Raw genomic sequence first — 55,835 nt, forward strand, 5'->3', positions numbered from 1 at the left:
CCGCGCCTCATGCGTCGGCCTGTCGTCGATCGAGCCGTCTCAGCCCTCGCGCGGCGCCTTCGCGAGGTTCGCGCGCAGCTCCTCGGCGTTCTGGCGCATGACGTACGCCGGGCGGTCGCGCTCGACCCTCCACGACTCGCTGAGCGGGCTCACGTCGACCGCATCGAACCCGAACTCGTCGTACAGCTTCGTCGCGAACTCGAGTGCCTCGGCATCATCGCTGGAGACCGCGAGCGCCCGACGGTCCGGCGTGCCCGCCGGGGCGACGTCGGTCGTGATGTCGGCGGCGGGGATGTGGTTGAAGGGCTTGACGACCTTCGACGTCGGCAGGTGCCCCTGGAGCAGCTGCGATGTGGTGGTCTCGCCCGCGTCCAATGCCGGGATCTGCCCGTCGCGGCCTGGGTAGTAGTTGTTCGTGTCCAGGACGATCTTCCCGGCGAGCGGCTCGACGGGGATCTGGTCGATCGCCTTCAGGGGCACGGTCACCACGACCACGTCGCCTGCCTCGCCCGCCTCCGTCGCGGTCGCGGCGCGCGCGCCGTCACCGAGCTCGGAGACGAGATCCGCCAGCGTCTCGGGCCCCCGCGAGTTCGCGATGACCACGTCGTATCCCGCCGTCAGGGCCGCACGTGCGACCTGGCTGCCGATGTTGCCTGCACCGATGATTCCGATGGTTGTCATGCGTGGTGCAGCGCATGACGGGCCGAGGTGTTCCCGCCGCGTGAGGATGTGACGGCGCGTGTCGGCGGGGCCGGACGGGAGGGTCGCGGCACGGAACGGGAGCGGTGGGATCGTCGTGCCCTGAGCGGTCAGCCGACCGTCCGCCGGCCCCCGGAGTGGATGTGCACGTGCAGATGCTTCGAGTCCTGGTATGCGCCGAGGTTCGTGGTGACGGCGGCGGCGCCGTGTTCCTGCTCGACCCCGCCCGCCACCTCCTTCACGGCTGCCGACAGGGCCGCCAGGTCCTCGGCATCGTCCGGAGAAGTGTCCGTGAGCGAGGGGATGTGCGACTTCGGGACCACCACGATGTGCACTTCCCAGAACGGGCGGGTGTGGTGGAAGGCGAGCACACGCCGGCTCTCGAATACGACGTCGAGGAGGTCGGGGCGCGGAATGGCGATGTCGCAGTAGAAGTCGCTCCCGGAATACGAAGCCATACGGTCATCATGGCCGACGTTCAGTGTCGAAGCGTCTGCAGGGGCATCGCGTTCGTCGTCGCCAGACTGGCAGAAGTCTCGTCACCCGAGTGTGCGCATTCGAGACGCGGTCCAGGCGGCGGCGAGGCCGAGCGACGCGACGGGGATGACCAGCAGGCCCACCGGGCTCAGCGCGTCGGAGAGCTGACCGGCAAGAGCGCTCCCGGCTGCGGCGGAGATCAGGCTGACGGCGACGAGCTGCGAGTAGCCGCGTGCGACGGCGTCCGCCGTGGAGACCCGGTCGAGCAGCGCGGATTTCACGACCGTGGCGGGTGCAGTCGATGCGCCCAGGATCATCATCGCGAGAACCAGAAGGCCGGGAGACCCTGCGCTCAGCCGGACGAGCAGCGCGGAGATCGCGCATCCGGCCAGGACCTCGGGCAGTAGTCGCCGGCGATGAGTCGGGATCGGTCTCGTGCCGATGATCAGTGCGGTGAGCACCTCGCCGCACGCGAGCGCTGCGAAGCCCACGCCGACGAGGACCGGCCTTCCCGCGGAGGCCATCGCCGCGGGGACGCCAACACCCGTGGCGCCGACGGCGATGCCGCCCAGTGCTTCCGCGCACAGGATCGTCCGCAAACCGGGTGACGGGCGGGATCCTCGGGCAGGGCGACGCTCTGGGTCGGTTCGACCCGCGTGTGACCGGTGCACATCCGCAGCCACGGTACCCCGATCACGCTTCAGGTCGCGCGGGAGGGCGAAGACGAGGGACGCGCCGAGGATCGAGGCCGCCGAGAGGGCAAGGGCCAGTGCGGGTCCGCGCAGCAGAAGTGCGAGCGACAGCAGCAGCGGTCCGACGGCGACCGCCGTCTGGAACAGTGCGGCGAGCAGTGCGTAGGAGGCGCTGCGCTCCGAGGGCTCAGCGAGCGCGAGCGGAAGCCAACCGCGAGCGGCCGCGGTGATCGCCGGGATGCAGGTCCCGCCGGTCAGCGCCAGGACCGCGAGGGCCCAGAGCGGCCCGTCGAGAAAACCCACCGCGGTGAACAGGCCCAGGCCTGCGGCGCACGAGGCTCCCGCCAGGAGGAGCAGCCCGCGTTCGTGCCCGCGCTCCATGAGCACGCCCTGGACGGTCAGGCCGATCGCGTTGCCGAGCCCGAACAGGGCGCTGATCGTGCCCGCTGCGCGCAGCGACCCCGTCCACTCCTGCACGCTCAGTACGATCCCCAGGGACAGCATCCCCAGGGGAAGTGCGCTGAGCAGGACGGCGAAGAGTCGGCGGACAATCCCCGGCGTGCGCAGGATCGTGGAATACGGGTTCGGCATGGCATGCCTCCGGAGAGGATGCCCACCCACCCGGGAGCCGAACTCCCTTGACGAACGGCACGCCGGTCGGCTGCCGCGATACGGGAATCGTACGACCGATCGTTCCCCGCCGCATCCGTTGATGCGTCCAGTCCTGGAGCCCTCAGACCCCGTACTCCACGATCACCGGGGCATGGTCGGACAGCCGAGTCCCCGCCACCTCCCGGTCCACGGCCGCCCAGCGTGCGCTGCGAGCGAGCCGCGGGGTGGCCAGGTGGTAGTCGATGCGCCAGCCCGCGTCGTTCGCGAAGGACTGCCCGAGCCAGGACCACCACGAGTACGGGCCGTCCTCCTCGGGATGCAGCGAGCGCACGACGTCGACGAGCGTCCGCGGGCCCAGCTGCTGCCCGAACCACTCCCGCTCCTCGGGCAGGAATCCGTCGTTCTGCTGGTTGCGGCGCCACGCCGCGAGGTCCTGGCGGGTGTGGGCGATGTTCATGTCGCCCATCAGCAGGTACTCGCGCCCGGCCGCCGCGGCGGCGCGACGGGTCCGCGTGAGGTAGGTCGAAAAGGCGGCCATGAACGCCATCTTGCGCGCGTACCGGGCGCCGCCGTCGGGCGCCTCGCGCATCCGCTCGGGCCGCTGCAGCTCCGCCGGCAGACCGCCCTTGGGGAGGTAGAGGCTCGCGATCGTCACCGGAGCATCTGCGAGGTCCACCTCGATGTACCGCCCCTGGTCGGCGAAGGGGCGCAGGCCTCGCAGGAGGACGACGCTGTCTGCTGCAGGGACCTCAGTGAGCAGCGGCGCCCCGTTCGATGCGCTCGGCCGCACACCGGATGCGGACGGCCCCGCCAGGAGCGCGGCGCCGCTCCACGTGCGCACGGCCGCGGGCGGCTGCCGCGTCAGCACCGCGACCCCGTTGCGTCCGGGGACGCTGCCGGTGTCGAGGGCCGCGTGGTACTCGTCGAAGGCACCGCCCGGCAGCTTGTCGGCCTGGGCACGAACCTCCTGCAGTGCGATCACGTCGCATCCGCGCTCGCGCAGCCAGTCGCCGAAGCCGCGGCGAAGGGTCGCGCGGATGCCGTTGATGTTCACGGTCGCGATGCGCAGCGACGTGCCCGCGCCGCCGAAGGTGACCGGGCCGGTCATCGCAGCACCTGCCGCGCGACCTCGATCCTCCGCGCGCAGCCCGGCGCCAGACCATCGGGCAAGGCATCGACGGCGAACCAGCGCACGTCGCAGCTCTCCTCGCTCACCACGATCCGGGCCGACGGGTCCGCGACCGCGGTGAAGCCGATGTCCCAGTGGGCGCGGCACGTGAAGGCGCCGGCCAGCTCGTGGCGGTCCAGATCGGTGATCGAGGCCGTGGCGAGGGCGAGGCCTTCGAGCCCGGACTCCTCGCGCGCTTCGCGCAGGGCGGCGTCGGCCAGACTCGCGTCCTCCCGCTCGAGGTGTCCGCCGACCTGCACCCAGAAACCGCCCTTGCGGTGGAAGCACAGCAGCACCTGCGCGCCGTCGGGCGAGAACACGAAGGTCGAGGCCGTCACGTGCTCGGGCGCGAGGCCCTTCCACAGTGCGGCTACGCCCTGCTCCCGGACGAAGGCGAGATAGGCATCGCGACCGCGGAGGGCCGGAGCGGCCTCGAGGGCGCGCAGAACGTCGGCGAGCATCGGGTCATCGGAGTCGGAGTGCACCCGACGATTGTCCCCGCTCGGCCCGCTCTTCCGGACATCTCCTCGGCCGACTCTCCCGGACGTCTGCTCCGTGCACCTGCGCGCTCAGAGCTCCGTCTTGCCTGAGACGCCGGGGCCCTCGTCCCCGCTGAGCTTCGCGACCAGCATCTTCGCGGCGGCGACGGGGCGCGGCCCCGGGATCCCCCAGTACTGCCCGGACTCGCCGCGGACCTTCACGAGGCCGAGGTCGGGATCGTCGGCCCCCTGCGGGAAGTAAGCCTCCAGCTGGTCGTCCCACAGCTCCTCGACCTTCGCCCGGTCCTCCACGAACTCGGCGGCGCCGGCCACGGACAGCCAGCTGCCCGTCTCCGCGAATGCGAGGTTGACCTGCGGGTTCCCTTGCAGGGCGGTGCCCTGCTCGCCGCTGCGGCCGACGAAGAACCACACGCTCGCGTCGTCCTCCACGCGCATGGGCGTCATGGGATGGGAAACGATCTTGCCGTCGAGCACCGTGGAGAGCATGACGAAGCGCTGCTCCCGCATGATCTCGACGGTCTTCTCCTGGGTGAGCTCCCCGGGATGCGACATGTCTTCTCCTTCGATCGCTCGGTGCGCTCGGGGAGCGCGTGCTGCGCTCGGCGAACGCGGGCGGACGGTGCGTCCGCCGGGCTCGCGACACTACGCGCCGGATCCGACGAAGGACAGGACGGCCGACGGGGAGAGGGCGCATGCTTGCCCCGTGGACCTCTCCTTCGACACCACGCTGATCTCCTGGCGCGGCCCCGCGCCGTTCGTCTTCGCGCCCGTGCCCGAGGACGAGTCCGACGCGATCGCCGACGTCGCCTCGCTGGTCACCTACGGGTGGGGAGCGATCCCCGTGGTCGCGACCATCGAAGGCATCGAGTTCACGACGTCGCTGTTCCCGCGCGAAGGGGTCTACCTCGTGCCCGTGAAGGTCGCGGTGCAGCGCGCGACCGACCTGGGCGTCGGGGACGACGTGCATGTGGATCTGCACCTGGAGGTGCGGGACTGAGCCGGACCCGGCTCCTTCCTGCGGCGCTCGCAGCAGATCAGATCCGGTCTCCCTCCACAGGCCCCTCAGTGTTCGGCTTCCAGCCCAGCGCGGGCGCGACGTGCTGCGCGAAGGACTCGAGGATGTGCAGGTTCAGGTCGACACCGGCCTGCGAGGGGATCGTGAGCATGAGGGTGTCGGCGCTCTGCACGGCCGCGTCGGCCCTCAGCTGCTCGATCAGCTGATCGGGCTCGCCGGTGAAGGTGCGGCCGAAGGTCGAGCGCATGCCGTCGATGATGCCGATCTGGTCGGCGCCCTCGCCCGGGCGCATGCCGAACAGCAGCCGGTCCTGCTCGTCGACGATCGGGAACACGCTGCGCGAGACGGACACGCGCGGGCGCCCGGTGTGCCCGGCCTCCCGGTAGGCGGCGCGGAAGCGGTCGATCTGCTCGGCCTGGAGGTCGCCGAACGACTCCCCTGTCGCCTCCGTGAGCAGGGTCGAGCTCATGAGGTTCAGCCCCATGCGGCCCACGTTCTCGGCGCTCTCGCGGCTGCCCGCGCCCCACCAGATGTGGTCGGCGAGGTCGGGGGAGTGTGGTTCGATGCGCAGTCCCGCCCCGGGCGCGGCGCTCGACATATATCCGTTCTCGACGGCGCGGGCCATGGGCTCCCCGCGCACGGCGCGCAGGAACAGGTCGAACTTCTCGCGGGCCACGTCGGCGCCGCGCGGGTCGGTCGAGCCGTGGTAGCCGAAGGACTCCCAGCCGCGCTCGGCCGGCTCGGGGCTCCCGCGGGAGACGCCGAGGGCCACGCGGCCGTCGGCCAGCAGATCGAGTGCCGCGGCCTCCTCGGCCAGGTAGAGGGGGTTCTCGTAGCGCATGTCGATGACGCCGGTGCCCACCTCGATCCGCTCGGTGCGCGCCGCGGCGGCGGCGAGCAGCGGCATCGGCGAGGCCGATTGCCGGGCGAAGTGGTGGACGCGGAAGTAGGCGCCGTTCACGCCCAGCTCGTCCGCGCCCGCGGAGATGTCGACGGCGTCGTGCAGCATCTGCCGCGCGTCGACGCCGGGAGCGCCCACGGCGATGCCGTAGTGACCGAAGCTCAGGAATCCGAAGGCTCGCATAGTGGGACCAACCCTATCCGGTCATTGAATATTCCACGACAGTGGCGGGCGCTCCGTCGCGAGGCCCGGGACCCGCGCTCCGACGACGTCCTCCGACGACGCCCTCCGACGGAGCCTGCCGCCGGGACGACCGCTGCTGGGATGGACCGCTGCTACCGGGCCGCATTGCGCGGATGCCGCTTCGCCGCCCGCTCGTTGCCGCGCCGGTAGTTCCCGGTCAGACGCGCCATGAGCTCCTGCGCGTCCCCGGCCCCGGCGTCCTCGAGGAAGTCGGCGGCGCGCCGGCCGCGCAGGGTGTTGGCCGGCCTGCCGTGGTGCAGGATCACCACGTCCTCGCCGCGCTCGACGTACTCGAACCCCTCGGGTCTGCCCATGGCGGCACGGTACGTCCGACGCGCGGGCGGGTCACGCGGTTTCCGCGCTCGAGCCGTCGGCCCCGGCCGCTGAGGGACCGTGCTCACCGGGCACCACGAACGCCCAGAGCACGCCGAAGCGGTCCGTGACCTGACCGTAGTGGTCGCCCCACGGGGCGAGGGCGAAGGGCATCGCGACGCGACCGCCGCCGCTGACGAGGGCGTCGATGAGCGCGTTCGCCTCCGCCGTCGTCTCGAGGCCGATGAGGAAGGAGTACACATCCGAGGACACCACGGGCTGGTCGGGCCCCACGGCGTCGCCGCCCGTGAGCGTGATGCGGCCTCCGTGCAGCTCCGCGTGGGCGACCGCGTCCTGCGGGGGCTGGAAGGGGAAGCCCTCGGTCGGGAAGGCGCCGTAGTGGGTGATCTGCAGCTCGCCGCCGAACACGTCGGCGTAGTGGCGGAAGGCCTCGTCGGCCGTGCCGGGGAAGCTGATGTACGGGGCGAAGGTGGGAGAAGCCATGGCGGGTGTCCTTCGGGGTGGGTGCCGGGCGGGCGCCGGGGCAGGTGCCGGACAGTATCACCCGGATGTGACCCCCGTTAACCTGGGCGAGGCAGGGCAGGGCACGTCGCATCGGAGCGCGGGCCCGCCGGCGGGGAGGGAGGGGACATGCGCGCTCGACGACGCGCAGCGGCAGCGGCCGCCGCCGTGCTGCTGGTCCTCACGGGCTGCTCCGTCCCCGAGCCCTCCGACTGGACCTACCACCATTCGGCCCTGCTGCGCCCGGCCGATGACCTGCGCACCATCGGCGACGCGTGGCGCGAGAGCCTCACCGAGGGGGCGGTGCGCGCGAACGTCCCCGCCGATGCCGCCTGCTACTTCCATCTCGAGGGCGGCGCGATCCAGGACGACGTCGTCTGCGGGCCCACGCGTCGCGCCGGCCACAGCGCGACGATCTGGCAGCAGGCGTCGATCACGTCGTTCTACCAGCGCAGCGGCGAGGTCGCGCTGACGCTCGGCGGCGACGGCAGCTTCCATGACGTCGACCCCCGCAGCGTCGGCGAGCTGCGCGCGGCCGACGGCTCGGAGCCCGACCTCACGGTCTCCATCGGCCCGCCGCGCGGCACCGAGCTCGCCGCGGGCGAGTCCGTCGAGGTCCCCGCGCGCCTCCAGACGGCCGACGACCGCTTGACCTACGGCGGCTGCATGCTCACCGACAGCGCCCTGTGCACGGTCGACACCGCGGGCGACAGCGGCCGCCGCATCCTCGGTCTCGCCGGCCGCGAGGTCCTCGTCGTCTTCCAGGAGGTCCAGGACGCGGGGTACGCCGCCGAGCCCTACGACGCCGCGCCCGGCACGCACCTGATGGCGGTCACCATCGTCAACACCCGGTCCGAGGGCGTGGCCGGCGGGGGCGGGTCGGGAGAGGGGGAGTCCGACGGGGCGGAGCTCGCCACGCTCATGCCCGTGGGCACGGAGGGAGCGCTGGGCGGCGCGGAGGGCGGCACGCTCACGGCCTCCCTCGCCGTCGGCGACGAGAAGCCGCAGGGGCTCGGCGACCTCCCCGAGACCACGGTGACCGCCGACGAGGTGTTCGACCGGCTCAGCAGCGACGCCCCGCCGTCGGCCGACGAGGACAAGCCGGCGGGCACGACCGTCCGCCTCGTGGCCGTCTCCGACGACGATCCCGTCGTCGTCATGGTCTCCGACGGGGCGCACGAGGCCGCCTTCCGCAGCGACGACGCGCCGACCGCGGCGACGGTCCCCGCGGACCAGCAGGACTTCTTCCCGATCATCGACCCGTACGGCGACACCCTGCCCGCCGGGATGTCCCTCGGCGTCGACGGCACGCTCGACCTCGGCGGACGCACGACGCACGACACGATGCCCGTCGAGCTGCGGGCGGAGGTCTCCGCGCTCTCGAACGACGACGAGCACGTGCTGGGCACCGACGACCACGGGCGCCCCCGGGCCATCGCCTTCCGCCCCGAGGGCGCGCACCGTGCGACGTACGTGCCCCGCGTCGAGATCCGGGACGCGGAGCTCACGACCGGTGACAGGACCATCCGGCTGAAGGGCGCGGCGGACGATGAGGCCGCGGAGGCGCGCGCGACAGCCACGGCCGACCTCTCCGGGATCGACGCCCCCGATCCCGCGGCCCCCGTCGGCGCGGACGACGAGGAGACCGCGCTCTGGGACGTCTGGCTCCAGGCCCACGTGGTGCTGCACCTCGATCTCGCCGATCACCAGGACGGCGCCCTGCCGTCCGACCAGCCGGAGCACCTGGAGTGGTCGCAGGACGTCGACGAGTCGCCCGGGATCTTCGGCGCTCCCGGCTTCGCGACCGTCGACGGCTGGTGACCGGGTCCCGGGCCGATGGGTCGCGGCCCGTCCGCGGTCCTGCGCCGCGCCCCGGCGAACATGCGCTGACGGCCGGACTCCGTGCGGGGAACATCGGGCGAACACTTCGGCATCGCGGCGCGCGCGCCGTCGTCGGCCGGGGCGATCCCGCACAGGATGAAGACATGGATTCCGTCATGGAGCGCATGTCCCTCGCCCGTTCCGCCTCCGCACGAACCCCCTCCTCCTCCTCGTCCGCCGCTCTGTCCACCCCGGTCGCCTCGCCCCGCCCGGCCGTGATCGGCCACCGGGGCGCCCCCGTTGGCGCCCCCGAGAACACCCTCGCCTCCTTCGGCCGCGCCGTCCGCGACGGGGCCGACGCCCTCGAGTGCGACGTCCACCTGAGCGCCGACGGCCACCTCGTCGTCATGCACGACTCCAGCATCGACCGCACCGCCTCCCCGCACGGGCCCCTGTGCGGCGGCGACATCGCCGACCTCACCCGCGCCCAGCTGGACACCGTCGAGCTCGGCGGCGGCGAGCGCATCCCCTCGCTCGACGACTACCTCGACGTGTGCGAGGGCGGGGCGGGCCGTGCCGTCGGCGCGGTCGTCGAGGTCAAGGCCCCGGCCGCCGCCCGCGCGACCGCCCTCGCGCTGCGCGAGCGCTTCGGGGCGCAGCCGATGCCCCTGCCCGACGGCACCCCGCCCGCGGTGATCATCTCCTTCCACCCGGAGGCGCTGCGCACCGTGCGCGAGACTGCGCCGGAGGTGCCGATCGGCCTGCTCGCCGCGGGTGTCGACGACGAGGTGATGCAGGTGCTCGCCGAGCTGCGCGCCGAGCGCGTGAGCGTGTGGATCCAGACCCTCGAGGACGGCGACGCGGACCGCGCCTGGGCCGCGAGCGGAGCGAGCCTGCACGTGTGGACCGTGAACACCCCCGAGCACCTCGACGCGGCGCTCGCCGCGGACGTCGCCTCGATCACGACCGACGACCCCGGCTGGGTCTTCCGCGAGCGCGACCGCCGGGCGCGGACCCCCGGCGCGCTGCCGGTCGCCTGACCAGGCGCGCCACGCGGCCGCCGCGCCGCGCGCTCAGTTCCCGCTCGTGACCTTGTCGGAGACGGCGAACTCGCGCACCTGCACCCACTTCCCGCCGGGGTTCTTCCCGGTCACGCGCACGCGGACGTGGGAGGCGCGCACACCCGCCCCGAGCTCCTTCGTGAACACCGGATCGCCCGTCAGCGTGCCGATCGTCGACCATTCCTCGCCGTCGGCCGAACTCTCGACGACCCCCTTGTAGACCTGGTCGCCCGCGGTCTCGTCGGACTTCGCCATCTTCAGCTGCACGAAGCGCAGGTCGGACGGGTTCGTCAGCTCGAGGGTGATCGTGTCGTCCTTCTTCGGCGCGCGCGAGGACCAGAACATCGTGGACTCGTCGCCGTCGACCATGAGCGCCGGAGCGTGGTCCTGGTACTGGTCCAGGGTCGTGCTCGCCGTGGCGGGCAGGCCGACGAAGGGCAGCGACGGGTCGTCGGGCAGCACGTCGCGCAGCTGCGCCCACGCCCAGGCGATGAACACCTCGAACACGCCGTCGCCGACGCTCGGGGTGATCTGGTCCTCCCTGTACACGCCGTCATCGCCCTGGTCGGGGACGGTCGCGGCGGTCGCCGCGCGGAGGCTGGCCTTCGCGCTCGCCGCGGCCTTCGAGGCCTTCTTCAGCGCGCCGTCCTCGAGGGCGGTGAGCATGCGGTCCTGCTCCGTGAGGCCCTGTGCCCATTGGGACGCGGCGGTCATCCAGGGCTTCGTGTCGTCGACGAAGCCCTGCGAGGCCATCGCCTCGAGGGTGCGCGGCAGCTTGGTGATCCGGTTCAGCCGCGTGCGCAGATCCTGGCGCCCGCCCGGGGAGCCGGCCTCATAGGCCTTCCGGTAGGCCTCGACGTCGGCCGACAGCGCGGGCGCCTTCGGCGATCCGTCCCGATAGGGCCAGTTGACGTTGAGGTCGACGAAGACGTCGAGCGCCCGGCGCACCTGCCGGTCGTCGCCGACGAGCTCGTCGAGGGCGTCGGCGAAGGAGCCCTCGGCCTCGTAGGCAGGCGGGTTCCAGCAGTAGTCGGCGTAGTTCGCGAGCGCCGGCAGGGACGCGTACGGCTCGATCATCGGGTTCGACGTGAAGCCGTCGAAGTGCTCGTGGAGGGTGTCCGCGCGGCCCTCGAGCGGATTCAGGAAGATGCGGTCGCGGCGCCCGTCGTTGACGGGGAAGTTGTCCCACACGTAGAGGTGCTCGGAGTGGTAGGACTCCTCGGCCTTGCTCGCGGAATCCACGGTGACCTGCGGGGAGAACACTCCCTCGCCGGTCCACTGCACGCGGATGTCCGGGTCGATCCCGGTGCCGAACGCGGTCTTGTAGTCCGAGGGGCCCGAGCCCCAGTACTCCGTGGGGACGGTCTGCAGCGGCTCGAGGTCGTTGGCCTTCACGTACTCGTCCTGCAGACGGTTCAGGTAGTGCGCCTGCGCGGCGGCGAGCGAGTCGAACTGCGCGGCGTCCTCGTCGCCCAGCTCGGTGGGGATGTCGTCCAGGGCGATGTAGAAGCTGGTCACGCCCAGATCCCGCACCTGGTCGAACTTCTTCACGGTGGCCGCGAAGTCCGCGTCGCTGCCGTAGGTGATGTCGTTGCCGGGGGAGAGGGCGTAGGTGAAGTGCACGTGGTTCTTCGTGGCGGTCTCGACGAGCTCCGCCATGTCCTCCAGGGCCTCGCCCTCGTAGAGGACCCGCCACTTCGAGCGCAGCAGCAGATCGTCCTTGGGCGTGTAGATGTAGGTGTTGAGCTTGCGGCGCCCGTAGAACGGGAAGTGGTCCAGCCTCGCCTGGTGCGACCACGGGATCCCGTAGAAGCCCTCGATGGATCCGCGGATGGGCATCAGAGGCCAGTCCCGCACCTCGACCTGGCGCAGACGGCTCGTGCCGTCGAGCAGCCGGCGCAGGGTCTGCACGGCGTAGAAGGAACCGGCGGCATCGCGACCGGCGAGCACCACGAGCGCGCCCTTCGAGCGGCCCGCGGCGAGCACGTACCCCTCGGCCTCGAGACCGTCGGCCGACTTCGCGCCGAGCGCCTTCAGGCTCGGGGCGATGGTCGGGTTGTCCTCGGCGCTGCCCAGGTGGATGCGAGTGCCCTGCGCGGTGGTCTTCTCGCTGGTCGCGGTGATGAGGGAGACGGACGCACCGGCATCCTCGAGCACCTCGCGCAGGGCCGAGAGCGCGGCGTCGTCCGTGTCCTTGCCGACGATCACGCTCACCTTCCCGGCGAGCGACACGTTCCCGTCGAACACGGTGACCTTCTGGGGGACGGGGTGCACGGGAGGGAGCTCCTTCGCGGGGGAGGCAGGGGCCGGGGTGCCGCCGGCCGCGCCAGCACCAGCGGCGGTCCCTGCGGCGAGGGCCGGGGCGGCGGCCGACGCGGCGACGACCCCGCCGCCGGCCGCAGCCGCGAGCCCGAGCGCCCGGCGACGGGTGAGGTCGGAGCGGGACGCCGCGGCGTGCCGGGTGCTGGTGGGGCGCTCATCGGGGGTCAATGGATTCACGGGAGGTCCTTCCAGGGTGGGATGGGGATGGCGGTCAGGTCGGGGCGGGAGTGGCGGCCTGGCGGCGTGCCATGCGGACAGGACCTGACCGAAGCGGCCCTCTCGTGGGTCCGGGACGGGGAGCGAGACCCTCGTCGATCTCGTCGACCCCTCGATGCGCGCGGTCGCGCCCGGGGCCACAGTGACCCACGGCACATCCGCCCTGGCACCCTAACAAGATCCGAGCCGCCCTCGAGGGCGTCCCGGCGCGCTCGTGCGGGAAATCCGCCCCTCCGACGTCGCTGGGCGATCAACCCAGGGACCCGTCTGCCCGTCGGCCGCACCTCGGAATACGCAGCCCCGCCGCGCGCGTTCGCAAGGGACATGAAGGCCATCACTTACAGCACGTACGGAGACCCTGACGTCCTGGAGGTCAGCGAGGTCGAGACCCCCAAGGTCGGCCCCGGCGAGGTGCGCCTCGCCGTGCGCGCCGCCGGCGTGAACCCGGTGGACTGGAAGATCGTGGCCGGCGGCCTCGATCCGCTCATGAACATCGAGTTCCCCGCGATCCCGGGCTGGGACGTCGCGGGCGTCGTCGAGGCCGTGGGACTGGACGTCACCGAGGTCGTCGAGGGCGACGAGGTCATGGCCTACGGCCGCAAGGACTGGGTCGAGCAGGGCTCCTTCGCCGAGCAGATGACGGTGCCCGTGCGGACCCTCGCCCGCAAACCCGCGGCGCTCGACTGGGAGCAGGCCGCCGCCCTGCCCCTCGCCGGCCTCACCGCCTACCAGTCCCTCACCCGCATGGGCGTGGCCGAGGGCACGACCGTGCTGGTCCACGGCGCGAACGGCGGCGTCGGCAGCTTCGCCGTCCAGATCGCCGTGGCACTCGGCGCGCGCGTCATCGGCACCGCCTCCGAGCCGAACCACGACCGCCTGCGCTCCCTGGGCGCCGAGCCCGTGACCTACGGCGAAGGCCTCGCCGACCGCGTGCGCGAGCTCGCGCCCGACGGCGTGGACGTCGTGGTCGACTACGTGGGCGGGGTGCTGGACGCGACCCTCGCAGTGCTCGCGGACGGCGGTCGGCACGCCTCGATCGCCGACGGCTCGGTCGCGGAGTCCGGCGGCATCTACATGTGGGTGCGGCCCGATGCCGAGGACCTCGCCGTCCTCGCCGACATGGTCGACACCGGCAAGCTGCGCGTCGACGTCGCCGGGTCCTTCCCGCTTGAGCAGGCGGCCGACGCCTTCCGCGCGAGCATGGACGGCCACACCAGCGGCAAGATCGTGGTCCGCGTCGGCGAGTGAGCGGGCCCGGGGTGGCCCCGGTGTGGCCCCGGGGTGAGAAGGGAAGTGCGCAGATGAGCGAGCCGACGGTCCTGATCACCCTGCGCCGCGGCGACATCACGACGGACGGCGACGTCGACGCCATCGTCAACGCCGCCAACTCGACGCTGCTGGGCGGCGGCGGGGTCGACGGCGCGATCCATCGTGCCGCCGGTCCTGGGCTGCTCGCCGAGTGCCGCACGCTCGGCGGCTGCGGGACCGGCGACGCGAAGATCACCGGCGGTCACGACCTGCTCGCCGCCCACGTGATCCACACCGTCGGACCCGTCTGGTCGACGCGGGCCGACGAGGCCGGCCGGCAGGAGAAGGACGCCCAGCTCGCCTCCTGCTATCGGCGCAGCCTCGAGGTCGCACGCGAGAACGACCTGGTCAGTATGGCCTTCCCGTCGATCTCGACGGGCGTCTACCGCTACCCCGTCGAGCGTGCGGCAGCCATCGCGATCCGCACTGTGCGGGAGACCGCGGCGCGGCTCGGCGGGTTCGAGGAGATCCGGTTCTGGCTCTTCGACGACGCGACCCTCGCGCCGTACCGGGAGACGCTCGAGGCGGTCTGAGGGATCCCGCGGCGCCCCTCAGCTCTTCTTCTCGCCCGTCGACCAGAAGTAGAGCAGCTCGGAGTCGTTGAGCAGCCGGTCGCCGATCGCGCGTTCCTGGTAGATCGCGGGGTTGTGCGAGGACAGGGTGCGGGCGTTGCGCCAGTGCCGGTCCAGGGCCCGGCCGCGCGAGGTCGCCGAGGCCCCGCCCACCTCGAACAGCTGCGTGGTCACCGCGAGCACGTTCTCCACGGCGGTGAGCTGCGCCTGCACGGTGCGCAGCTCGGCCGCGTCGATGAGGGCGAGCGAGCGCTCCGAGCCCGCCACCCCGTCGCGATGGTCGCGGATCACCGAGTCCTGCGCGCGGCCGAGGACGCGCGCAGCGGCGAGCACGGAGTCCTTCGCGGCGGCGAGCTTCGCCGAGAGCCGGCCGACGACCGCCTGGACCAGCGGGTCCTCCGCCGCGGTGGCCCCGCTGCCCTGCGAGTAGACGCGGGTGCGCGAGCGCACGAACTCGACGCCGTCGCGCAGCGCCGCCCGCCCCACGCCCACCAGCGAGGACAGCAGCACCAGCTGCAGGAACGCGGTCTGCGGGGTCGGGCGGCCGTCCGCGCTCGCGCCCCGGATCCGCACCCGGGAGGCGGGCACCCGGACCTCGTCCAGGAGGGTGCTGCCGCTGCCGGTGAGCTGCTGGCCGAAGCCGTCCCAGTCATCGCGCACCTGGACGCCGGGATCCTCGCGCCGCACGGTCACGCGGGCGCGGAGGCCGTCCGGCGTCTGCGCGGTGACGTTGATCCAGTCCGCGAAGATCGAGCCGGTCGAATAGGCCTTCTCGCCGCTGATCAGGAAGTCCTCGCCGTCGGGGGTGACGGTCGTGGCGAGGTCCCCGACCCGGGCCGTGGAGCGCTCATGGCTGGCGTTGCCGAAGACGGCGCCGCCGGCGAGCAGGCGCTGCCAGACGCTCGGGTCCTCCTCCTCGTCGCCCAGCAGCAGGCCGTTGGCGAAGGCGAAGTGGGCGCGCAGCAGCTGCGGGAGGTTCGAGTCGGCCTCCCCGAGGTCGATGAGCAGGCGGAACAGGGTCTCGACGTCGGCGCCGGCACCGCCGTGCTCGCTCGGCACGGTGATCGCGGTGAAGCCCGCGTCCGCGAGCGCGCGGACCTCGGCGAAGGGCAGGCGGCGCTCGCGCTCGCGCTCGACCGCGCCGGCCGCGATCTCGGCGAGGACGGGCGCGAAGCGGGCGCGCAGGTCCTCCGCGGTCGGACGGGTGCCGGTCGGACGGGCATCGCCGGCAGAGGCGTCGCTCGGAGTGGTGTCCGTCGGACGGGCGTCGGATGGACCGGCGTCGCTCGGGCGGGCGCCGGTCGGGCCGGAGGAGGTGATCGTGGTGCTCATGCGGTCTCCTGGAGGGTCGGGTGGGGGAGCGCGGCGACGAGCTCCCGGGTGTAGTCGTGCTGGGGGCGGAAGAAGACGTCGTCGGCGGTGCCCTGCTCCACCACGCGGCCCGCCTGCATGACCAGCACGCGATCGGACACGTGGTGGACGACGCCCAGGTCGTGGGAGATGAACAGGTGCGCCGTGCCGAGGGCCTCCTGCAGGTCGCCGAGCAGGTCGAGGACCTGCGCCTGGATGGACACGTCGAGCGCGGAGACCGGCTCGTCGAGCACCAGGATCTCCGGCGAGGTGGCGAGCGCCCGCGCGATCGCGACGCGCTGGCGCTGCCCGCCGGAGAGGGACAGGGGGTGGCGACGGGCGTGCGCCGCGGTGAGGCCGACGGCCTCGAGCAGCTCCCGGACGCGCCGGGCGCGGGCCTCGCTGCGGGCGGGTCCGCCGGTCTCCGCGGGGACCGCGTCGGCGATGGTCCGGCCGACGTCCCAGCGCGGGTCGAAGGAGCCCAGCGGATCCTGCGGGACCACCGAGATCCGGCGCCGACGATCGCGACGGCGGCGCTCGCGCAGGCCGGACCAGGCCTCGCCGTCCAGGAGCACACGCCCGGCGCTCGGCTCCGCGAGGGCGAGCGCGATCCGCGCCGTCGTCGACTTGCCGGACCCGGACTCGCCCACGATCCCCAGCGTCTCGCCCGCCGCGAGCGCGAACGAGACGTCGTCCACGACGGTCCGCTCGCGGCCGTCGGGCCCGCGGAAGCGCTTGGAGATGACCTCGACCTGCAGCACCGGCCCGTCGGCCGGCGAGCCCGGTGCGCCCGCCGCGCCCGCTGCGTCGGTCCCGTCCGACGAACCGGCGCCCCTGCGCCGCGCGCCGAGCGCCTCGCGGTCCCGCGCCGAGAGCTCGAGCGGCGGCGCGTCCGAGAGCCGCGATCCGCGGGAGCGGGCGGAGGGCACGGCCGCGAGCAGACGGCGCGTGTACGGATCGGCGGGGCGGGAGAGGACCTGGGACGTCGGCCCCTGCTCGACGACGCGGCCGTCCTTCATCACCAGCACCTCGTCGGCCAGGCGCTCGACGACGGCGAGGTCGTGGCTGATGAGGATGATCGCGCGGCCCGCGGCCAGGTTCGCCTCGAGCAGCGAGAGGATCTGCGCCTGCACGGTGACGTCGAGTGCGGTGGTGGGCTCGTCGGCGATCAGCACCTCGGGGTCCAGGGCCAGCGCCGCGGCGATCAGCGCGCGCTGGCGCAGACCGCCGGAGAGCTCGCTGGGCAGCTGACGCGCGCGCAGCTCGGGCTCGGGGACGCCGGCGGCCGCGAGCAGCTCCTGCACCCGGCCCTCCCGTGCGCGCCGCGGCACGCCGTGGACGCGCAGGGGCTCGGCGATCTCCGCGCCCACGCGGCGCAGCGGATCCAGGGAGACCAGGGCGTCCTGCAGCACGTAGCCGATGCGCCGGCCGCGCAGGGCGCGCAGCTGGGCGTCGGATGCCCTCAGCAGGTCGGTGCCGGCCCCCTCGAGACGGTCGGCGCGCACGGCCGCCCGCTCGCCGTTCAGCCCCAGCAGGCTGCGTGCGGTCACCGACTTCCCGGAGCCGGACTCGCCCACGATCCCCAGGCAGCTGCCGGGGCGCAGCGTGAGCGAGACGTCGTGCACGACCTCGACGTCGTCGAAGGAGACCGAGAGGTTCTGGGCGGTGATCAGGGCGTTCATCGGGAGGCTCCGGAGTCGGCGGCACGCTGCAGGTGACGGCCCAGCACGGTGAGGGACAGGGTGAAGACGACGATGGTGATGCCGGGGAAGAAGTCCATCCACCAGGCCTGCTGGATGTAGGTGCGGCCGGCGTTGAGCATCGCGCCCCACTCGGCGGTGGGCGGCTGCACGCCCATGCCCAGGAAGCCGAGCGCCGCGGCCCACACGATCGCCTGGCCCACCCCGAGCGTGACCAGCACCGTGAGCGGGCGGAATGCGTTGGGGAGGATCGTGCGCGTGAGGATCCGCGCGGGGGAGTGGCCGAGCGCGCGAGCGGACTCCACGTACAGCGAGCCCTTCACGGCGAGCACCTGGCCGCGCACCATGCGGGCGTAGCCGGGCATCGTCGCGACGCCCACGGCGACCATCTGGGTGAGCGCGCTGCTGCCGTAGACGGCGATGAGGATGAGCGCGAGGAGGATCCCGGGGAAGGCGTAGAGCACCTCGATCACGCGGGTTACCGAGGCGTCGGCCAGGCGCCCGCCGAGGCCGCCCAGCAGCCCCAGGACGATGGCTCCGACCAGGCCGATCGCGGTCGCGCCGAGGCCGATCGCGAGCGACTGACCGGCGCCGTGGACCACCCGGGAGAACACGTCGCGCCCCGACTGGTCGGTGCCGAAGACGTGCGCGGCGCTGGGGGCGTCGAAGCTCTCGCCGAGGCTGATCTCGAGCGGGTCCTGCGGGGCCAGGAGGCCCGGCGCGACCGCTGCGAGCAGCACCAGGACGACGACCACGGCCGCGAGCCAGAAGCTCGCGCTGCGCAGGGCCGTCGCGCGGCGGGCCCGTCGGGCGCGGGATCGGGAGCCTGCCGCCGGGGCGGCGGTCTCCGGTGCGGTGGCGAGAGCGGTCATGAGGCGCCTCCGATCGAGGTGCGCAGCCGTGGGTCCACGGCCACGGCGGCGAGGTCGGTGAGGATGTTCGCGATCACGTAGACGAGCGCGACGACGAAGGTCACGCCGATCACGAGCGGGAGGTCCTGAGAGGTCACGGCCGTCACCAGCACCTGGCCGATGCCCTGGCGGGAGAAGATCACCTCGACCACGACCGCGCCGGAGATCAGCGATCCCAGTCCCCATCCCGAGAGCGCGATCCCCGGCAGGGCGGCATGGCGCAGGACGTGGCGCCAGCGCACGTCGCCAGGGCGCGTGCCGCGCGAGAGGGCGGAGAGCACGAAGGGCTGGCGCGAGGCGGCGTCGAACTCGTCCCGCGTGACCTGGGCGAGGAAGCCGCCGAGCGGGACGCCCAGGGTGAGCGCGGGCAGCACGAGCCCTGCGGGGCCGTCGTCGACCACCGGGAGCCACTGCAGGGTCACCGCGAAGACGACGAGCAGCACCACGCCGAGCCAGAAGTGGGGCAGGGCGGCGAGGACGACCTCGAGGCCCGAGCCGATGCGCGCGGCGAGTCCGGGACGGGCGGCCGTGAGCAGGGTGCTGCCGATCGCGATCGCCCAGGCGATCGCGAGGGAGGCGCCGGTCAGCTGCAGCGTGGGGACGATCTGCTCGGCGATGATCCGGGCCACGGGCTCCTTCATCGTGTACGAGCTGCCGAGGTCCCCGCGCACCAGACCGCCCAGGAAGTCCGCGTACTGCACGAGCAGGGGCTGGTCGAAGCCGTATTGCGCGCGCACCGCGGCGACGGTCTCCGGCGGCGGGTTCGCCGAGGCGCCGCCCAGGATCGCGAGCGCCGGATCACCCGGCACGAGGTGCTGCAGGAAGAACACGATGGTCGCGACGGCCCACAGCAGGACCAGGGCGGAGAGCACGCGCAGCGCGATCCGTCCGGGCAGGGAGGCGCGCAGGCGGGCGAGCAGGGCGGCCGGCGGCGCGGCGGGTCCGGGGCCGGCCGGCTGGGCCGGCTCCTCGGGGCTGACGGGGCCGACGGGGCCGACGGTTGCTGGGGCGGAGGACGTGGTCTCGGCGGTCATCTCAGGCTCCGTCCCGGATCAGGTAGGCGTCGTGCAGCACGGGCTCGCCCTCGCTGGGCTCGATCCAGATGTCCTTGACCTGGTCGGACCGTGTCGCCAGGCGGGTCTGGACGGGATACAGCGGCAGGTGCCAGGCCTGGGACGTGAGGATCCCCTGGGCCGTGGAGTACAGCTGCTGCTGCTTCTCGGGATCGGTGGTGCCGGCGGCCTCGACGAGGGTCTTGTCCAGCTCGTCGTCGTAGTCGCGGGCCACGTTCTGCCCGTTGTCGATGTCGAGGGTCTCCTTCGAGAACTTGATGTACATGACGCCGGGCGTGGGGCTGTTCCAGTAGCGGCCCTGCAGGTCGTAGGCCGTGGGGTCCGTCTTGATCGCGGTCATCGAGGCGGCGTCCTTCGGCTGCAGCTCCACCTTGATCCCCACCCGCTTCTCCATCGCCTGGAAGTTCTGGAAGATCGTGAGGTCCGCTGGGGGCGTCTCCCCGGGATCGGAGTTGTACGGCAGGCGCAGGGTGAGGGTCTTCCCGTCCTTCGTGCGGTAGCCGTCCTCGTCGCGCCCCGTCCAGCCGGCCTCGTCCAGCAGCTTCGCGGCCTTGTCCGGGTCGTAGGGGAAGGGCTCGTGGTAGCTCTCGTCGTAGTCGGGGGTGCCGCTGGACAGGGCGTTGCCCTCGTAGGGGAACACGCCCGCGTAGGCGCTCTCGACGATCCCGGGGGCGTCGGCCGCATGCACGATCGCGCGGCGCACGCGCACATCGGACAGCTGCGGGCTGTCGGTGTTGAAGTCCAGCGCGAAGGGGACGCCGGAGTGCACGAAGTCGTCGGTGTCGATGCGGGAGTCGGCGGTCGCCGCGGGCACGGACTCGGGCGGGAGGTTGAAGATCGCCTGCGCCTTCCCGGACTGCAGGGCGCCGAAGCGGGCGGTGTTGTCCTTGAGGAAGCGCCAGGTGACCTTCTCGAGGTAGGCAGGTCCCTGGTGCTTCGCGTCCGCCGGGGCGGAGTCGTAGTCGTCGTTGCGCTCCAGCACGACCTCCTGGTTCCGCTTCCACTCGGCGACCTTGAAGGGGCCCGTCCCGACGGGCGCCGCGCAGTTCGCCTCGAGCCCGCGGGCCATCGCCCGGGGGGACTCGATCCCGAAGAACGCCTGCGAGAGAACGGTCAGCAGCGGCGAGTAGGGGCGCTTGAGGGTCACGCGCACGGTGTGCTCGGAGACCGCGGTCGCCTTCTCGAAATAAGGCGAGAGGTACAGCAGGTCGGTCGAGGACTGCGTGTCCGGGTCCATGATCTGCTCGAAGTTCGCGACCACGGCGTCGGCGTCCAGGGGCTCACCGTCGGTGAACTCGACGCCCTTCTTGAGGTGGAAGTCGTAGGTCTTCCCGTCCTTCGACACGTCCCAGGACTGGGCGAGCCAGGGCACGACCGTGCCGTCGGCCTTCATCGAGACCAGCGAGTCGAGGTACTGGCGGGCGATGTAGGTCTGCGGCATGTCGCCGCTGTTGTGGGGGTCCAGGCAGGTCGGTTCGCGGTCGGTCGCGTACACGAGGTCCCCGCCCTCCTTCGTGCCCGTGGGCAGCGAGGCGGAGGGATCGGCGGTCCCGCAGCCGGCGAGCACCGTGAGGGCGAGGAGCGCTGCGGCGGCGGAGAGAGCGGGGCGGGGTCGCATGGGCGGCTCCTGGTGTGCGGGACGGGGACGCGGGCCGACGGGGCGAGCTGGGCGCGGGCGGACGGTCGGATGGGCCCTGGGACCCGGCCGACCCTAAGCAGGTGTGATGGCGGGCCAAAGGTTTGTGACGGCGTGCGTCGGAGCGCGGACGGTCGGTGCTGCCGCCGGTCGCGGACGGCGGCATGCGCCGTCATCCGCCGTCACACGGGATGCGTCCGTGGGACCCGGCGGCGGAGAGTGCAGGGCGTCGAGCCCCACCCGCACCCGCTGATCACCCAGGACGGTCCATGTCGCCCAAACCGCTCATCCTCAACCTGTTCGAGATGAACTGCGTCGGCCACATCACGCACGGGCTGTGGCGCCTGCCCGGGAACAACCGCCACCGGTACACCGACCTGGACTACTGGACGGAGCTCGCGCGGATCGCCGAGGACGGCGGGTTCACCGCGATCTTCCTGGCCGACGTCCAGGGCGCCTACGACGTCTACGGCGGCTCGGCCGAGACCGCGCTGCGCGAGGGGCTGCAGATCCCCAGCAACGATCCGATGCTCGTGGTCCCGGCGATGGCCGCGGTCACCGAGCGCCTGGGCTTCGGCATCACGTTCTCCACGAGCTACGAGCCGCCCTTCGCCTTCGCGCGCCGCATGTCGACGCTCGACCACCTCACCGGCGGCCGCGTGGGCTGGAACATCGTCACCTCCTACCTGCCCAACGCGGCCCGCAACTTCGGCCTCTCCGAGGAGATCGAGCACGATCACCGCTACGAGATCGCCGACGAGTACCTCGAGGTGCTCTACAAGCTGTGGGAGGGCTCCTGGGACGACGGGGCCGTGGTGCGCGACGCTGAGGGCGCGGTGTACACCGACCCCGCGAAGGTGCACCGGATCGACCACGAGGGCGCGAACTTCCGCGTCGCCGGCCCGCACCTGGCCGAGCCGTCCCCGCAGCGCACGCCCACACTGATCCTCGCGACGGCGTCCCCTGCGGGCGCGAAGCGCGCGGGCGAGTACGCCGAGATCGTCTTCACCCACGGCCCGCTTCTCGAGCGCACCGTCCCCGCCGTGCGCGAGGCCGCCGTGGCCGCCGGGCGCGACGCCTCCGACCCGAAGTTCGTGGTCCAGGCGGCCGTGATCACCGCGCCCACGCAGGAGGAGGTCGACGAGAAGCTCGCCCGCTACAAGGCGCACCGCTCGACCGAGGGCATGCTCGTCCACCAGTCCGTGCCGATCCGTGCGCTCGGCCACCCGCGCGAGCGCACCATCGCCGAGGCCCTCGAGATCGAGGGCCTCCCCGCCGACACCCCCGTCGGCCGCAAGGGGGCGCACGAGACCGTCGGCGACCTGCTCGACGCGGTCGACGAGGCCTGGCAGGACCGCTTCTTCGTGGCCGGGACGCCCGAGGTCGTGGCCGACGCGATCGAGCACTGGCTCGATGTCGAGGGCATCGACGGCATCAACCTGCGCCAGTACCACTCCTTCGACACGGTGCGGGACTTCGCCGAGCTGGTCTCCCCGATCCTGCGCGAGCGCGGACGGCTGCCGCAGCGGGAGGGCACCCTGCGCGGGCGGCTCTCGGGCGCGGACCGGCTGCCGGACTCGCATCCCGCGGCCAGGTTCCGCGGGGCCTTCGAGGGCGTCGGGGTCTGAGGTCCGGTACGACGGGCCCGGGCACCGCAGGGCGGGGCGGTCGACGAACGGCGGCGCGGTCGGCGGGCCTAGACTCGACCGGGTGACGCAGACCTCGGCCCCGCTCACCCAGGACCCTCTCGCCTCCCTCGTCGCCGCGCTCGGCGGGCGGGGCTGAGAGCGCGATGAGTCTGTCCTCGGTCGAGCAGGGCGACCCCGCATCCGATCGGTCCGGGGCTCGTGGCCCCCGTGCACGCCGATACGACCCGGACCGCCGCGACCGCATCATCGACGCGTGCCTGGACGTGATCGCCGAGCACGGGCTGGCGGGCACCTCGCACCGTCGCGTCGCCGCTGCGGCCGATGTCCCCCTCGGCTCGATGACCTACCACTTCAGCGGCATGGACGAACTGCTCCGCGAGGCCTTCACGCGCTTCGCCGACTCCGTCGCCCGGAAGGCCGAGCGGCGCATGGCCGCGGCCGAGGACCTCGACGGCGCGCTCGCCGAGTTCAGCCGGAACATCGACGAGGACGTCCTGGCCACGCAGCGCGACCTGATCCTCACCCTCGAGCTCTACACGCTCGCCGCGCGCAGGCCCGAGTTCCGCGACATCACCACCACCTGGATGACGCGCACCCGCGCGACCCTCGAGCCCTTCGTCGACCCGCGCACCGGGCAGATCCTCGACGCCATGAACGAGGGGCTCACGATCCACCGCGCCCTGCACGCGGACCCCGCGAGCGAAGGCCTCGCGGCCGACGCCCTCGCCCGGATCGCGCGCGGGACCGACCAGCACTGAGACCGGCTCGGGTTCCTCGATCAGACTCGTCGGCCGCGCAGCGCCCCCGCCGCGACGATGACGGCGAGCCCCGCGACCGGCACCACCAGCAGGCCGACCCGCAGTGATGCGGCGTCGGCGATCAGCCCCACCACCGGCGGCGAGGCGAGGAAGCCGAGGCGCATCAGCCAGGAGACCACGGTCAGCCCGGTGCCGTGGCGCAGTCCGGGCAGCTCGTCGGCGTGCCCCATGGCGGCCGGGACCAGCGTCGCGCAGCCCAGGCCCGCCGCGGCGAAGCCGAGGATGACGGCGGGGACCGTGGCGACCGCGAGGGCGGCGCCCATGCCGATGGCGATGAGGAGCCCACCCGCGCGGGCGACGGTCCGCTGGCCGAAGCGGTCGACCAGGCGGTCGCCGACGAGGCGGCCGACGAACTGCGCCCCGACCAGCGCGATGTACCCGTAGGCGGCGACCGCCGCGCTCGCGCCCAGGTCCCGGCCCAGGAACAGTGCGGCCCACGAGTTGCCCGAGTCCTCGACGACGGTGCCGCCGATCGCGAGCACGACCAGCGCCGCGAGCAGCAGGAGGGTGCGGGTGGAGATGCGGGCGGCGGCCGACGGGCCCGCGCCGGACGGGGCCGTGTCGGGCGCCGCGTGCTCGGGCTCCGCGTGCTCCGTCTCCATGCGCTCGGGCTCAGGCTCCGGGACGGAGACCGGCGCGGAGTCCGGCGCCTGCGCGTCCTGCGCGCCCTCGTCCTTCCCTGGCAGGCAGAAGCGGAGTGCGACCAGCGAGATGACGGCGAAGAGCACCGCCGAGACCGTCAGGTGGATCCCGAGCGGCACGCGGAGGGCGATCGCGGCGGCAGCCATCGAGCCGCCCAGCACCGCTCCGATCGACCACACCGCATGGAACGAGTTGAGGATCGAGCGGCGGTAGGCGCGCTGCACGCGCAGCCCGTGAGCGTTCTGGGCGACGTCGGTGATCGCGTCGCACGCGCCCGCGAGACCCAGCGCGAGCGCGAACATCGCGGCGGAGGGCGCGGCGGAGACCATCAGCAGCGCGAGCGCCGTCAGCACCGTGCCGATGGTCGCCGCGCGGGCGGATCCCAGGCGCCTGATCGCGGGCGCCGCCGCGAGCCCGGCGAGGATCGCGCCCGTGGGGAAGGCGGCGATGGCCAGGCCGTACGTGGAGTTCGCGAGCCCCAGGGACTGCTTGATCTCGGGGTAGCGGGGGAGCACGTTGGCGAGCAGGGCGCCGTTGGTGAGGAACAGCGCCGCCACCGCCCAGCGGGCGCGGCGGAGTCGGGCCAGGGGCGCCGCGGCCCGGGCCGGTCGAAGAGCGGTCATGTGTACGACTGTACGCTCCGCGGGAACGCGCGCGCGAGCGTCCCGCGAGGGGTCGCGAGAACGCGCGCGAGGAGAAGGCGTGGAGAGGGCGACGCCGCGACCGTCGGCCGGCGCCGTCGGGCCCGTCGGCCCCTCGTCCCGTCCCGCAGGACGATCGTCCCGTGACGTGAGACGTCATGGCTCGTAGTGTGTCCCCAGCGCCCCACCTGTTGAAGGCCCGGGCACCCCTGTGTGCCCAGACCTGTTGAAGGCCCGGGCACCCCTGTGTGCCCAGACCTGTTGAAGGCCCGGGCGCACCTGTGTGCCCTCACCTGCCCCGAGCGAAAGGACCGCGATGCTCGATTCGACCCTGCAGGAGACCTACGACGCCGTGCTGCGTCGCAACCCGGGAGAGCCGGAGTTCCACCAGGCCGTGCGCGAGGTGTTCTCGTCGCTGGAGGTCATCCAGGACCGCCACCCCGAGTACACGGACCAGGGCATCATCACCCGCCTGTGCGAGCCGGAGCGCCAGATCATCTTCCGTGTCCCGTGGGTCGATGACCAGGGCACCGTCCAGGTCAACCGTGGTTTCCGCGTCGAGTACAACTCGGCGCTGGGCCCGTACAAGGGCGGACTGCGCTTCCACCCCTCGGTCAACGTGGGCATCGTGAAGTTCCTCGGTTTCGAGCAGATCTTCAAGAATTCCCTGACCGGCCTGCCCATCGGCGGCGGCAAGGGCGGCTCCGACTTCGACCCGCACGGCCGCTCCGACGGCGAGGTCATGCGCTTCTGCCAGTCCTTCATGACCGAGCTGCACCGCCACATCGGCGAGTACACCGACGTCCCCGCCGGTGACATCGGCGTGGGCGCCCGCGAGATCGGCTACCTGTTCGGCCAGTACAAGCGCCTGACCAACAAGTACGAGGCCGGCACCCTGACCGGCAAGGGCCTGGACTGGGGCGGATCGCTCGTGCGCAAGGAGGCCACCGGCTACGGCGCGGCCATCTTCGCCGACGAGATGCTCAAGGCCCGCGGCGAGTCCTTCGACGGCCGCAAGGTCGCGATCTCCGGATCCGGCAACGTCGCGATCTACGCGGCGGAGAAGACCGCCCAGTTGGGCGGCATCGCCGTGACCGCCTCGGACTCCTCCGGCTACGTCGTGGACGAGGACGGCCTGGACCTCGAGCTGCTCAAGCAGATCAAGGAGGTCGAGCGCGGCCGCATCGCCGAGTACGCCGATCGCCGCGGCGGCCGCTCCCGCTTCGTCGAGGGCGGCAGCGTGTGGGACGTCCCCGTGGACATCGCCCTGCCGAGCGCGACCCAGAACGAGCTCGACGCAGACGCCGCCCGCACCCTCGTCAAGAACGGGGTCAAGGCGGTCTCCGAGGGCGCGAACATGCCCTGCACCCCCGATGCCGTCGAGGTGTTCCGCGAGGCGGGCATCGCCTACGGCCCGGGCAAGGCCGCGAACGCCGGCGGCGTCGCGACCAGCGCCCTGGAGATGCAGCAGAACGCCTCGCGCGACGCCTGGTCCTTCGACTACACCGAGGGCCGTCTCACCGACATCATGGTCGGCATCCACCGCACCTGCCTCGAGACGGCCGAGGAGTACGGCCGCCCCGGCGACTACGTGGTGGGCGCGAACGTCGCCGGCTTCCGCAAGGTCGCCGACGCGATGATCGCCTTCGGCGTCATCTGATCCGCAGCGCGGCCGTCCCCGCGTGGCCGGCCGGCGAGAAGTACGAAACGGTTGCCAAGATCGATCTTGGCAACCGTTTCGTACTTCTCGCGCTGTCGCGGCGTGGATGGGGCCGCATCGCGCCGGCTCGGGCCGCCTCGAGCGGGGTCAGTCGGCGCCGAGGCGCGCGCGGAGGGTGTCACGCAGGATGGGAAGCGCCGTGGAGTAGTGGTCGTCGGCCGCGCGGCGCTCGGCCACCCGGCCTGCGACGTGAAGCAGCATCGCGGTCTTCTCAAAGATCTCCCACGCGTCGCGCCGAGCGTGCAGACCAGCAGGGTCGAGCGTCCGGGCGGGCAGGAGCGGCGTCTGGCCCTCGAGGCGCGGCAGCTCGGACGCATCGTCGAGCCGTGCGCGCGCGTGCAGGTAGCTGCCCATGAAGTCCTCGATCTCCTCCTCGGTGAGCGGCACGTACCAGGGGCCGCCGTGCACCGGGCCTCCGATGATCGCGAGGTCCCGCGCCGGATCGTCACCCATCGACCACTCGAAGTCGATGAAGCGGGGGACCTGCGCGTCCCACACGATGTTCGTCGCGCACAGGTCGCCGTGGCTGAGCACGAATCCCTCGAGATCCGCGAAGGCGGAGTCGGCCGCCCGCAGCCGTTGTGCGGCGGACCGAAGGATGCCCGGGCCTCCGACCCCTGCGAGCACCTCCGCGTCCACCGACTCCGTGTCGGCCTCGAAGAGCTCGAGGAGCGAGAGGCGACCGGACTCCATGCGCTCCCATGGATCCGCCCCGAGCGTCACCGGACCGCGCCCCGGCGTCGCCACTCGATGCAGGTGGGCGAGACGTTCCGCGTGAGCAGCCAGGTGGTCCCGGGTCCATTGTGCGGGCGCCAGGATGCGACCGGGCACGGGAGTCGTCACCAGGTACGGTGCCCCGAGGGGGCTCGACTCCGCATCGTCGTGCAGGGCGAGGGGCTCGGGGCCGACGTCGGGCGGCAGCTGGGTGAGGGCGGCGAGCTCGTCGGCGAGAGGGTGGGCGGGAGCGTGCCAGGGGATCCGCACCAGCAGTGCGGTGCCGTCCTCCGCGCGCAGACGCCATGCGGCGAAGGTCTCGCCGGTGCCGAGCAGCTCGACGTGCGCAGGGCCGCCCAGGCCGGCGAGCCGGGAATGCTTGGATTGGCCCGGAAGGCGCCGTGCATGACCTGCGTCCCGCAGGGGGAGCAGCAGAGTCTCCTCTTGCCAGGCGCGCTGGATCCGCTTCCCCATCTGGGGTGAGGCGGCCGCTGGGGGAGTGGGCACCGGGGCGGTCGCGGGGGAGGGCGTGCCGGTCATCGTGGTCTCTTCTCACGCCTCTGCGAGCGCCCGACGCAGGTCTTCGGTGCTCGCGGGGCGCGCGCCCTCGGGGCGCGCCCCGGGCGTGCTCGCGCGCAGAGCCTCGGGATCGGCGGCGTAGGGGAGCGTGTAGGCCTCGCGTCCGCGCTCGAAGCGCCATCCCTCGCTCAGGGGCCCGGCATCGAGGGCGTCGTAGCCGAGTGCGTCGAGAAGGTGGGTGACCTCGGCCTTGGCGGCGGCGTCATCGCCCGCGATCGGCAGGGCGGATCGGTCCGAGGCGCCGCTCGGACGTGCGAGGGCGAGCAGGTGCGAGTGCACGATGTTGTTCAGGCCCTTGACGACGCGCGCGTCAGGGAAGTGCGCCGCGGTGAGGCCAGAGGTGGTCGCGCCGGAATCGAGTGCGGGAATCGTCCCGTCGCGTTCGGGGTAGTGGTTCATGGTGTCCACGACGATGCGACCCGCGAGCAGCTCGGGATCGAGCGAGGTCAGTGTCAGCAGAGGGACGGTGAGCACCACGATGTCGCTCGCTGCGGCCTCGGCCGTGGTGCCGGCCCGCACGTGCGAGCCGATGTCCTGGGCCAGGTCCTCGAGCGACGAAGGCCCTCGGCTGTTGCTGAGCACCACGTCGATCCCTGCGGCCTGCGCCAGGCGGGCGACCGTCGATCCGATGTGCCCGGCCCCGATGGTGCCGATGGTGGGGAGGTGCTGCGGGTCTGCCATGTTCCGACCCTAGCCCGCGGGCTCGCGCATCGGACGGCCTCCCCGACCTTGTCGGCAGTCCGCCCTCGATACTCAGATGCGAATCGTTCTCAGAACATGCTACGGTCCTGCGCATGACTCACTCAGGAACCATTCTCACCAAGCGGCGACGATGGGGGCTTCTCGTCGCCTCCGTCTCGGCCTCGATGCTCGCGCTCTCCGGCTGCGGGGCCGGTGGTGGGGAATCCGCCGCCTCCGACGGCGAGGACTCGAAGAAGTCCGCGGCCCAGGCCGCCTCCGACCGCACCGAGGTCGGCGCGCTCACCCCGCGCATCGTCCTCGCCCACGAGGGCGGCATGACCACGCTCGACTCCTCGGACGGCTCGGTCATCGACGAGACTCCCGTCGAGGGCTACGTGCGGCTGAACCCCTCGGGCGACGGCCGCAGCGTCATGGTCAGCGCCGGATCCTCGATCACCGCGTACGACACCGGCCTCATCGCCCAGGCGCACGGCGACCACTTCCACTACTACACGCAGGACCCGGCCCTGCTCTCCGACGTCACGATCCCCGCCGAGGAGCCCGGGCACGTCGTCCCCCACGGCGAGAAGACCGCGACCTTCGCCGACGGCACCGGCGCGATCACCGTCTTCGACTCCACGGCCCTCGCGGACGGGCAGCTGAAGACCGTCGCCGAGACCCGGACCGACGCCCCGCACCACGGCGTCGCCGTCCCGCTGTCCGACGGCTCTCTGCTGCACACCGTCGGCACCGAGGACGAGCGCCACACCGTCGTCGTCGAGGATGCGGACGGCAAGGTCACGGCGAAGACCGAGGACTGCCCGGGCGTCCACGGCGAGGCCGCCGCGAAGCCCGACGAGCACGGGGACATCGTCACCCTGGGCTGCGAGAACGGGCCCGTCATGTACAAGGACGGGGAGTTCCACAAGATCCACGTCGACGAGGACTTCCAGCGCTCGGGCAACCAGCAGGGCCATGAGGACTCGCCGATCGTCCTCACCGACTACAAGGTCGAGGAGGACCCCGAGGGCGGCATCGAGCGCCCCACGAAGGTGGGTCTTCTGGACACCCGCGACGGCTCCTTCGACACCGTCGACCTGGGCTCGGAGTACTGGTTCCGCTCCCTGGACCGCGGGCCCGACGGCGAGGCGCTCGTCCTCACGGCCGACGGAGAGCTGAACATCCTCGACCCCGAGAGCGGCAAGGTCCTGCACGAGACGAAGGTCGCCGAGGAGTGGACCGAGCCGGACCAGTGGCAGGAGGCCGGGCCGATGCTCTCGGTCGCCGACGGCACTGCCTTCGTCGCCGACTCGAAGAACAAGAAGCTGACGCTCGTCGACATCGACACCGGCAAGGCCTACCAGGAGATCGACCTGCCGGAGGTCCCGCACGAGATGCAGGTGACCACGGGCACCGCCTCGGGCGAGTACGAGGTCTCCCCGGGCGCCGACGAGGGCGGCGAGCACTCCGAGGAGGGCCACGACCACGAGGGCGAGGACCACGAGGGCCACGACCACGAGGACCACGCCGAGGACGAGGCCGCCTGAGCCCACCGGATCCCCCGCTTCGATGTCTCTGGGTGAGACCTCACGCCCCTCTGCGCGTGGAGACCTCACCCAGAGACATCGAAGCCGTTCCGCCTCCCCGACCCACCTCCCTGGACTGCTTCCCGATCGACGTCCCTGGCCACCCCGTCGACCGATCCCGCCACCGCCATCCCACCCGCCTACCGGCCGCCCGCCTCCCGGTCACCCGCCGCCGTACAGTGGACCGCGCCTGATCCGGCACCGTCCAGCAGAGAGGCGACCTCCCCGATGACTGAGCTGCGTGACCGTCTGCGGAAGCTCCCCGCATTCCCGTCCGACCTGCCCGTCCTCGACCCGGACTCCGTGCCCGAGGACCCCGAGGCGCTCTTCCGCGACTGGCTCGAGGAGGCGATCGCGAGCGGGGCGCGCCAGCCCCACGCGATGACGTTCACGACCGTGGACGAGGCCGGGTTCCCCGTCGGCCGCACCCTGATCCTCAAGGACATCGAGGACGGCGCCTACCAGGTCTCGACCCACCGCACGTCCCGCAAGGGAGCGCAGCTCGAGCAGGACGCGAAGGCGTCGATGATCTTCTTCTGGCGCGAGTCCGGGCGGCAGGTGCGCATCACCGGCACGGTCATCGCGCTCGACGACGAGGCCTCCCAGGCCGACTGGGCCTCGCGTCCCAGCTTCACCGGTGAGCCCAACCCCGACTGGCAGGTGTACGCGCTGGTTCCGAGCGCCTTCGAGTTCATGCAGGCGCGGGAGGACCGCCAGCACACGCGGATCGAGTACACGGTCCAGGCCCAGGCCGATCCCGACGCGGCCGCCCCGTCGAGCGCCGCAGCGCGCACCTGGACCCACGGCCCCGTCCCGACGCCCGCCGGCTGATCGCGCCCTCGGCCCGCCCCTCCGCCATCGCCCCTCGGCCCCTCCCGCGGCCCGCTCCGCCGCGCGCTCGCGAACCCCGCCCGAGCCGAACATGAACGAACGCGAAGCCTGAGTCCGCGATCGGGCGGTCGGCCCTACAGTGGCCCCATGGACATCGCTGTTCTCGGGGCCACTGGAACCATCGGATCTCTCGTCGCCGACCGCCTGGAGGCGGCCGGGAACGACGTGAGACGACTCAGCCGCGCGAGCGGCGTGAACACGGAGACCGGGGAGGGCCTGGAGGCCGCTCTCGACGGTGCGGACGTGGTCGTCGACGCGACGAACATCGCCACGATCCGCGCGACGCCGGCCGTGCGCTTCTTCGCCCGCAGCGCGAACAACATCGCCGCGGCGGCGAAGAAGGGCGGCGCGGGACGCGTCGTCTGCATCTCGATCGCCGGGGTCACCAAACCGGGCGCCGCCCTCGGCTTCGGCTACTACCGGGGCAAGTGCGCGCAGGAGCGCGCCTACCGGGCGGCGCCGATCCCCACCACGATCATCCGCTCCGCGCAGTGGTTCGAGCTCGGCGAGCAGATGGTCGCCCAGGCGAGCCTCGGCCCCGTCGCCGTGCTGCCGCAGATGCGCATGGCGCCGCTCGCGACCGAGCGCGCCGCCGACCACATCGTCGGGGAGATCATCGCGACCGGTCGCGGCGTCGTCCCGGAGATCGTCCCCGGCCAGAACGCGCGCCTCGCGCCCGAGGACGGCGAGGACCCGCGCAACCGGATCGTCCGCCTGCGCGGACCGGAGGAGATGACGTCCGCGCAGCTCGTGCGCAGGATCCTGGGCGCCCGCGGCAGCGTCGCCGGCCGCTCGCCGAGCCTGGTCACGGAGTACCCGTACCTGGGCAGGCGGCTCGCCGGCGGGGTGCTCGTCCCCTCCTCCGAGGGCACCATCGTCGACGACCTCACGCTCGACCAGTGGCTCGCGGCATGAACGGGGCGCCCCGGACCGTCTGAGCCGCCGTCGCCGCTGGTAGCGTGCGCCGCCGAGGATCGCTCCCGAGGATCGGAGATGCAGATGGCCGGACACGACCGCGGTCAGGCGCAGGAGAGGCGGAGTCTGGGCGCGAGCGACGAGCCGCTCGAGGACGCGCTGGTCGAGGGCTTCGTGAACTCGGTCCGGGAGGGCGCCAACCGACTGAACCGCACCTGGCGCGCGCTGATCATCACCGGCCTGTTCGGCGGCATCGACGTCGGCATCGGGCTGCTGGCGATGCTCGCGGTGCTCGACGCGACGGGCTCGAAGCTCCTGGGAGGCTTCGCGTTCGGCGTCGGCCTGTACGCGCTGCGCCTGGCCCATTCCGAGCTGTTCACCGAGGATTTCCTGCTGCCCATCCATGCGGTCGTCGCCCGGCACGGCACCTGGTGGCAGCTGCTGCGCCTGTGGGCGACCACCCTGGCGACGAACCTCATCGGCGGCTGGGCCTTCTCGTGGCTCGTCGTCGCGGCGTTCCCGCGCTTCGACGATCTCCTCGTGACGAGCGCGACCGAGTACATGTCCAGCGGCCCCACCCGCGAGACCGTGGCGCTCGCCCTGCTCGCGGGGTTCACGATCACGCTGGTGACCCGGATGAGCCAGGGCTCCAACGAGGGCATCGCCACCCTCGCCAACTCGCTGATCTCGGGGCTGCTCGTGGTGGGGCTCGGCATGCTGCACGGCGCGCTGAGCTCGGCGGTGATCTTCGGTGCGATGCATGCGGGGGCCGACATCCCCTACACCGACTGGCTGGTGTGGTGCGCCTGGGTGGTCCCGCTGAACATGGCGGGCGGGCTGGTGATCCTCGCCCTGCCCCGGATGGTGCGCACCTGGGAGCTCGTCCGGCGCGAGCGCGCGGCGCAGGACCCCGACGATGACACCCCCTCGATGGTCCTATGACCCCTGGTGAACCGACCTCCGTCGCGTATACCGGACGTTAGGAGGGGTCTGGGGTCGACCCGGACCGCGCGCGGTGGTGTGCTGTCACGCAGCTTCCGCCCCCGATGCACTGGAGTCGATGATGACCCTCCCCGGATCCCGCCCCGTCCGCGCCCCCCGCGGCACCGAGATCACCGCGAAGAGCTGGCAGACCGAGGCGCCCCTGCGCATGCTGCAGAACAACCTCGACCCCGAGGTCGCCGAGCGGCCCGACGACCTCGTCGTCTACGGCGGAACCGGCCGGGCCGCCCGCTCCTGGGAGGCGTTCGACGCGATCCTGGCCTCCCTCGCCGACCTCGAGGACGACGAGACGCTGCTGGTCCAGTCCGGCAAGCCCGTCGGCATCCTGCGCACCCACGAATGGGCGCCGCGCGTGCTCATCGCGAACTCGAACCTCGTGGGGGACTGGGCGACCTGGCCCGAGTTCCGCCGCCTCGAGGCCGAGGGTCTGATGATGTACGGCCAGATGACCGCGGGCTCCTGGATCTACATCGCCACCCAGGGCATCCTCCAAGGCACCTTCGAGACCTTCGCGGCGGTCGCCGCCAAGCGCTTCGGCGGATCCCTCGCCGGGACCATCACGCTGACCGGCGGCTGCGGCGGCATGGGCGGCGCCCAGCCGCTCGCCGTGACGCTGAACGGCGGCGTCTGCCTCATCGCCGACGTCGACCGGACCCGCCTCGAGCGCCGCGTCGCCAAGCGCTACCTCACCGAGATCGCCGACGACCTCGAGGACGCCATCGCCCGCGCGAACGCCGCCCGCGAGGAGCGGCGCGCCGTCTCCATCGGCATCGTCGGCAATGCGGCCGACGTCTTCCCCGCGCTGCTCGCGCGCCACCGCGCCGGCGACATCGCGATCGACGTCGTCACCGACCAGACCAGCGCCCACGACCCGCTGTCCTACCTGCCGATCGAGCACGACATGGACACCTGGCACGCCGAGGCCGAGGCCGATCCGGAGGGCTTCACCAAGAAGTCCCGCGAGTCGATGGGCCGCCAGGTGCAGGCCATGGTCGAGTTCGCCGACGAGGGCGCCGAGGTCTTCGACTACGGCAACTCGATCCGCGACGAGGCCCGCCGCGCCGGCTGCGAGCGCGCCTTCGCCTTCCCCGGCTTCGTCCCCGCGTACATCCGTCCCCTGTTCTGCGAGGGCCTCGGCCCGTTCCGCTGGGTCGCGCTCTCCGGCGACCCCGAGGACATCGCCGTGACCGACGCGGCGCTCAAGGAGCTGTTCCCCGAGAACGAGCACCTGCACCGCTGGCTCGACGCCGCGGGCGAGTTCGTCGAGTTCGAGGGCCTGCCCGCCCGCATCTGCTGGCTCGGCTACGGCGACCGCGCGAAGGCGGGGAAGCTCTTCAACGACCTCGTGCGCGACGGGAAGGTGAAGGCCCCGATCGTCATCGGCCGCGACCACCTGGACTCGGGTTCCGTCGCCTCGCCCTACCGGGAGACCGAGGGCATGCTCGACGGCTCCGACGCGATCGCCGACTGGCCGCTGCTGAACGCGCTCACCTCCACCTCCTCGGGCGCGACCTGGGTGTCGATCCACCACGGCGGCGGCGTCGGCATCGGCCGCTCGATCCACGCCGGGCAGGTCGGGGTGGCCGACGGCACCGAGCTCGCCGCGCGCAAGCTCGATCGCCTGCTCACCAACGACCCGGCCATGGGCGTGCTCCGGCACGTGGACGCGGGCTACTCGCGGGCCGCCGAGGTCGCCGAGGAGCGCGGCGTGCGGGTGCCGATGTCCCCGCAGGTGCGCGACGCCGAGGACCCCGACGCCGCCCAGAGCGCGGCCTCGGCGAAGGCCGGCGCCACCGCGGCGCCGGCGAAGATCTGAGGAGGCGGCCATGGCTGCGACCGCCTCCACCGTCGAACGCCGGAGCATCGAGTTCGTCCCCTCCTCGGAGCGCCACGGCGGCGTCACCCAGCAGTTCACCCTCTGGTTCGGTGCGACCCTCCAGATCACGGCCGTGGTCGACGGCGCCCTCGCCGTCGTCTTCGGCGCGCATGCGCTGTGGGCGATCATCGGCCTGCTCCTGGGCAACCTGTTCGGCGGGGCCGTGATGGCCCTGCACTCCGCGCAGGGCCCCAAGCTCGGGCTGCCGCAGATGATCTCCAGCCGCGCGCAGTTCGGGGTGATCGGCGCCGCGCTGCCGCTCGTGCTCGTGGTGCTCATGTACCTCGGCTTCGCCTCGACGGGCACCGTGCTGTCCGGGCAGGCGATCAACCGGATCCTCCACGTCGACGCCCCCTGGGTGGGGATCGTGGTCTTCGGCCTGATCACCTTCGTCGTCGCGGCCGTCGGCTACCGCTGGATCCATGGCCTCGGCAGGATCGCGACCGTGCTCGGCATGCTCGGCTTCGCCTGGATCACCCTTCGGATCTTCACCGTCTACGACGGGGCGCACCTGCTGGCCGACGCCACCTTCGGCGCGGTCCCGTTCCTGCTCGCCATCGCCCTCGGCGCCGGCTGGCAGCTGACCTTCGGCCCCTACGTCGCGGACTACTCGCGCTACCTCCCGGCCGACACCCCGGCGCGGCGCACGTTCACCGCGACCTTCGCGGGCTCCGTGCTGGGGTCGATGTGGGCGATGACGATCGGCGCCCTGCTCGCCTCGATCCCGCACTCGAGCTTCCTGGACAACCAGGTCGGGTTCGTCGGCGAGCTCGCCGGGGGCGGACTCATCGCCCTCGTGATCTACCTGGTCATCGTCTCGGGCAAGCTCACGATCAACACGCTCAACGCCTACGGCGGGGCGATGACGATGCTCACCACCGTCACCGGCTTCTCGAGGCGCAGCGTGGTGCGGCCCGCCCTGCGCCTGGTCTTCGTGTTCACGTTCCTCGCGCTGTCCGTCGTGATCGCCCTGGCCGCCTCCGCGGACTTCCTCGACAACTTCAAGAACTTCGTGCTGCTGCTGCTCATGGTCTTCACGCCGTGGAGCGCCATCAACCTCGTCGACTTCTACCTGGTCTCCCGGGAGCGCGTGGACATCCCCGCGCTTTACGACCCCAAGGGCAGGTACGGGGCGTTCGACGTCCCGGCGCTGGTCACCTACGTGATCGGCATCCTCGTGCAGATCCCGTTCCTCGCCCAGTCGATGTACACCGGCCCGCTCACGAAGATGCTCGGCGGGGCCGACGTGAGCTGGATCGTCGGGCTCGTCGTCCCCGGGGCGATCTTCCTGGTCTGGGGGCGCGCGACGCGCCGTCCGCCGGAGCGCACGATCCTGCCCGAGGGCGCGGACGACGGAGTGCTCGCGGCCGACGCCGAGGAGGTGCGGCGATGAGCCTCGCCCAGGACTTCGATGCCCGTTGGGCGCAGCTGCTGCCCGTCGGACGCAGCGCCGAGACCGGCGGCTACCGCCGGTACGCGTGGACCCGCGAGGACCATACCCTGCGGGAATGGTTCGCGGGGGAGTGCGCGGCCCTCGGCCTCGACCTCACCGAGGACCGCATGGGGAACCAGTGGGCCTGGTGGGGCGATCCCGACCGGACCCCGGGCGTCGTCATCGGCTCGCACCTGGACTCCGTGCCCGACGGCGGGGCCTTCGACGGCCCGCTCGGCGTGGTCTCCGCGCTCGCCGTCGTCCGCGCGCTGCAGTCGAGCGGCTTCGCGCCTCGCGTGCCGATCGGCGTGGTGAACTTCGGCGACGAGGAGGGCGCGCGCTTCGGCGTGGCCTGCGCCGGATCGCGCGTGGTCACCGGAGCGATGACGGCCGAGCGGGCGCTCGGGCTCACCGACGCAGGCGGCATCACCATGGCCGAGGCGCTGCGCAGCGCGGGCCGCTCCGCGGACATCGGCCCTGATCCCGCGGCGCTCGCCAGGATCGGCTCGTTCGTCGAGCTGCACGTCGAGCAGGGCCGGGCCCTCGACCTGCTCGACCCGGCGACCTCCGCGGTGGCCGTCGGCACCGACATCTGGCCCCACGGACGCTGGCGCGCGGACTTCACGGGCCGCGCCGACCACGCCGGCACCACCGCGCTCGCGGACCGCGAGGACGCCATGCTCGAGGCCGCCCGCTTCGCGCTCGCCGCCCGCGAGGCCGCCGAGCGCCGGGACGGCGAGCACCGCTGCGTCGCGACCGTCGGGAAGGTGAGCGTGCAGCCCGGCGGCGTCAACGCGATCCCCTCCCACGTGACGGCCTGGCTCGATGCCCGCTCCCCGCACGAGTCCCTGGTGCGGGGCGTCATCGAGGACCTCACGGCGATGTTCCCGGGCGCGCTGCGGGAGGAGTCGTGGACGGCGACCACGCGCTTCCACGACGAGCTCACCCTGCGGGTGCGCGACGCCCTGGGGCCGAACACGCCGATGCTCGGCACGGGCGCCGGCCACGACGCGGGCATCCTCGCCCAGGCGGGCGTGCCCACGACCATGCTCTTCGTCCGCAATCCCACCGGCGCCTCCCACACCCCCGAGGAGTTCGCCGAGCCGGCCGACTGCCACGCCGGCGTCGAGGCGCTCCTGACCGTCGTCCGGGACCTCGCCTCATGAGCGCGGGACAGGGCGGGCGCTCCTTCTGGTGCGAGCACGCGCTCCTGCCGGACGGGGCGGCTCACGGCGTCCGGGTGGTCCTCGACGGGGACGGGCGGATCGTTGTCGTCGAGCGGGCCGAGGCGCGCCCGGAGGACGAGGTCCTCCGCGGGGTCACCCTGCCGGGGTTCGCGAACACGCACAGCCACGCCTTCCACCGCGCCCTGCGCGGCCGCACCCACGACGCGGGCGGCACCTTCTGGACCTGGCGCGAGCGGATGTACCACGTCGCCGCGCGATTGGACCCCGAGAACTACCTGGCCCTCGCGCGCGCCGCCTATGCGGAGATGGCGCTCGCCGGCGTCACCGCCGTGGGCGAGTTCCACTACGTCCACCACCAGGCCGGCGGCGCCCCGTACGAGGACCCGAACGAGATGGGGCGCGCCCTGCAGCAGGCGGCCGCGGAGGCCGGCGTCGCCCTGACCCTGCTGGACACCGCCTACCTGCAGGGCGGGCTCGACGCGACCGGCCACACCGCGCTCTCCCCGGAGCAGGCGCGCTTCGGGGACGCGGACATCGGCGCCTGGGCGCAGCGCGCGAGCGGCCTGCGCGCGGAGGGCACGTTCCGCGTGGGCGCCGCCCTGCACTCGGTGCGCGCGGTGCCCCTCCCGCAGCTCCGGGAGGCCGCCGCCCTCGTCCCCGCGGTGTGCGACACCGGCTCCGCGATCGCCCCGCTGCACGTCCACGTGAGCGAGCAGCCCGCCGAGAACCGTGCGGCCCTCGCCCGCTACGGCCTCACCCCGGTGGGACTGCTCGCCGAGGCGGGCCTCGTCGGCCCCGACCTCACCGCCGTGCACGCGACGCACCTAAGCGAACAGGACGTGCGTCTGCTCGGGGACGCGCGCTCCTGGGTGAGCCTGTGCCCCACCACCGAGCGGGACCTGGCCGACGGCATCGGCCCCGCCCGCACGCTCCACGACGCCGGCGTGCGGCTCTCGCTGGGCAGCGACCAGCACGCCGTCGTCGACCTCGTCGAGGAGGCGCGCGCCGTGGAGATGCACGAGCGCCTCACCACCCACGAGCGCGGCCGCTTCACCCCGCAGGACCTGCTGACCCTGGCGACCGGTCACGAGAGCCTGGGCCGGGAGGGCGCCGGCCGGATCGCGCCGGGCGCCCGCGGCGACCTGGTGACGATCCGTCTGGACTCCGTGCGCACGGCCGGCGCGGACCCCGCGCAGGTGCTGCTCGCCGCGAGCGCCGCGGACGTCACCACGGTGATCCGCGACGGGGAGACGATCGTTTCCGACGGCCGGCACCGGCTCGGCGACGTCGGCGCCCTGCTGCGCGACGCCATCGCACCCTTCTGGGAGGACGCATGACCACGACCCTGCTCACCGGCATCGGCGAGCTCTGGACCCTCGACCCGGCCCTCGAGGACGCGCCGCTCGGCGGCTCGAGCGCGCGCGGCGCGGCCGACGGGCAGATCCAGCGCGAGGCCGCCCTCGTCATCGAGGACGACCGCATCGCCTGGACGGGCCCCGCGACCGAGGCGCCCGCGGCCGACGAGCGGATCGACCTCGAGGGGCGCGCCGTCCTGCCCGGCTGGGTCGACTCCCATACGCACCTGGTCTTCGACGGCGACCGCTCCGCCGAGTTCGAGTCCCGCATGGCCGGGCAGTCCTATGCCGCCGGCGGCATCCAGGTCACCACCGACGCGACCCGCGCCGCGGACGACCGACGCCTGGAGGAACTGGTCAGGGGCCGTATCGGCGAGGCTCTCGCGGGCGGCACCACGACCCTGGAGACGAAGACCGGCTACGGGCTCACGGTCGCGGACGAGGCCCGCGCCGCCGCGCTCGCCGCCCGCCTCGTCGCGGAGGGCACGCTCGACGAGGCGACGTTCCTGGGGGCGCACCTGGTGCCCTCCGAGTACGACGGGGCCGACGGCCGTCCGGGCCCCGCCGAGTACCTGGATCTGGTGGTCGGGCCGATGCTCGAGCAGGTGCGCGGGAGCGTGCGCTGGATCGACGTGTTCTGCGAGGACGGCGCGTTCGACACCGCCGCCTCCCGGCGCGTCCTGGAGGCGGGGCGCGCCGCCGGGCTCGGCCTGCGCGTGCACGGCAACCAGCTCTCCGGCGCACAGTGCGGCGTGCAGCTCGCGGTCGAGGAGCACGCGGCGAGCGTCGACCACCTGAACCACCTGGAGGCGGCCGACGTCGAGGCCCTCGCCGAGACCGCCGGCCGGCCCGTCGGACTAGCCGACCGACCCCTCGGAGCCGGCGCGCGCGACGGACTGCTCGCGGTCGATGCGGGGCCGACGGTCGCCACCGTGCTGCCCGCCTGCGATCTCTCCACGCGCGCCCCGCTCGCGCCCGCCCGGGACCTGCTCGATGCGGGAGCGCACGTCGCGATCGCGAGCAACTGCAACCCCGGCACCTCGTTCACGAGCGCCATGGGCTTCTGCGTCGCGACCGCCGTGCTGCAGATGCACCTGAGCCTCGCCGAGGCGATCCGCGCCGCGACCCGCGGAGGGGCCCTCGCCCTGCGACGCTCCGACGTCGGCCACCTGGGCGTCGGCGCGCGGGCCGACCTGCACGTGCTCGACGCGCCCGCCGCGATCCACCTCGCCTACCGCCCCGGCATGCCGCTGACCCACCAGGTGTGGCGCCGCGGGCGCCGCGCCGCCTGACCTCGCCAGAAAGGACCCCACCCCGATGAGCACCGCCCACGCCCCCGCGTCGACCGACCCCTGCGAGACGATCCTGCTCGCGAGCTCCGACCTCACTCCGGCCGACGTCCTCGCCGTCGCCCGCCGCGGAGCCCGCGTCGAGCTCGACCCGTCCGCCCGCGAGGAGGTTGCCCGGGTGCGCGCCCACATCGACGCCCTCGCCGCCCCCGGCCACGCGCCGGTCTACGGGGTCTCCACCGGTTTCGGGGCGCTCGCGGACACCTCGATCGAGCCGTCCATGCGCCACGCCCTGCAGCGCTCGCTGATCCGCTCCCACGCCGCCGGCACCGGCGACGAGGTCGAGCCGGAGGTGGTGCGCGCTCTCATGCTGCTGCGCGCGAAGACCCTGGCCACGGGGCATACGGGCGTGCGCCCGATGGTGCTCGAGACGATGCTCGCGCTGCTGAACGCGGGCATCACGCCGATCGTCCACGAGTTCGGCTCGCTGGGCTGCTCGGGCGATCTGGCGCCGCTCGCCCACTGCGCGATCGTGCTGATGGGGGAGGGGCGCGCCCGCGGGGCCGACGGGATCGAGCGTCCCGTGCCCGAGCTGCTGGCCGAGGTGGGCATCGAGCCCGTGCTGCTCGAGGAGAAGGAGGGCCTGGCGCTCATCAACGGCACCGACGGCATGCTCGGCATGCTGCTCATGGCCCTCGCCGACCTCGAGGAGCTCGTGAGGATCGCCGACCTCACCACCGCGCTCACGGTGCAGGGTCTGCGGGGGCGCGACAGCGTGTTCCGCCCCGAGCTGCACATGCCGCTGCGGCCGCATCCGGGCCAGGCCGCGTCGGCCGCGAACATCCTCGCGCTGCTCGAGGGCTCGCCGATCATCGCCGACGTCGCCGCCGAGGGCTCCCGCGTCCAGGACGCCTATTCGCTGCGCTGCGCTCCGCAGGTCGCGGGCGGCGCACGCGACACGATCGCCCACGCGCGCACCGTCGCCGAGAGGGAGATCGCCGCCGCGATCGACAACCCGGTGGTGCTCGACGACGGCGAGGTCACCTCCAACGGCAACTTCCACGGCGCGCCCGTCGCCTACGTGCTGGACTTCCTGGCCGTGGTCGCCGCCGACCTCGCCTCGATCTCCGAGCGCCGCAGCGACCGCATGCTCGACAAGTCCCGCTCCCACGGGCTGCCGCCGTTCCTGGCCGACGACCCCGGCGTGGACTCCGGGTTCATGATCGCCCAGTACACGCAGGCCGCCCTGGTCTCAGAGATGAAGCGCCTCGCGGTGCCCGCGAGCGTCGACTCGATCCCGTCCTCCGCCATGCAGGAGGACCATGTGTCGATGGGCTGGCACGCCGCCCGGAAGCTTCGTCGCTCCGTGGACTGCCTGCGCCGCGTGCTCGCGATCGAGCTGCTCACCGCCGCCCGCGCGATCGACCTGCGCGCTCCGCTCGCGCCCTCCGAGGCGTCGGCCGCCGCGATCGCGGTGCTGCGCGAGAGGGTCGAGGGTCCCGGCCCCGACCGGTTCCTCGCGCCCGACATCGCCGCCGCCGAGGAGCTGCTGGCCGACGGGTCGGTGCTCGCCGCGGTCGAGGGGGTCGTGGGGAAGCTGGGGTGAGGCGTGGCGGCATCGGCGGTGCCGGGTCCACGCGCCTTCGCCATCACGCCTGTGCCGTCCATTCACCCAGCAGCACGTCGAACGTGCGGCGGAGGCGCTCGACGTCCTCCGGTGCGAGGTACGCGGCGTACTCCGGGTACTGCTCGACCAGGATCAGCAACTGGTGCGCGGTGGTGCGTCGCCGGAGCGTCTAGCAGGGAGTTTCTTCGAAATTGTCTGCCGGGTGTCCGACGTCGAGCATCAGCCGTGACGCCGTTGCCGCTCCTCACGGACGAGCTCGAGCGCTGTGCGGAGCGCCCGCACACGACTGTCCATGAGTGAGAGCCGGGACGGGCTGAGCGCTGTGCTCTGGAGAACGGACTCGCACTTGTGCAGCAGGGAGGACAACTGCTCCTCTGCGGTGTTGAGCTCCTCGGCGTCCATGGGGACCATCCTGCAGCAGTGTCGTGGTGTTCGCGGGCTCGCTCCGGGGCGCCGATTTCGGACGACGGCGAAAAGTCCTGTGCATGCGCGCGACCGCCCGCTCTATGGTTCCGTCATGGACACTCCCACGACGGTCGTCTTCCCGGAGATCTTGCCCGACGTCCGCATCGACGTCCTGGAGGAGGCCACGGAGCATGAGGTGGTCTGCGACGAGCTCCAATGGTGGTTCGTCGTTCCGCGCGCAGGGGAGACGAGTGCCGCGAGGTGGTACGACCGGGCATCGGGGCAGATCGCCATGATCCGAGAGACCCCGCACCCGGTGATGCCGCTCGACGACGGACCCGGTCGCGTCCGGATTCGGATCGACGAGTCGACGTTCCCGGCCGACGAGCGCGGGCCCGTTCAGAGGAGTGTCGAGTTCACAGCCTGCCTGTCGTCGGCAGCCGCCGCGTTCCGGAGCGTCGAGATGGACGGCCATGTCGCCGGTCCCGACGATGATGGATTCGACGAGGCCTGGGGGAGGAGTCGAGGGCGCATCCTCCGCGACGGGCGCCGGCTGGTGAGGACCGGGCCGAGGGAGTACAGCAGCCTCAGCCACGAGGGGGTCAGAGCCGACCTGGTCGCCGTGTCGATCGGCGGGATCACCCGACGGGCCCTGCGCGTGCTGGATCTCGAGCCCGGAGAGGGGCCGGACGAGATCGGCCAGCCCGTCATCGACCTGGACACGGGCCGCACCCTCGTCTACTGGCAGTACCGCCCGGAGGGCTGGGACGCCGACGCCGAGTCCTGGTTGAGCGCCCATCCCGATGAGGGCATGGTGATCGACGGCGTGCGCTACCAGCGCAGGAACTGCGCGGGGCGCGACACCATGGCAGTCACCGATCACGCGATGCGCCTCTTCGGGCTCTGACGACGCCGGTCGGCTCCGGTCTGCCGAACAGAGGACGAGCTGCTGGCGGACGTGCCCCGAAGAGAGTCCGCCCTCAGATCGTCGGTGTCAGCCTTCGCGGATCGTCATCGTGGCGATCTTGTCGCCCTCGAGGTCGAAGCGGAAGCTCGACGGGCCGTTGGCGTGTCGGGAGCGCCAGTCGCCGACGACGGTGACCGAGTCGCCGTCGGTGGTGACGGAGGTGATGGCGAGGGTGGGAGCGGAGCCGATGAACTCCTGGTCGCTCCATGCATGGATCTCATCGAACCCGGTGAGCACCTTGCCCCAGTCGTCGACGGTGGGGTTCGCGGTGAACGCCTGCGTGAATGCGGTCGTGTCGTGTGCCGTCACGGCTTCGAGGAACGAGGCCACGGGCTCAGGAATGGTGTCGGTCATCGGTGTCTCCTGTCGTGAGGGGCGCTGTCAGCGGGTGGTGTAGCCGCCGTTGGCGAAGATGGTCTGGCCGGTGATCCACCAGCCCTCGGTGGCGAGGAATCGGACGATCGGAGCGATGTCCTCGATCTGCGTGAGCTGGTTGCCCATCGCCTGCGACTTGTGGAACTCGACGCGGTCCGGGGTCTCCTGACCGTAGAAGAACGGCGTATCCATCGGGCCGGGGGCCACGGCCGTCACGGAGATGCCGCGCTCGGCGAACTCCTTGGCCGCGGCGCGGGTGAAGTGCTCCACCGGCGCCTTTCCACCAGCGTATGTGGAGTAGCCGTCCGTGAAGGCTGCCAGCAGGGCGGTGACGATCGTGATGATCTTGCCGTTGTCCGCGATGTGCTTGCCGGCCTCCTGGATGAAGAAGTAGGCGGCCTTCGCGTTGATGTCGAACATCGAGTCGTACTCGGCTTCGGTGGTCTCGACGATCGGCTTGCGCAGCACCTTGCCGGCCGTGTTCACGGCGACGTCGATCGTGCCGATCTCCTTCTCCGCGTCGGTGAAGAGCCGGGCGATGTTGGCGGGGATCGTCAGGTCGCCCTGGAAGATCTCGGCCCGCCCTCCGGCCTCGCGCACCGCGGCGCGCGTCTCCTCCGCATCGGCCCGACTGGCATCGGAGTTGTAGTGGATGGCGACGTTCGCGCCGGCCTGTGCGGCCTGCCGGGCGATCAGGCCGCCCAGGTTCTTCGCGCCGCCGGCGATGAGGACGTTCTTGCCTGCAAGGGTCTGTTCAGTCATCTCGACACCTCCATGTCATTGGTATGTATCGCCGTATCGACGCTACACCAGGTAATGTAGCAGCATGACAGAGCATGAGGGAAGCGGTACACGAGAGCGCCTGATCTCCGCTGCGGCGGAGCTCATCGCCGCCAGCCCCGGTGAGGACTTCTCCCTGCGCGCGGTATGCGACGCCGTCGGCGTGAAGATGCCGACGCTGTACCACTTCTTCGGCTCCAAGCAGGGACTGATCGACGCCGTGGTCGAGCACGGCTTCGACGTGTATCTGGGTCAGAAGGAATCGATGGGGTCCTCCGGTGATCCCATCCAGGACATCCGGTCGGGATGGGATGCGCATGTGGCGTTCGGCCTGGAGAACCCCGGCTTCTACACGCTCATGTACGGCAAGGTCCGGCCCGGCTATTCCCCGGAGGCGCAGTCCCGCCCGAGCGAGATCCTCCGAGGGCTGACGGCGCGTGCGGCCGAGCATGGGCGCCTCGCGGTGCCGTCCGACCAGGCCGCGGCCCATGTCCTGGTCGCCAACATCGGGGTGACGCTGCGACAGATCGTCCTGGCGCAGCCTGATCCGGAGCTGTCCGCCGCCGTCCGCGAGGGAGTCATCGCCGCCATCACCGGCACCGCCCGCGACTCCACGGACCCTGTTGCCGCGACGATCGAGATCGTCGCGGCTGCGCCGGACGTTCTCGGGGAGGCGGAGACCGCGCTGCTGCTCTCGTGGCTGACTCGTCTGCGCGGTGATCGACGCGACGAGCCCGGCTCGCGGTAGTTGTGTCGCTGCGGGGTGCGAGCCGTGGTGGGAGCCTCGCGGGTCGTCTCGGCGGCAGGTGTGCGGCGCCGCGGCGCAGATGCGAGGGCGCGTAGACCTGAATGCCTTGCAACGTTTCTGTTGCGGGACGATACTGGGCGCATGAGCACCATCGGTGACACCCAGAGTCCGGATGCCGGCATCTTCCGGATGAAGGTGCGGTCGGCGTCGAGCGTTCTCGGCAGTCAGGCGAAGCTCGCCCAGTGGGCTGGTGTCAGCAGGTCCCAGACGACCCGATGGAGCGATGGGCAGACCGAGCCCTCTCCGGATGCTGCACGCGCCGTCACAGACCTCGAGTTCATCATCGCCCGGGCCCGCATGGTCTGGGACGACGCCGTGATCCCCGATTGGCTCAGCGGCCGCAATGCCTTCCTGGGCGGCGCCACTCCACTGGAGATGATTCGTCGCGGGCGCACTTCCGAAGTCCTCGACGCCATCACGGGAGATGAGACGGGCGTCTACGCCTGATGCTCCTCCACCGGGTGCACCCTTGGATTCCCGGTGCCGCGAGCACCGAACCGTTCGGCGCCCTCTACATGCCCCCAGGGCAGGGAGCGGGCCGGTGGGACAATCCGGACCTGTACTCGCTGCGGTACTGCGCCACCACGGCGGAGGGCGCGGTCGCTGAGAGCTTCGGCCACCTCGCCACCTGGTCCGCCGGCATGTTCCGCGTACCGGGCAACGACGAGGCCATGAGGGCGATCAGCACCTATGAACTCCCGGGCACCACGCGGCTCGCCGACCTCGCGGACCCCCGCGTGCTCCAGGATCTCGGCGTCCGCCGAGTCACAGACGTGACGGAGCGCGACAAGCGCCGCACCCAGCGTCTCGCGGCGCGCATCTTCGAGCGTGACGAGTGGGACGGGATCCTGTGGTGGTCGTACTACCGCCCGTCGATCACATTGAGCGCCACCTGGACGTCCAAAGGACTCGACTGCGTGGACACGAAGCCGCTGTCGCTCCAAGCGACGGAGGTGCAGGCGGCATCCCAGCTGATCGTGCGGGCGATCCGCGCCGAGTGATCCGTCGAGCGTCGAGGAGAAGGGCTAGCCGCTCACGACGCTCGGGCGCGCAGCCTGCCGAGTGCGAGAGCCTGACTGCCTGCGAAGGCGGCGACATCGACCGCGATCGCGAGGATCACCAGAACGGTGAGGACTGCTGCGGCCGTGAAGGACTCGGCGGCCACGGCGAGCGTCGCGGCCACGTTGGCGGTCATCACGATCCGCAGCGCGGTGCGGAGGTGCAGCCTCGAGCGCATCCACTCGACCGCTCCCGCCCACACCACCACCGCGACGCCGGCAGCGAGGACGAGCCAGGCGGGCAGCGACGTCGCCGGGGAGATGAGCGGTGAGGCCGCGGCGACGATGACGCCGAGGACGAGGCAGTAGAGCGCGTCGAGCCGGAGGCTGAGCATCCCGAGTCGCTGTCCCTTCATGAGCGCGAGCCTACTGCGCCCGCGCCGTCTGCCATCGCTGATAGTGGGTCCAGTCGAACAGGATCGGGCCCGCCTGGATGCGCTGGCCCGAACGCCCTCGGATCTCGACCACCGGGGCGCCCCAGGAGTGCTTGTCGGTGATCGACACGATGTCCTCGTAGGAGATCGTGCGCGTGCGCCCGAGGATGCCTCGCATGGTGAAGGCCGTGGGCGTCGCCTCTACGTAGACCACGAGGTAGAGCACCAGAAGCACGAGGCCCAGCAGCATCATGCTTGGGCCCGCGATCATCATCTGCCGCCCGTTCTCGGGGTCGGCGTCCTCCGTCGTCCCGACCAGGCCGATGAGCGCGCCGAGCAGGAGGATCAGCAGCCCGGCGATCGGCCCCAGCAGCGGCATCCGCCGGCGCACGGGGTCGTGCGGTCGGCGGTGCGCGTGGGGCCGACTGCGCCAGCGCACGATGATGGAGCTCGTGACTCCGACGCCGAGCAGCACACCCAGCACGAGCAGGTATCTCAGGGCCGTCGGGAGCAGCGCCTCCCACTCGAAGTGCATGCGCACAGCGTAGGCCCGCGTGGGGCACCGTCTAGCACTGCGACAGCCGACGGAGCTTCGCCGGCCACGACTTCGCCCCCTCACCGGCGACGAACGCGAAGAGGTCGAGCAGAGTCGCGCTGCGCGGCGCCGCCCAGTCCTGCGCGCCCGGCCCCGCGCCCGCCGCGGGCGGAGACTTCAGCAGCCTCGCCAGTGCCAGGTAGAGGTGGTACCAGAGGGCGTCGCGCTCGAGAGTCAACCCGTCGTCCGACGGTGGGTCACCCGCGGCCGAGCAATAGCCGGAGAGCAGCGTCGGCAGGGCACCGATCGGCACACCCACGAGATCGCGCGCCGGATTGCCCCATTCGGCGCAGCCCCAGTCCACGAGGGCGATGGTGGTTCCGTCGCCCGCGACCATCACGTTCGACGGGTTCACGTCACGATGCACGAGCACAGGATCGTCCTGGGAGGGGCCCTCGGGCCGCAGGGCGTCGAACTGCTCGAGGAGCCATGCGCGCTGCTGGCCCCCGATCTCACCTGCTGCCACCAGGTCGTCGAGCACCTCGGACGGCGAGAAGGAGTAGGGCGCCGGGAACGCATCGGTCCTGTGCGTGAACTGCGAGCACTTCACCTCGTGCAGGGCGTGCAGCACCTCTCCCAGAGCTCCGAGCGCACGGGCGCGGCGTGGGGCGTCCGACCAGCACGAGGCCAGCGTGACGCCGTCGACTCGCTCGAGCACCGCATACGGAACACTTCCGATGCGACGGCTCGCATCGAGGTCGATGAGCGCCGGCGTGGGCACCCCGGCGGACTCGGCCAGGCCGATGGCCTCGGCCTCCTTGGCCATCAGTGCCTCCGCACGCTCGGTGCGCGGGAGCCGCAGCACCAGGTCGCGCCCGAGGAAGACCGTCAGATTCACCTGGCCCTGTGCGGCCGGCAGGGTGATGTCCGCATCCGCCACCCCGTAGTGGGCAGCCACGGCATGGACGTCGTCGATCAGCTGGTCGTCGCCGGTCGTCCCTGACCGCAGCTCCTGCAGGTTCATCGAGTGATCGCACCACATGGTCGCCGGTGGGTCCAGTGCATCTGCTGAGCGGGGCGTCAGCCCTCGGCCCCGTCCCACACCACGTGGCCCTGCGCATCGAGTCGTGCGCCCTCGCTGGGCTCGTGCGGGCGCAGCGTGCCGTCGTGCATGAGGTCCAGGACCTCGACGCGATGCTCGAGCTCCATCACGTCGGCGATGATCCGGCGGTGGCATCGCCACCACACCGCTTCGGAGCACATGATCGCCGTGCGGGCGGCGCGGCAGTCCTCGAGCAGCTCGTCGGCGCCGGCGCGGAACTCCGGCGTGCGCGTCCAGGCGGCGTAGGCGCGGAAGGCGGCGACCCTCCACCAGGTGTCCGGCGAGTCCGTGTCCTGATCTTTCGTGAGACGTCGCCTGCCGCCCAGGCGCTCCTCCCAGCGGTAGGCGATGCCTGCCTCCGCGCAGATCTCCGGGACCGAGCCCTTCGCGGCGGCCTCGTTCGCGCGGCTGCCAGGGAAGCGGCACACGTCGACGAGGCGCTGGATGCCTGCGCCCGTGAGCAGCGCGGCGAGCTCGTCCTGCGACAGAGTGCCGTGGCCCAGGGTGATCAGCTGCGGGGACATGGGAGCAGGATGCCACCGGAGACGGTGCTCACCGCACCTCCCACGCCTCCACCTCTCCCGGCACCGCCGTCAGCAGCGGATGCGCAGCAGGGACCTCGCCGTCGGCCGGAAGGCGCTCGAGCCACTCGGGCGAGCGGCCCGCGCACTTGCGGCGCAGGTGCGCGAGCTCGAACTCGAGCTGTCCGGTGGTGACGGGGATCGGCGCGGTCGCGTGCAGGGCCGCTGGGTCGCCGGGGTGCAGGATCCGCGTGGCGTCGAAGCGGTAGCCGCGGGCGGTCGCCTCCTCGCGCAGCCCCACCAGGTAGGCGCCGATCGCGTCGAGCGGCTCCGGGTGTGCGCGGAAGCGGGTGAGCTGCGGGTGTCTGGTGTATCCCTTCGTGCTGCCGGCCAGCACCTTCTGCGCGAGCAGCGTCTCCCGCCAGCCGGCGATGAGCGCGGCGCGGTCCAGGAGGGACGGGTGCAGGCTCCACAGTCGCATCCCCCGATCCAAGCACGTCGGGCCGTGCCCGACCTGATCGCGCCCGATCTCGCGCGGGGCCGCTCGGAAGGGGCCGTCGTCGGCGATGCCGGAGTCAGCAGGAGCGACCCGCGGTGCCGCGGCGGATGAGCGCCTCGAGCCCTGTCGCGTCGGGGCGGTACGAGGGATCTAGGCCGCTGCGCCGTTCCGCGAAATGGGCGAACGCCTCGAGCGCCGTCCACGGGGTGAGCGGTCCCTGGAGCGCCCGCAGCACGTCCCGCGCCCGAGCGTCCTCCCCGGTCGCGAAGCGGTGGTGGTCCGTGCCCTCCCGGCGATCGGCCAGGAGCATGCCCTGGACGAGGGCCTCGCGGAGGATGCCCAGCGTGAGGTGCAGGCCGATCAGCTGGTTGCCGCGACCGAACCGGGTCGCCGCCAGGGCGGCGTCGAAGCGCACCGCCGCATCGGACGGCGACTCCGGCAGCACGGCCGAGCCCCCCCCCATGATCGAGAGGTCCACCGCCCGACCGTCGGCCAGGACCGTGCGCACCACGGTGCGCTCGTCGGTGGCGGAGTGCTGGAACGCCCAGATCGGCGCGCCCAGGGCGGCGGCCACGTCCACGGGGGCACCGGCCCTGATGCGCACGTCCAGGTCGCTCCACGCATCGAGCGACGCGGGGTCGGTCGCCGATCCGTACGCCTCGACCTCCGCTCCCGGCAGCGCCTCGCGCAGATGGTCCAGTGTCCGCAGCTGCCAGGGCGTCGCCAGCCGCAGATGCAGGATCGGGTACGGACGGCCGGCGTCGTCCCTCGCGCTGCGCCCGGCGACATCGAACCCGTGGTGCGCATAGAAGCCCGCGGCCTGCGGGTTCTGCTCGTTGACGTCCACCCGCGTGACGCCCTGCGACCGGATCGCGTGCCGCAGGAGGGCCGAGCCCACGCCGCTGCCGCGCGCGGAGGCATGGACGAAGAGCATCTGCAGCTCGTCGCCGATCACGCCGGAGAAGCCGACGGGCTGTCCGTCGCGCTCCGCGACGCGCAGCTCCACGGCGGGGAGGTAGTCGCCGGGCAGGTGCGCGGCGATCTCCTCGCGATCCGACGGGTCGAGGAAATCGTGCGTGGCCTCGACGGCGCTGCGCCAGATCTCCACGAGGGCGGGGTACTCGGCGGCGCCGATCGCCGGCCGGATGGTCAGGTTCTCCATCCCTCGAGCCTGCCAGGCCATCGTGGGCGTCGGCCAGCGCTTTGAACCTCGGCCGACGAGAGATGTGCGAGGCTCCGGGCATGCACACGTCACCGATCCCGTCGTGGGCGGGGCCGCTCGACGTCCCCTCGCTGGCGATGGACGCCGTCAGGCAGGCCGCCTCCGCCGCCAGCAGGGTCGCTCGGGCGCGCGGGCTCGAGATCTCGGTCGACACCACGCCGTCGCTGGTCGCGGGCTCCTTCGCAGCGATCGACCACTTGCGCGTCGATGGCCGACCGGTGGAGGCATGGGGCGAGCTCTCGGGCTTCTTCGCGGCCGACGACGGCTGGGTGCGCCTGCACGGCAACTATCCGCACCACCAGGCGGCGATCCGCTGCGCCCTCGGCGCCGGGGACAGGGACGCCGCGGCCGGCGCGATCGGCCGGCGCCCCGCCGCCGAGGTCGCCGAGCGGATTCTCGCTGAGGGCGGCATTGCGACCCCGGTGCGCACCGCTGAGGACTGGGCGGCGCACCCGCAGGCCGTCGCGATGCAGGACCTTCCCTGGCGCCGGATCGAGCCCGGGGAGGAGCGCGAGGACCCGCCCGTCGGCCCGTCGAGTCTGCAAGCCGACGGAGACGCGGGGAACGCCGTGCGCTCGCCGCGGCCGCTCGAGGGCGTGCGCGTCCTTGACCTCACGCGCGTGGTCGCCGGGCCGATGGCCACCCAGCTGCTCGGATGCCTCGGCGCGGACGTGCTGCGCATCGACCCACCTCGGCGGCCCGAACTGCGCGACGCGTACCTCGCGAGCGGCATGGGCAAGCGCTCCGTCGAGCTCGACCTCTCCGCCTCGCGCGAAGACCTCGGGAGCCTGCTTCGATCGGCCGACGTCATCGTGCTCGGCTACCGGCCCGGCTCCCTCGCCCGTTTCGGCCTCGCCCCCGAAGACCTGCGTGAACGCTTCGATCATCTCGTGATCGGCGCACTTTCCGCCTGGGGCGAGGTCGGCCCGTGGGGCGAGCGCGCGGGCTTCGACTCGATCGTGCAGGCCGCCACCGGCATCGCCGACGCCTACGGGAGCGGTGGAGAGGATGGAGCGAGCGACTCGACGCACGATGCCTCGTGCGACCGGACACCCGGCGCGCTGCCGGTCCAGGCCCTCGACCACGCGACCGGGAACGTGCTCGCCGCCGGCATCCTCGACCTGCTGGCCGACGGGCGCGGAGGCCTGGTCCGCGCGCACCTGCTCGGCGCCGCGCGCGAGTTGATGGGGCGGGGAACGGGGGCGGCGACGTCCGGGGTGATGGAGGCAGCTGCGCACGCGGGCCCGCCGTCCACCGCGACCGAGCCGGATGCGCCCTCTGCTGTCACGACGGTCGAGCAGAGCACCGCATACGGAAGGGTCCGCACCGTTCCGGTCCCTCTGCGCCTCGACGGCGCCCCGCTGACCGCCCCCATTGCCGAGTACGGGATCGCGGAGCCGCGCTGGCGATGAACAGGAAACCGGGTGACAGCATCCGGTCCCGATGACAGTCTCCCGACATGGATCCGGCCGGCTGTGTCTTCTGCTCCCTCCTCGCCGACCCCGATGCCGTCTGGGTGTCCCGGGAGGACGGGGCGGACGCCGCTGCGCTGCTCCCCCTTCCCGACAGCTCTCTCGCCCCCGGGCACACGCTCGTGATCCCGACGGAGCACTGCGTGGGCGTCCATGACGCCTCCCCGCGAGCCCTGCACGCCGTCTCCGATCTCGTCCAGCGCATCGCCCGCGCGATGTCCTCAGGCCTCGGGGCCGACGGGGTCAACGTCCTGAACGCGAGCGGCCCCGCCTCGGGTCAGTCGGTGCCGCACCTGCACATGCACGTCGTGCCGCGGTGGGAGGGCGACGGCCTCGACACCTGGCCCCCGGGCCTCTCGCGCCAGGAGGTCGCCGGCGACATCCGCATGCGGTTGAGCGAGGCGGTAACGCCCCTCACCGGCGAAGAGGGAGAGCGAGCATCCGCACGGCGGCGGTGATCACCCCTCCGGCCCCCTCCCGACGACCCGTGTCCGCGTCCCTCCGGATCGTCACCCGTCCTTCCTCAAGCTGACATCCGTGTTCACCGGCGCGCGGGTTGGGAGCGCTCCCACCGGTCACGCGAGGTCACGTCGTCGCAGCTCCGTTCATGATTCCTCGGGTTCGCCTGCGCGCCACCGGTGAGCCCCTGAGCGGCCCCGATCACGTCGCCGGCAGGTCATGCCCCCGTCGCCGGGGCTCCTTAGCGTCCGTCGCGGTCCCTCTCCCCGACACCTCCTCAAGGAGTCCCCATGACCTCGACGCCATGGCGCGCCACGACCTTCACCCTCGCCGCGACGCTCTCCCTGGGGCTCTGCCCCGCGATGGCCTCCTCGACGCCGCTGCCGACCGGGCCGCTCGGCACGGGCCCGTCGCTCGAGGCGCCCGCGCAGCCGGTCCCCGCCGACGGCGACAGCGCGAAGCAGGCCGCCCGCGCACCGCTGCCGAAGGCGCAGGCCGAGGCGCCCACGCCCGACGTCCTGGACGTCGACCCCTCCCGCGGGAACACCGACGACGCCACCGGCCGGAAGGCCACCGCCTTCGGCGAGGCGCCGAAGGTCTCCTCCGACCACGCGCTGGGCCGCGACGTCGCCGCCTTCGACGGCACCAACGCGATCGGCTACGACTTCGCCGACGCCTACGACAAGACCGCGACGTCGCTCACCATGGAGTGCACGATCCGCTTCGACGCCCCGCTGCCCGAGGGCAGCGACGAGGGCTCCGGCAACCTCTGCGGCGCCAAGGACGCCGGCGGCTACTCGCTGACCGCCTACGGCAAGACCCTCAAGATGATGGTCAACGTCGACGGGAAGTACTACGGGGCCGGCGTCGACATCGAGCAGGGCGTCTGGTACCACGCGGTCGGCGTCTGGGACGGCGACACCGTCTCCCTCTACCTCAACGGCACGAAGGTCGCCGAGTCCCCCGCGAAGGGCAAGGCCATCTCGGCCCCCAAGGACTCCGCCCGCCAGTTCTTCGTCGGCGCCGACACCAACTCGACCGGCAAGCCCCAGTTCAACGCCACGGGCTCGGTCGCCACCGCCGCCGTCTACTCGAAGGCGCTGAGCGACGACCAGGTGACCGCGCGCTACGCGGACACCTTCGCCCACCGCACCGAGGACCAGGCCGGCTTCTCCCTGACCAGCCCCGCCCCCGGCGCGCAGCTCACCCGCCCCACCACCCTCCAGGGCACCGTCGACAACGAGGACCTGCTCGCCGATGACCTCAGCCTGAAGCTCGACGGGAAGCCGATCGCCCTCGGCGACGAGGTCGGCCCCGGTCTCACGGCCGGCACCCACACCATCAGCTACTCGGGGAAGGATGCCCTGGGTTCCGCCGTGAAGGGCTCGACGGCCTTCACCAGCACCACCATCCCCACCGCGGGCGGCACCACCCAGTCCAGCGGCAGCGGCCAGGCCACGCTCACCGCCCGCGCCACCAGCCCCAGCGGAGCCTCTCTGCGCACCACCTTCCTGCAGGGCGATGTCGCACAGGCGAAGAACTCCCGCACGGGCACGATCCCCGCCTCCGCCTTCGACGAGAAGGAGGGCGTGGACGGCGACGTGAAGCTCTCCGACGAGAAGGCGACGAAGGACTCGCTCTCCCCGTCGGACGGCACCACCCTCCAGACCGAGAAGACCGACCAGATCCCCGCGCTCGCCACCGAGATCCCCTTCTCCGAGGAGGGGCAGAGCCTCGTCTGGCGCGGTGAGGTCGACCCCGAGCGCGCCGTGCAGCTGCTCGCGCTGAACACCGAGACCGGGCGCTACGAGGTGCTCGACTCCGCGCGCGGCTCCTCCGACGGCCAGGTCGAGCTCGACGGCAGCGCCGCGAAGGCCAACGACGACCACGGCACCATCAAGACGCTGGTCCTGGGCACGGATCCCTTCGCCGACGATCTCGACAAGCCCGTCGACGACTCCTTCGAGGATCCCGACGACTACGACTTCTCGCTCATGCACATCACCGACACCCAGTACCTCTCCCAGGGCGCGACCGCGCGGCCCACCGAGGCCGAGCGCACCGAGTGGGCGAACGCCTACGAGGACTCCTACCGCTGGCTCGCCGAGCACGGCAAGGAGCGCAAGGTCGCCTTCGTCGCCCACACCGGCGACGTCGTGGAGTCCTGGAACTCCGGCGCCACGGACCGCTCCGTGCCCGAGAAGGAGATGCAGTTCGCCGACGGCGCCCAGAAGATCCTCGAGGACACCGGCATCCCCAACGCCGCCATCCCCGGGAACCACGACAACCTGGGCGGGCAGGACGACACCCTGTTCAACGAGACCTTCGGCCCCGAGCGCTATGAGGAGCAGGCGCAGAAGGCCTCCTGGAAGGCCGAGGGCGCGGAGTACCACCCGTGGAAGGAGGGCGACAACTCGAACTCCTACAACCTGTTCAGCGCGGGCGGCGAGGACTTCGTGACCGTCAACCTCGGCTACTCGGTGACGAAGGAGGAGGCCGACTGGGCCGCGGGGATCCTCGCGAAGTACCCGACCCGCAACGGCATCGTCCTCACCCACGCTTACCTCAAGCCCTCCTCCTCGCCCGACGGCCGCGGAGGCCCGTTCTCGGCCGACGGCCAGCTCATCTACGACCGCGTCCTCTCCAAGAGCCCGAACGCGGACCTGGTGCTCTCGGGCCACGAGCACGGCGTGAACATCAGCGTGCGCAAGGACGTGGGCCAGAAGGGCAACGACGTCACCGAGCTGCTCGCCGACTACCAGTTCTACGAGGTCGGCTCCGACGAGCTGGGCCTCACCGAGGAGGGCGGCTACGGCAAGGACACGGGGCTGCGCTTCGGCGCGAGCTTCTTCCGTCTTCTCCAGTTCGACCTCGACAAGGGCGAGGTCAGCGTCGACACCTACTCCCCGTACCTCGACAACTTCGGGGCCCACGAGTACGACACCGAGGACCGGTACGACGGCCGTGAGGACGACTTCCGCGTCCCCGTCCAGTTCGACGGCCGCACCACCGCGTTCACGACCGACGCGATGATGGGCCTGACCCCGACGACGAAGACCATCGACGAGGTCACCCACGAGTCGGGCGAGGACGCGAAGGCCACCTGGAAGGGCCTGAAGGACGGGAAGGCCTACGGCTGGTTCGCCGTGACCCGCGACGTGTCGCGGGCGGCCGATCCCGAGGCCGACCGCCGCACCGTCCTCAAGCACGGCGGCGGCTCGGGCTCCGGGTCGGGCGACCTCACCGAGGGCATCGTCCAGCACGGCGTGTTCACCGGCACCGGCGGCACGCAGCACGACGACGGCAACCGCCCCGGGAAGGGCCACGGGAAGGGCGGCTCCGGCCACGGCAAGGACAAGGGCCACGGCAAGGGCAAGGGCAAGGGTCACGGCAGCGGCCACGGCAGCGGCCACGGCCGCAGCTGATCACAGACCCACACCCGTCGGCCCCCGCCGACCACGGCGCCCCGAGGACCAGGTCCTCGGGGCGCCGCGGTGTTCTGGTGCGAAGTGCTCAGCCCGGGCGGGGCGGGCCCCGGCCAGG

Annotated in this window: 51 protein-coding genes and 1 pseudogene; 25 read left to right on the forward strand and 27 right to left on the reverse strand. The window is 72.3% G+C overall.

Annotation, left to right across the window (positions count from 1 at the left end; genetic code table 11):
- Positions 1-39: 39 nt before the first annotated feature.
- The 6 genes from I8D64_RS15495 to I8D64_RS15520 all read right to left on the reverse strand — a co-directional run bounded on the left by I8D64_RS15495 (position 40) and on the right by I8D64_RS15520 (position 4,700).
- Positions 40-681: an NADPH-dependent F420 reductase gene (locus I8D64_RS15495; protein ID WP_200503703.1), complete on the reverse strand. Its 642-nt coding sequence runs from the start codon at positions 679-681 to the stop codon at positions 40-42.
- Between the two features lie 128 nt (positions 682-809).
- Positions 810-1,157, reverse strand: a complete 348-nt coding sequence (locus I8D64_RS15500) for an HIT family protein (RefSeq protein WP_200503704.1) — start codon at positions 1,155-1,157, stop codon at positions 810-812.
- An 81-nt stretch (positions 1,158-1,238) separates the two neighbouring features.
- Positions 1,239-2,459, reverse strand: coding sequence for an MFS transporter (locus tag I8D64_RS15505; protein WP_200503705.1), 1,221 nt, complete (start codon positions 2,457-2,459; stop codon positions 1,239-1,241).
- A 142-nt stretch (positions 2,460-2,601) separates the two neighbouring features.
- Positions 2,602-3,588, reverse strand: coding sequence for an exodeoxyribonuclease III (locus tag I8D64_RS15510; RefSeq protein ID WP_200503706.1), 987 nt, complete (start codon positions 3,586-3,588; stop codon positions 2,602-2,604).
- Positions 3,585-4,133, reverse strand: a complete 549-nt coding sequence (locus I8D64_RS15515; protein ID WP_343068609.1) for an NUDIX hydrolase — start codon at positions 4,131-4,133, stop codon at positions 3,585-3,587. The genes I8D64_RS15510 and I8D64_RS15515 overlap by 4 nt, the downstream gene beginning before the upstream one ends.
- Positions 4,134-4,217: 84 nt before the next feature.
- On the reverse strand, positions 4,218-4,700 hold the full coding sequence (locus I8D64_RS15520) for a pyridoxamine 5'-phosphate oxidase family protein (RefSeq protein ID WP_200503707.1): 483 nt from the start codon (positions 4,698-4,700) through the stop codon (positions 4,218-4,220).
- A gap of 151 nt (positions 4,701-4,851) precedes the next feature.
- On the opposite strand from I8D64_RS15520, the gene I8D64_RS17505 reads away from it, so the two are divergent.
- Positions 4,852-5,145, forward strand: coding sequence for a DUF1905 domain-containing protein (locus I8D64_RS17505; protein ID WP_343068610.1), 294 nt, complete (start codon positions 4,852-4,854; stop codon positions 5,143-5,145).
- Positions 5,146-5,182: 37 nt separating this feature from the next.
- Here I8D64_RS17505 and I8D64_RS15530 read toward each other — a convergent pair whose 3' ends face one another.
- From I8D64_RS15530 to I8D64_RS15540, 3 genes are all read right to left on the reverse strand, one after another.
- Complete coding sequence (locus I8D64_RS15530; RefSeq protein WP_200503709.1) at positions 5,183-6,247, reverse strand: LLM class flavin-dependent oxidoreductase; 1,065 nt, start codon at positions 6,245-6,247, stop codon at positions 5,183-5,185.
- 152 nt (positions 6,248-6,399) lie between these two features.
- Positions 6,400-6,621 carry a hypothetical protein gene (locus tag I8D64_RS15535; protein ID WP_200503710.1) on the reverse strand — a complete coding sequence of 74 codons (222 nt, stop codon included), beginning with the start codon at positions 6,619-6,621 and terminating at the stop codon, positions 6,400-6,402.
- A 31-nt stretch (positions 6,622-6,652) separates the two neighbouring features.
- Positions 6,653-7,123 carry a VOC family protein gene (locus tag I8D64_RS15540; RefSeq protein ID WP_200503711.1) on the reverse strand — a complete coding sequence of 157 codons (471 nt, stop codon included), beginning with the start codon at positions 7,121-7,123 and terminating at the stop codon, positions 6,653-6,655.
- 147 nt (positions 7,124-7,270) lie between these two features.
- Between I8D64_RS15540 and I8D64_RS15545 the strand changes: the two genes are divergently transcribed.
- Together I8D64_RS15545 and I8D64_RS15550 are read left to right on the forward strand one after the other, a co-directional pair.
- Positions 7,271-8,962 carry a hypothetical protein gene (locus tag I8D64_RS15545; protein WP_200503712.1) on the forward strand — a complete coding sequence of 564 codons (1,692 nt, stop codon included), beginning with the start codon at positions 7,271-7,273 and terminating at the stop codon, positions 8,960-8,962.
- Positions 8,963-9,126: 164 nt separating this feature from the next.
- Positions 9,127-10,002, forward strand: a complete 876-nt coding sequence (locus I8D64_RS15550) for a glycerophosphodiester phosphodiesterase (protein WP_246483101.1) — start codon at positions 9,127-9,129, stop codon at positions 10,000-10,002.
- A 33-nt stretch (positions 10,003-10,035) separates the two neighbouring features.
- Here I8D64_RS15550 and I8D64_RS15555 read toward each other — a convergent pair whose 3' ends face one another.
- Positions 10,036-12,522 carry a beta-N-acetylglucosaminidase domain-containing protein gene (locus tag I8D64_RS15555; RefSeq protein ID WP_200503713.1) on the reverse strand — a complete coding sequence of 829 codons (2,487 nt, stop codon included), beginning with the start codon at positions 12,520-12,522 and terminating at the stop codon, positions 10,036-10,038.
- Positions 12,523-12,885: 363 nt separating this feature from the next.
- On the opposite strand from I8D64_RS15555, the gene I8D64_RS15560 reads away from it, so the two are divergent.
- Entirely contained in the window at positions 12,886-13,809 is a 924-nt protein-coding gene (locus tag I8D64_RS15560; RefSeq protein ID WP_200503714.1) for an NADP-dependent oxidoreductase, read from the forward strand.
- A 53-nt stretch (positions 13,810-13,862) separates the two neighbouring features.
- Entirely contained in the window at positions 13,863-14,402 is a 540-nt protein-coding gene (locus I8D64_RS15565) for an O-acetyl-ADP-ribose deacetylase (RefSeq protein ID WP_200503715.1), read from the forward strand.
- A gap of 18 nt (positions 14,403-14,420) precedes the next feature.
- On the opposite strand, the gene I8D64_RS15570 is transcribed toward I8D64_RS15565, so the two are convergent.
- The 5 genes from I8D64_RS15570 to I8D64_RS15590 are packed head-to-tail and all read right to left on the reverse strand — an operon-like array spanning position 14,421 to position 21,093.
- Complete coding sequence (locus tag I8D64_RS15570) at positions 14,421-15,773, reverse strand: acyl-CoA dehydrogenase family protein (protein WP_200503716.1); 1,353 nt, start codon at positions 15,771-15,773, stop codon at positions 14,421-14,423.
- Complete coding sequence (locus I8D64_RS15575; RefSeq protein ID WP_200503717.1) at positions 15,770-17,473, reverse strand: dipeptide ABC transporter ATP-binding protein; 1,704 nt, start codon at positions 17,471-17,473, stop codon at positions 15,770-15,772. Before I8D64_RS15575 ends, I8D64_RS15570 begins: the two co-directional genes overlap by 4 nt.
- Entirely contained in the window at positions 17,470-18,363 is an 894-nt protein-coding gene (locus tag I8D64_RS15580; RefSeq protein ID WP_200503718.1) for an ABC transporter permease, read from the reverse strand. Before I8D64_RS15580 ends, I8D64_RS15575 begins: the two co-directional genes overlap by 4 nt.
- Positions 18,360-19,436: an ABC transporter permease gene (locus I8D64_RS15585; RefSeq protein WP_200503719.1), complete on the reverse strand. Its 1,077-nt coding sequence runs from the start codon at positions 19,434-19,436 to the stop codon at positions 18,360-18,362. Before I8D64_RS15585 ends, I8D64_RS15580 begins: the two co-directional genes overlap by 4 nt.
- A gap of 1 nt (position 19,437) precedes the next feature.
- On the reverse strand, positions 19,438-21,093 hold the full coding sequence (locus tag I8D64_RS15590) for an ABC transporter substrate-binding protein (protein ID WP_200503720.1): 1,656 nt from the start codon (positions 21,091-21,093) through the stop codon (positions 19,438-19,440).
- 287 nt (positions 21,094-21,380) lie between these two features.
- Here I8D64_RS15590 and I8D64_RS15595 point away from each other — a divergent pair, with 287 nt between their 5' ends.
- Together I8D64_RS15595 and I8D64_RS15600 are read left to right on the forward strand one after the other, a co-directional pair.
- On the forward strand, positions 21,381-22,739 hold the full coding sequence (locus I8D64_RS15595) for an NtaA/DmoA family FMN-dependent monooxygenase (RefSeq protein WP_200503721.1): 1,359 nt from the start codon (positions 21,381-21,383) through the stop codon (positions 22,737-22,739).
- Positions 22,740-22,903: 164 nt separating this feature from the next.
- Positions 22,904-23,518, forward strand: a complete 615-nt coding sequence (locus I8D64_RS15600) for a TetR/AcrR family transcriptional regulator (RefSeq protein WP_200503722.1) — start codon at positions 22,904-22,906, stop codon at positions 23,516-23,518.
- Positions 23,519-23,538: 20 nt separating this feature from the next.
- Here I8D64_RS15600 and I8D64_RS15605 read toward each other — a convergent pair.
- Positions 23,539-24,861 (reverse strand): annotated as a pseudogene (locus I8D64_RS15605) (MFS transporter); the annotation flags it as partial.
- A 316-nt stretch (positions 24,862-25,177) separates the two neighbouring features.
- Between I8D64_RS15605 and gdhA the strand changes: the two are divergent.
- Entirely contained in the window at positions 25,178-26,521 is a 1,344-nt protein-coding gene (gene gdhA, locus I8D64_RS15610) for an NADP-specific glutamate dehydrogenase (RefSeq protein WP_152353880.1), read from the forward strand.
- A gap of 147 nt (positions 26,522-26,668) precedes the next feature.
- Here gdhA and I8D64_RS15615 read toward each other — a convergent pair whose 3' ends face one another.
- Both I8D64_RS15615 and I8D64_RS15620 read right to left on the reverse strand, forming a co-directional pair.
- Positions 26,669-27,835: a phosphotransferase family protein gene (locus I8D64_RS15615; protein ID WP_200503724.1), complete on the reverse strand. Its 1,167-nt coding sequence runs from the start codon at positions 27,833-27,835 to the stop codon at positions 26,669-26,671.
- 12 nt (positions 27,836-27,847) lie between these two features.
- Positions 27,848-28,555, reverse strand: a complete 708-nt coding sequence (locus I8D64_RS15620; RefSeq protein WP_200503725.1) for an NADPH-dependent F420 reductase — start codon at positions 28,553-28,555, stop codon at positions 27,848-27,850.
- A gap of 113 nt (positions 28,556-28,668) precedes the next feature.
- On the opposite strand from I8D64_RS15620, the gene I8D64_RS15625 reads away from it, so the two are divergent.
- From I8D64_RS15625 to hutH, 10 genes are all read left to right on the forward strand, one after another.
- The gene (locus I8D64_RS15625; protein ID WP_200503726.1) at positions 28,669-30,102 is read left to right on the forward strand and encodes a PQQ-binding-like beta-propeller repeat protein; all 1,434 of its coding nucleotides are present in this window, start codon (positions 28,669-28,671) and stop codon (positions 30,100-30,102) included.
- Between the two features lie 267 nt (positions 30,103-30,369).
- On the forward strand, positions 30,370-30,972 hold the full coding sequence (locus I8D64_RS15630; RefSeq protein WP_200503727.1) for a pyridoxine/pyridoxamine 5'-phosphate oxidase: 603 nt from the start codon (positions 30,370-30,372) through the stop codon (positions 30,970-30,972).
- 147 nt (positions 30,973-31,119) lie between these two features.
- Positions 31,120-31,947, forward strand: a complete 828-nt coding sequence (locus tag I8D64_RS15635; RefSeq protein WP_200503728.1) for an SDR family oxidoreductase — start codon at positions 31,120-31,122, stop codon at positions 31,945-31,947.
- A 78-nt stretch (positions 31,948-32,025) separates the two neighbouring features.
- Positions 32,026-32,889 carry a formate/nitrite transporter family protein gene (locus I8D64_RS15640; RefSeq protein ID WP_343068611.1) on the forward strand — a complete coding sequence of 288 codons (864 nt, stop codon included), beginning with the start codon at positions 32,026-32,028 and terminating at the stop codon, positions 32,887-32,889.
- Between the two features lie 121 nt (positions 32,890-33,010).
- The gene (locus I8D64_RS15645) at positions 33,011-34,765 is read left to right on the forward strand and encodes a urocanate hydratase (protein WP_200503729.1); all 1,755 of its coding nucleotides are present in this window, start codon (positions 33,011-33,013) and stop codon (positions 34,763-34,765) included.
- A gap of 10 nt (positions 34,766-34,775) precedes the next feature.
- On the forward strand, positions 34,776-36,218 hold the full coding sequence (locus tag I8D64_RS15650; protein ID WP_200503730.1) for a purine-cytosine permease family protein: 1,443 nt from the start codon (positions 34,776-34,778) through the stop codon (positions 36,216-36,218).
- Complete coding sequence (locus I8D64_RS15655) at positions 36,215-37,423, forward strand: allantoate amidohydrolase (protein WP_200503731.1); 1,209 nt, start codon at positions 36,215-36,217, stop codon at positions 37,421-37,423. The genes I8D64_RS15650 and I8D64_RS15655 overlap by 4 nt, the downstream gene beginning before the upstream one ends.
- On the forward strand, positions 37,420-38,781 hold the full coding sequence (locus I8D64_RS15660; protein ID WP_200503732.1) for a formimidoylglutamate deiminase: 1,362 nt from the start codon (positions 37,420-37,422) through the stop codon (positions 38,779-38,781). Before I8D64_RS15655 ends, I8D64_RS15660 begins: the two co-directional genes overlap by 4 nt.
- Positions 38,778-40,091 carry an amidohydrolase family protein gene (locus I8D64_RS15665; RefSeq protein ID WP_200503733.1) on the forward strand — a complete coding sequence of 438 codons (1,314 nt, stop codon included), beginning with the start codon at positions 38,778-38,780 and terminating at the stop codon, positions 40,089-40,091. Before I8D64_RS15660 ends, I8D64_RS15665 begins: the two co-directional genes overlap by 4 nt.
- Positions 40,092-40,116: 25 nt before the next feature.
- Positions 40,117-41,694, forward strand: coding sequence for a histidine ammonia-lyase (hutH, locus tag I8D64_RS15670; RefSeq protein WP_200503734.1), 1,578 nt, complete (start codon positions 40,117-40,119; stop codon positions 41,692-41,694).
- A gap of 240 nt (positions 41,695-41,934) precedes the next feature.
- Here hutH and I8D64_RS15675 read toward each other — a convergent pair whose 3' ends face one another.
- Complete coding sequence (locus I8D64_RS15675) at positions 41,935-42,126, reverse strand: hypothetical protein (RefSeq protein WP_214651321.1); 192 nt, start codon at positions 42,124-42,126, stop codon at positions 41,935-41,937.
- Between the two features lie 106 nt (positions 42,127-42,232).
- On the opposite strand from I8D64_RS15675, the gene I8D64_RS15680 reads away from it, so the two are divergent.
- Positions 42,233-43,027: a hypothetical protein gene (locus I8D64_RS15680; protein ID WP_200503736.1), complete on the forward strand. Its 795-nt coding sequence runs from the start codon at positions 42,233-42,235 to the stop codon at positions 43,025-43,027.
- An 87-nt stretch (positions 43,028-43,114) separates the two neighbouring features.
- Here I8D64_RS15680 and I8D64_RS15685 read toward each other — a convergent pair whose 3' ends face one another.
- Complete coding sequence (locus I8D64_RS15685; RefSeq protein ID WP_200503737.1) at positions 43,115-43,441, reverse strand: nuclear transport factor 2 family protein; 327 nt, start codon at positions 43,439-43,441, stop codon at positions 43,115-43,117.
- Positions 43,442-43,468: 27 nt separating this feature from the next.
- Positions 43,469-44,224: an SDR family oxidoreductase gene (locus I8D64_RS15690; protein ID WP_200503738.1), complete on the reverse strand. Its 756-nt coding sequence runs from the start codon at positions 44,222-44,224 to the stop codon at positions 43,469-43,471.
- Positions 44,225-44,288: 64 nt separating this feature from the next.
- Here I8D64_RS15690 and I8D64_RS15695 point away from each other — a divergent pair, with 64 nt between their 5' ends.
- From I8D64_RS15695 to I8D64_RS15705, 3 genes are all read left to right on the forward strand, one after another.
- A complete protein-coding gene (locus I8D64_RS15695) occupies positions 44,289-44,990 on the forward strand; it encodes a TetR/AcrR family transcriptional regulator (RefSeq protein WP_200503739.1) in 702 nt (233 codons plus the stop codon).
- A 141-nt stretch (positions 44,991-45,131) separates the two neighbouring features.
- Positions 45,132-45,497, forward strand: coding sequence for a hypothetical protein (locus tag I8D64_RS15700; RefSeq protein WP_200503740.1), 366 nt, complete (start codon positions 45,132-45,134; stop codon positions 45,495-45,497).
- Positions 45,497-46,051: an RES family NAD+ phosphorylase gene (locus I8D64_RS15705; protein WP_281392375.1), complete on the forward strand. Its 555-nt coding sequence runs from the start codon at positions 45,497-45,499 to the stop codon at positions 46,049-46,051. The genes I8D64_RS15700 and I8D64_RS15705 overlap by 1 nt, the downstream gene beginning before the upstream one ends.
- Before the next feature lie 32 nt (positions 46,052-46,083).
- Here I8D64_RS15705 and I8D64_RS15710 read toward each other — a convergent pair whose 3' ends face one another.
- The 6 genes from I8D64_RS15710 to I8D64_RS15735 form a co-directional block, all read right to left on the reverse strand.
- Positions 46,084-46,464, reverse strand: coding sequence for a hypothetical protein (locus I8D64_RS15710; protein ID WP_200503742.1), 381 nt, complete (start codon positions 46,462-46,464; stop codon positions 46,084-46,086).
- A 10-nt stretch (positions 46,465-46,474) separates the two neighbouring features.
- Entirely contained in the window at positions 46,475-47,017 is a 543-nt protein-coding gene (locus I8D64_RS15715; RefSeq protein WP_200503743.1) for a hypothetical protein, read from the reverse strand.
- 31 nt (positions 47,018-47,048) lie between these two features.
- The gene (locus I8D64_RS15720) at positions 47,049-48,041 is read right to left on the reverse strand and encodes a phosphotransferase family protein (protein WP_200503744.1); all 993 of its coding nucleotides are present in this window, start codon (positions 48,039-48,041) and stop codon (positions 47,049-47,051) included.
- Positions 48,042-48,097: 56 nt separating this feature from the next.
- Entirely contained in the window at positions 48,098-48,643 is a 546-nt protein-coding gene (locus tag I8D64_RS15725) for a DUF488 domain-containing protein (RefSeq protein WP_200503745.1), read from the reverse strand.
- A 28-nt stretch (positions 48,644-48,671) separates the two neighbouring features.
- Positions 48,672-49,121, reverse strand: a complete 450-nt coding sequence (locus I8D64_RS15730) for a pyrimidine dimer DNA glycosylase/endonuclease V (RefSeq protein ID WP_200503746.1) — start codon at positions 49,119-49,121, stop codon at positions 48,672-48,674.
- 94 nt (positions 49,122-49,215) lie between these two features.
- The gene (locus I8D64_RS15735) at positions 49,216-50,301 is read right to left on the reverse strand and encodes an acetyltransferase (protein ID WP_200503747.1); all 1,086 of its coding nucleotides are present in this window, start codon (positions 50,299-50,301) and stop codon (positions 49,216-49,218) included.
- A gap of 80 nt (positions 50,302-50,381) precedes the next feature.
- On the opposite strand from I8D64_RS15735, the gene I8D64_RS15740 reads away from it, so the two are divergent.
- The 3 genes from I8D64_RS15740 to I8D64_RS15750 all read left to right on the forward strand — a co-directional run bounded on the left by I8D64_RS15740 (position 50,382) and on the right by I8D64_RS15750 (position 55,717).
- Positions 50,382-51,773 (forward strand): CoA transferase, encoded by a 1,392-nt coding sequence (locus I8D64_RS15740; protein WP_200503748.1) that lies wholly within the window; start codon positions 50,382-50,384, stop codon positions 51,771-51,773.
- Between the two features lie 47 nt (positions 51,774-51,820).
- Positions 51,821-52,291 (forward strand): HIT family protein, encoded by a 471-nt coding sequence (locus tag I8D64_RS15745; RefSeq protein ID WP_200503749.1) that lies wholly within the window; start codon positions 51,821-51,823, stop codon positions 52,289-52,291.
- A gap of 291 nt (positions 52,292-52,582) precedes the next feature.
- Positions 52,583-55,717 (forward strand): laminin G domain-containing metallophosphoesterase family protein, encoded by a 3,135-nt coding sequence (locus I8D64_RS15750; RefSeq protein ID WP_200503750.1) that lies wholly within the window; start codon positions 52,583-52,585, stop codon positions 55,715-55,717.
- Positions 55,718-55,835 lie beyond the last annotated feature (118 nt).

It is taken from the genome of Brachybacterium halotolerans, from assembly GCF_016623465.1.
Classification (GTDB): domain Bacteria; phylum Actinomycetota; class Actinomycetes; order Actinomycetales; family Dermabacteraceae; genus Brachybacterium; species Brachybacterium halotolerans.

Excerpts from the sequence above, each read along its gene's own strand:
- I8D64_RS15690 (WP_200503738.1), bottom strand. The coding sequence starts at position 44,224 with ATGACTGAACAGACCCTTGCAGGCAAGAACGTCCTCATCGCCGGCGGC.
- I8D64_RS15660 (WP_200503732.1), top strand. The coding sequence starts at position 37,420 with ATGAGCGCGGGACAGGGCGGGCGCTCCTTCTGGTGCGAGCACGCGCTC.
- I8D64_RS15550 (WP_246483101.1), top strand. The coding sequence starts at position 9,127 with ATGGATTCCGTCATGGAGCGCATGTCCCTCGCCCGTTCCGCCTCCGCA.
- I8D64_RS15580 (WP_200503718.1), bottom strand. The coding sequence starts at position 18,363 with ATGACCGCTCTCGCCACCGCACCGGAGACCGCCGCCCCGGCGGCAGGC.
- I8D64_RS15735 (WP_200503747.1), bottom strand. The coding sequence starts at position 50,301 with ATGGAGAACCTGACCATCCGGCCGGCGATCGGCGCCGCCGAGTACCCC.
- I8D64_RS15510 (WP_200503706.1), bottom strand. The coding sequence starts at position 3,588 with ATGACCGGCCCGGTCACCTTCGGCGGCGCGGGCACGTCGCTGCGCATC.
- I8D64_RS15540 (WP_200503711.1), bottom strand. The coding sequence starts at position 7,123 with ATGGCTTCTCCCACCTTCGCCCCGTACATCAGCTTCCCCGGCACGGCC.
- I8D64_RS15740 (WP_200503748.1), top strand. The coding sequence starts at position 50,382 with ATGCACACGTCACCGATCCCGTCGTGGGCGGGGCCGCTCGACGTCCCC.
- I8D64_RS15575 (WP_200503717.1), bottom strand. The coding sequence starts at position 17,473 with ATGAACGCCCTGATCACCGCCCAGAACCTCTCGGTCTCCTTCGACGAC.
- I8D64_RS15715 (WP_200503743.1), bottom strand. The coding sequence starts at position 47,017 with ATGCACTTCGAGTGGGAGGCGCTGCTCCCGACGGCCCTGAGATACCTG.
- I8D64_RS15615 (WP_200503724.1), bottom strand. The coding sequence starts at position 27,835 with ATGACCGGCACGCCCTCCCCCGCGACCGCCCCGGTGCCCACTCCCCCA.
- I8D64_RS15545 (WP_200503712.1), top strand. The coding sequence starts at position 7,271 with ATGCGCGCTCGACGACGCGCAGCGGCAGCGGCCGCCGCCGTGCTGCTG.
- I8D64_RS15745 (WP_200503749.1), top strand. The coding sequence starts at position 51,821 with ATGGATCCGGCCGGCTGTGTCTTCTGCTCCCTCCTCGCCGACCCCGAT.
- I8D64_RS15560 (WP_200503714.1), top strand. The coding sequence starts at position 12,886 with ATGAAGGCCATCACTTACAGCACGTACGGAGACCCTGACGTCCTGGAG.
- I8D64_RS15565 (WP_200503715.1), top strand. The coding sequence starts at position 13,863 with ATGAGCGAGCCGACGGTCCTGATCACCCTGCGCCGCGGCGACATCACG.
- I8D64_RS15705 (WP_281392375.1), top strand. The coding sequence starts at position 45,497 with ATGCTCCTCCACCGGGTGCACCCTTGGATTCCCGGTGCCGCGAGCACC.
- I8D64_RS15655 (WP_200503731.1), top strand. The coding sequence starts at position 36,215 with ATGAGCCTCGCCCAGGACTTCGATGCCCGTTGGGCGCAGCTGCTGCCC.
- gdhA (WP_152353880.1), top strand. The coding sequence starts at position 25,178 with ATGCTCGATTCGACCCTGCAGGAGACCTACGACGCCGTGCTGCGTCGC.
- I8D64_RS15650 (WP_200503730.1), top strand. The coding sequence starts at position 34,776 with ATGGCTGCGACCGCCTCCACCGTCGAACGCCGGAGCATCGAGTTCGTC.
- I8D64_RS15500 (WP_200503704.1), bottom strand. The coding sequence starts at position 1,157 with ATGGCTTCGTATTCCGGGAGCGACTTCTACTGCGACATCGCCATTCCG.
- I8D64_RS15680 (WP_200503736.1), top strand. The coding sequence starts at position 42,233 with ATGGACACTCCCACGACGGTCGTCTTCCCGGAGATCTTGCCCGACGTC.
- I8D64_RS15640 (WP_343068611.1), top strand. The coding sequence starts at position 32,026 with ATGCAGATGGCCGGACACGACCGCGGTCAGGCGCAGGAGAGGCGGAGT.
- I8D64_RS15630 (WP_200503727.1), top strand. The coding sequence starts at position 30,370 with ATGACTGAGCTGCGTGACCGTCTGCGGAAGCTCCCCGCATTCCCGTCC.
- I8D64_RS15535 (WP_200503710.1), bottom strand. The coding sequence starts at position 6,621 with ATGGGCAGACCCGAGGGGTTCGAGTACGTCGAGCGCGGCGAGGACGTG.
- I8D64_RS15730 (WP_200503746.1), bottom strand. The coding sequence starts at position 49,121 with ATGCGACTGTGGAGCCTGCACCCGTCCCTCCTGGACCGCGCCGCGCTC.
- I8D64_RS15675 (WP_214651321.1), bottom strand. The coding sequence starts at position 42,126 with ATGGTCCCCATGGACGCCGAGGAGCTCAACACCGCAGAGGAGCAGTTG.
- I8D64_RS15665 (WP_200503733.1), top strand. The coding sequence starts at position 38,778 with ATGACCACGACCCTGCTCACCGGCATCGGCGAGCTCTGGACCCTCGAC.
- I8D64_RS15645 (WP_200503729.1), top strand. The coding sequence starts at position 33,011 with ATGACCCTCCCCGGATCCCGCCCCGTCCGCGCCCCCCGCGGCACCGAG.
- I8D64_RS15530 (WP_200503709.1), bottom strand. The coding sequence starts at position 6,247 with ATGCGAGCCTTCGGATTCCTGAGCTTCGGTCACTACGGCATCGCCGTG.
- I8D64_RS15595 (WP_200503721.1), top strand. The coding sequence starts at position 21,381 with ATGTCGCCCAAACCGCTCATCCTCAACCTGTTCGAGATGAACTGCGTC.
- hutH (WP_200503734.1), top strand. The coding sequence starts at position 40,117 with ATGAGCACCGCCCACGCCCCCGCGTCGACCGACCCCTGCGAGACGATC.
- I8D64_RS15700 (WP_200503740.1), top strand. The coding sequence starts at position 45,132 with ATGAGCACCATCGGTGACACCCAGAGTCCGGATGCCGGCATCTTCCGG.
- I8D64_RS15585 (WP_200503719.1), bottom strand. The coding sequence starts at position 19,436 with ATGACCGCCGAGACCACGTCCTCCGCCCCAGCAACCGTCGGCCCCGTC.
- I8D64_RS15520 (WP_200503707.1), bottom strand. The coding sequence starts at position 4,700 with ATGTCGCATCCCGGGGAGCTCACCCAGGAGAAGACCGTCGAGATCATG.
- I8D64_RS15495 (WP_200503703.1), bottom strand. The coding sequence starts at position 681 with ATGACAACCATCGGAATCATCGGTGCAGGCAACATCGGCAGCCAGGTC.
- I8D64_RS15635 (WP_200503728.1), top strand. The coding sequence starts at position 31,120 with ATGGACATCGCTGTTCTCGGGGCCACTGGAACCATCGGATCTCTCGTC.
- I8D64_RS15505 (WP_200503705.1), bottom strand. The coding sequence starts at position 2,459 with ATGCCGAACCCGTATTCCACGATCCTGCGCACGCCGGGGATTGTCCGC.
- I8D64_RS15710 (WP_200503742.1), bottom strand. The coding sequence starts at position 46,464 with ATGAAGGGACAGCGACTCGGGATGCTCAGCCTCCGGCTCGACGCGCTC.
- I8D64_RS15625 (WP_200503726.1), top strand. The coding sequence starts at position 28,669 with ATGACTCACTCAGGAACCATTCTCACCAAGCGGCGACGATGGGGGCTT.
- I8D64_RS15590 (WP_200503720.1), bottom strand. The coding sequence starts at position 21,093 with ATGCGACCCCGCCCCGCTCTCTCCGCCGCCGCAGCGCTCCTCGCCCTC.
- I8D64_RS15685 (WP_200503737.1), bottom strand. The coding sequence starts at position 43,441 with ATGACCGACACCATTCCTGAGCCCGTGGCCTCGTTCCTCGAAGCCGTG.
- I8D64_RS15695 (WP_200503739.1), top strand. The coding sequence starts at position 44,289 with ATGACAGAGCATGAGGGAAGCGGTACACGAGAGCGCCTGATCTCCGCT.
- I8D64_RS15750 (WP_200503750.1), top strand. The coding sequence starts at position 52,583 with ATGACCTCGACGCCATGGCGCGCCACGACCTTCACCCTCGCCGCGACG.
- I8D64_RS15725 (WP_200503745.1), bottom strand. The coding sequence starts at position 48,643 with ATGTCCCCGCAGCTGATCACCCTGGGCCACGGCACTCTGTCGCAGGAC.
- I8D64_RS15620 (WP_200503725.1), bottom strand. The coding sequence starts at position 28,555 with ATGGCAGACCCGCAGCACCTCCCCACCATCGGCACCATCGGGGCCGGG.
- I8D64_RS15600 (WP_200503722.1), top strand. The coding sequence starts at position 22,904 with ATGAGTCTGTCCTCGGTCGAGCAGGGCGACCCCGCATCCGATCGGTCC.
- I8D64_RS15720 (WP_200503744.1), bottom strand. The coding sequence starts at position 48,041 with ATGAACCTGCAGGAGCTGCGGTCAGGGACGACCGGCGACGACCAGCTG.
- I8D64_RS15570 (WP_200503716.1), bottom strand. The coding sequence starts at position 15,773 with ATGAGCACCACGATCACCTCCTCCGGCCCGACCGGCGCCCGCCCGAGC.